We start from the raw sequence: 45,175 nt of genomic DNA, 5'->3' as shown, positions 1-45,175 counted from the left end.
CCCGAAAAGCAACCGGCCCCCCAAAAGCAACCGGCAGCGGAAGATCACTCCGCCTCCGCAGAGCACGGACGCACCACCCGCAAACCGCCGGCCACACACTCGATGTGAAGCGGGAATTCGGCACCGGGCTGTCCGTCGACATCCGTCGGCTCGTTGACCGTCGACTGGATGTCGATCTTCCGGGCCCGGAAGTGGCGGACAATCTTCGGATTGCCGCCCAGCAGGTACTGTCCCATGGCCAGCGTCGAACGGAAGAGATCCTTCTTTTCAAGCAGAATGCAGTCGAACAGTCCGTCGCGGATCGACGCCGTGCGCGCCAGGCGGAATCCGCCCGCCGTCTCGCCGTTGAAGATCAGCACCATCAGCGACCGCAGGTCGAAATGCTCGCCGTCGGCCACAATCTCCAGCGGCACGGCATGGATCGTCCGGAACTCCTTGACCCCCTCGATGATATAGGCCAGTTTGCCGATGCGGTGTTTGCGCGAATTGGGCGTACGCTGCGAGGTGGTCGTGAAGATCCCGAACGAGAAGATGTTGACGAACCACAGGTCGTTGACCCGGCCCACATCGACCCGATCCTCGCAACCCGTAGCGACCTGACGCGCCGCTTCGAGCAGTTCGTTCGACATGCCGAGCGCCCCGGCAAAATCGTTCGCCGTCCCGGCCGGAATCACCCCGATCGGAATATCGAGACCCTTGCGTTTCATGGCGTTGACGGCAAAATTGATGGTTCCGTCGCCTCCGGCCACGACCATCAGATCGATCGTCTCATGGCCCTCGAAGGGATTGACGGCAAAGTCGATCGGCTGCGGAATAACCCGGTAGCCGTTCGTACGGAAGATCTCGTCGATCTGTTCGGCTTCACGGGCGACGCGCCCCCGGCCCGATTCGGGATTATAGAGAAATACGGCGGTTTTCATAGATAAGAGTCGTTCGAATGGGTTGGTCCGGGGAGTTTCACTCCAGAATCAGCGGCTTCATCGCCGGGGAGACATACTCCTCATAGGCGTCACCCTCGCCCGCCAGGATGAAGTAGACCTTCACGCCCGGCATGCGGTCGACGGCCGCACGCGCATCGTCGGCCCCCATGGCCAGAAACATCGTCCCCAGGGCATCGGCCTCGGCACACGTCGGAGCCACCACCGTCACCGACAGCAGCCGCGACACGACGCTGTGTCCCGTACGGGGATCGATCGTATGGGCCACCTTGTTGCCGTCGGCATCCAGATAGAAGCGGCGGTAGTTGCCCGACGTGGCCAGACCGCCCTCCGAGAGGCTGATCCGACGCTGGAGATACTCTCCGTCGCTCATGTTGCCGTCGAAGGGTGTCTCCACGCCGATGCGCCACGGATTGCCCTGGCGGTTGACACCCCGGCAGCGCACTTCGCCGCCGATGTCGACGATGTAGTTCTCGGCGCCGAAGCGCTCGACCAGCGCCGCCAGCAGATCCACCGTATAGCCCTTGGCCACGGAGTTGAAGTCGAGCTGCACGCGCGGATCGGCCTTCACCAGGCGGTTGCCCTCGATGTGCACCTTCTCACGTCCGACAAAGGTGAGGATCGAATCGATGTTCGGGTGCGCCTGCGCCTCCTTGCCCGCGAAACCCCATGCTTCGACCAGCGGCTTGACCGTCACGTCGTAGCGGCCGTCGCTCAGGGCGCCGATGCTGTCGGCCAACCGCAGGTTGAAGGCGATATGGCGGTCGACCGTATCGGTCTGGTTGCGGTTCAGACGGCTCAGCAGCGAATTCTCGTCGAAGATCGACATCGAAGCCTTCGCCTCGCGGTCGAGATCCATGACGGCCGCATAGAGCTCTTGTGCCGAAGCATCGCGCACGTCGGCGACGATATGCAGCGTCGTGCCCAGCATCACCCCGTCAACGGTCGTATAGTCGGGGCGTCCGGCACACGAGGCCAGAACCACCGCCGCAACCACGGCCCAGGCGCCGCGGACTCGCTTGTTTCCCATAATTTTCCTGCGTTTAGGCACAAAAATACGATTTTCCCCGTAAACTTTTCATTTTTCGCCCGAAAAGACGAAGAATTTTCGACTTTTCATTCCTAAATCATAATTATATTCGTACCTTTGCCCAACGCTCTGGCGTTATCCACGGTAAGGGGGATGCGTCGTAGAGTGGAACTTAAATAAACTTTTACAAAATGGCTTATTTAACAGCTGAGAAAAAGCAGGAGCTTTTCGGCCAGTACGGCAAGTCTAACACCGACACGGGTTCGCCCGAGAGCCAGATCGCGTTGTTTTCGTACCGTATCAGCCACCTTACTGAACACCTCAAGAACAACCGGCACGACTTCGGTACCCAGCGCGCGCTGCTGCGTCTGGTCGGCAAGCGCCGCCAGTTGCTGGAGTACCTCAAGGAGGTCGACATCGAGCGCTACCGCGCCATCGTCAAGACCTTGAATCTCCGTAAGTAATCCGAGGTTTGAAATGAGGGCAATTCCCGAAGGGGGTTGCCTTCATTTTCTTGCGAAAAAAAATCGAGTACATCATAGGTTAAAATTTTTATGGAAGAAAAGAAGCTGTACAACGCAGTCCGCAAGATCATCACCCTCGGCGACGGCCGCCAGATCGAGATCGAAACGGGCAAGCTGGCCAAACAGGCCGATGGCGCCGTGGTCGTCAAGATGGGCGACACGATGCTCCTCGGCACCGTCGTGGCCGCAAAGGATGCAAAACCCGACACCGACTTCATGCCCCTGCAGGTCGAATACAAAGAGAAGTACGCCGCCTGCGGACGCTACCCCGGAGGCTTCATGAAGCGCGAAGGAAAGGCCAACGACAGTGAAATCCTCGTCGCCCGCCTGATCGACCGCGCCCTCCGTCCCCTGTTCCCCGCCGATTACCACGCCGAGGTATACGTCACCGTAAACCTCATCTCGGCTGACAAGGACATTCAGCCCGATGCCCTGGCCGGTCTGGCCGCTTCGGCTGCCCTGGCCGTGTCGGACATCCCCTTCGGAGGCCCCATCTCCGAGGTCCGCGTCGTACGCAAGAACGGGCAGTATGCCATCAACCCCAACTTCTCCGAAATGCCCGAGTGCGACCTCGACATCATGGTCGGCGGTACGATCGACAACATCCTCATGGTCGAGGGTGAGATGAAGGAGGTCTCCGAGGAGGTCATGCTCGGCGCCATCAAGTTCGCACACGAGGAGATCAAGAAGCAGTGCGCCGTACAGATCGAGCTCTCGAAGGAGCTCGGCAAGGACGTAAAACGCACCTACTGCCACGAGGTCAACGACGAGGAGCTCCGCCAGACCATCATCAAGGAGCTCTACGACAAGGCCTACGCCATCGCTACGAGCGGCACGATGAAGCACGAGCGCGAGGACCTCTTCAACGCCCTCGAGGCCGAATTCGCCTCGCGCTACACCGAAGAGGAGCTCGTCGAGAAGGCCCCGCTGATCCACAAGTATTTCCACGACGACGTCCTCAAGAAGGCCATGCGCAACATGATCCTCGACGAGGGCAAACGTCTCGACGGCCGCCGTACGGACGAGATCCGTCCCATCTGGTGCGAAGTGGGCTACCTGCCCGCCGCCCACGGTTCGGCCATCTTCACCCGCGGCGAAACCCAGGCCCTGGCTACCGTAACCCTCGGCACGAAGCTCGACGAGAAGGTCAAGGACGAGGTTCTCGTCCAGGGCACCGAGCAGTTCGTGCTCCACTACAACTTCCCGCCCTTCTCCACCGGCGAGGCAAAGGCCGCACGCGGTCTGTCGCGCCGTGAGATCGGACACGGACACCTCGCATGGCGCGCCCTGAAGCCCATGATTCCGCTGGGCGAGGAGAACCCCTATGCCGTCCGTGTCGTTTCGGACATCCTCGAGTCGAACGGTTCGTCGTCGATGGCTACCGTCTGCGCCGGCACGCTCGCCCTGATGGACGCCGGCGTCAAGATCAAGAAGCCCGTTTCGGGTATCGCCATGGGTCTGATCACCGACTCCTCGACCGGCAAGTGGGCCGTCCTCTCCGACATCCTCGGCGATGAGGACCACCTCGGCGACATGGACTTCAAGGTAACCGGTACGCGCGACGGTATCACCGCCACGCAGATGGATATCAAGGTCGACGGCCTCTCGTACGAAGTCCTCGCCAAAGCCCTCGAGCAGGCTCGTCAGGGCCGCATGCACATCCTCGACAAGATCACCGAGTGCATCGCCGAGCCGCGCGCCGACTACAAGCCCTTCGTACCGCGCATCGTCCAGATCACCATCCCGCAGGATATGATCGGCCCCGTAATCGGCCCCGGCGGAAAGGTCATCCAGGATATTCAGAAGACCACCAACACCACCATCACCATCACCGAGGTCGACAACAAGGGTATCGTCGACATCTTCGGCGTGGACAAGGCCGCCCTCGACGCTGCACTGGCCCGCATCAAGGCCATCGTGGCAATCCCCGAGGTGGGCGAAACCTATCACGGAAAGATCCGTTCGATCGTGGCATTCGGCGCCTTCGTCGAGATCCTCCCCGGAAAGGATGCCCTGCTCCACATCTCCGAAATCGACTACAAGCGTTTCGAGACCATGGAGGAGACCGGTCTGAAGGAGGGTGACGAGATCGATGTCAAGCTCATCGGCGTCGATCCCAAGACCAACAAACTCAAGCTTTCGCGCAAGGCCCTGCTCCCGAAACCCGAGGGTTATGTCGAGCGTGAGCGTCGTCCCAGACCCGACCGCGGCGATCGCCGACCGCGGCACGACCACAAGGACGAATAAAACGTTTGTGAATGTGACATTTCGGGCGGAAATTTTATTTACATTTTCCGCCCGAAATTTTGCATAATTTGCCGGACTTTTCTATATTTGCGTTGTTCCAGCGGCTCAGACTGCCCACCGGATCGGCTCATGCGGGTTAAGTCGCAGGAGCGGGTCACCCGACAGAGAGAGAGGAGGGGGGGGGAGAGAGAAAGAAAGAAGGGAAGAGAGGGAGAGAGAATAATGAAGTGGCGGAGGTGCTCGGGAAAAGAGACAAAACGAAGAAAAAGAAAGAAGGTATGAGGCGCTAAATGAAGCGCTGGAGAGAAGAAGAGAGGAGAGAGGGAAGAAGAGAGAAGAAGTGAGAGAACAGGCATACGCCCCGATTCACAAGCGGACGTATCGGTTTTTAATCGAAAATAAGGCAAACAACAAATAAACACACTAACTTTATCTATTATGAAAAACATCATGAAATTGAGCGTTGTGCTCGTAGCTGCCGCTCTGGCATTCTCGAGTTGTAACTGCTTCAAGAAGATGGCCCAAAATCGGGACGACATCAAATTGACGGTGACCCCCGAGATTCTGACACTGAACAACGGCATCGTGGCCGCTGACATCAATGTCACGTTCCCCGAAGAGTACTTCAACAAGAAGGCTGTGATCAAGGTAACGCCCGTCATCGTTTTCGAGGGCGGCGAAGTTGCCGGTACGACCAAATATTATCAGGGTTCGAAGGTGGACGAGAACTACGCCGTTGTCGACAAGACCTCCGGTGGAAACTTCTCGCAGCATGTCGAATTCGCCTACGATCCCCGCATGGATCAGTGCGAACTCCAGCTCCGCGCCGAAATCAAGTGCCCGAAGGGCAAGTGCAAGGAGTTTACGCTCGTAAACCTCAACAACGGTGCAATCCCCACCAAGGAGGAGGCTGCCGTGCTGGCCGGCAATGACGAGGCTGCCAAGGCTGCCCTGGCCAAGGAGTTCGGCCTGACGGTCGCTTACGGTCTGAACACCCTGCAGAAGGATATCAAGTACAGCGATCTGATGGAGCAGATGCCCAACGACTACAAGAAGGTTACCACCGTCGTTGACAAGACCGACCTGCTCTATGCCATCAACTCCTCCGTCGTGACGAAGAAGAACGAGCAGAACGCAAACCTCGACGCCTTCAAGGCCAACGTCGACAAGAACCTCGACAACGACCGCGCTACCCAGAACATCGCCGTGAAGGGTTACGCTTCGCCCGATGGTCCGGAGAAGTTCAACGACAAGCTCTCCAAGGCTCGTAGCGAGTCCAGCCAGAAGGTCGTTGCCAAACTGCTCAAGGATGCCGGTCTGGAGATCGACGCCGCTGCCTACGGTGAGGACTGGGACGGCTTCAAGGAGCTCGTCGAGAAGTCCAATATCCAGGACAAGAACCTCATTCTCCAGGTGCTGAGCCTCTACAACTCGCCCGCTGAGCGTGAGGCCGAAATCAAGAACATGTCCTCCGTATTCGAGGAGCTGAAGAAGGAGATCCTGCCCGAGCTCCGTCGCTCGCAGATCGTCAACAGCACCGATCTTCAGGGTCTGACCGATGCTGAGATCATGGAGGCTTACCGCAACGGTGGCGAACTCACCGCAGAGCACTACCTCTACGCCGCTCAGGAGCTGACCGAGGATCCCGCCGAGCAGGTTGAAATCCTCACCGCCGCTTCGAAGAAGTACAACGACGCCCGCATCTGGAACAACCTCGGTGTTGCCCAGACCGAAGTCGGCGACAAGGCTGCTGCCCTCGAGTCCTTCGAAAAGGCTGCCAAGCTCGACTCCTCGAAAGAGCTCAACAAGAACCTCCTGCTGGCCAACCTCGCTAACGGCAACACCGCCGAGGCCAAGAAGTATGCCGCTGCCGCCGATGCCGAGTCGAAGGCTGCCATGGCTGCTGCCGAGGGTGACTACAAGACCGCTGCCAAGGGTCTGACCGGCTACAACGAGGCTATCGCCCTGGTTCAGGCCAACGACCTGGCCGGTGCCAAGAAGGCCATCGCCAAGGACAACTCCGCTGAGGCCGACTACCTGCGTGCCGTCATCGCCGTCAAGGAGGGTGACCTGAAGACCGCCGAGGCTCAGCTCAAGAGCGCTACCTCGAAGAATCCCGAACTCGCCGCCAAGGCTGCCAAGGACGTCAACCTCAAGGCGCTGAAGAAATAATTCCTCCCGCACTGAGGAATAAACGGGCCCGGATCGATTGATCCGGGCTTTTTTTTGCCGGTACGAATAATTTTCCTACTTTTGTGCAAAACCGTTAAGTATGGAATACGCCAACCATCTCAAAGAGTACGCGCCGGCCTGGAGCCCCGCACAGGTAGACGAAGAGGTCGCCCGCTTCCGCAAGATCGCCCAAGAGCGGAATCACAATATCGAGGTATACAAGTTCTGCTACTCGGCTATTGATCTGACGACGCTTTCGTGCAACGATTCGGTCGCTTCGGTCACCGAATTCGCCCGCAAGGCCGCAGAATTCTACGAAAAATACCCCGAAATCCCCAATGTCGCCTCGATCTGTGTCTATCCGGCATTCGTCGATACGGTAGGCGTTGCGGTTGACGGCACGCCGATGCGCATCACGAGTGTGGCTGGCGGTTTCCCTGCCTCGCAGACCTTCCTCGAGGTGAAGGCCCTCGAAGTGGCCATGGCCGTGGAGAACGGAGCCGACGAGGTCGATATCGTGCTCAACGTCGGCAAGATGCTCACCGGGGCCTATGACGAAGCCGCCAACGAAGTAGAGGTGATCCGCACGGAGATGGACAGCGACATCGTGCTGAAGGTCATCATCGAGTCCGGAGCGCTGAAGACTCCGGAACTGATCCGCAACGCGTCGCTGCTGTCGATGTTTGCCGGTGCGGATTTCGTGAAGACCTCAACGGGCAAGATCGACGTGGCCGCTACACCCGAAGCCGCCGTCGTCATGTGCCAGGCGATCCGCGATTACCACGAAAAGACGGGCCGCAAGGTCGGTTTCAAGGCCGCAGGCGGCGTCCGCACCCCCGAGGAGGCTGCCCTCTACTACACGATCGTCGAGGAGATTCTCGGCAAGGAGTGGCTCACGACGGATCTCTTCCGCATCGGAGCCTCGTCGGCCGCCAACAACATCCTCTCGGCCATCGAAGGAAAAACGATCAAATACTATTAGCAGCCCTGCACAATTTGCATTGTACGGGAAACGGCAACCTTTGTAGAAAGGTTGCCGTTTTTTCACGCGCATCAACCGGCCTTTGCGAGACAATGGCGCCCCTCAAAGCGAGGCAAAGACCGCCGGCAGACCGAAGAACCAAGTAATTGCGGAAAGACCGGGCGGGAACTGAAATCCGGCAACCGCAAGATCAGAACCAGAGGTTTCCCGATGGATTCAACGCAAAGAATCCGTCGACGGGGAGGGTTCTGCCGGAGTATCACCCGGAATAGCCGCGGAGTCCACTCCAGGGTTCGTTCCGGGAACCGCTTCAGAGCCGGAGCGTACGGTCGTATCCCCGACAGCCTCCTGCGTCGGAACAGGAGCCCGCTGTGAATCCTGCGGCACAAGCGTCACACCGGGATCACCGAACGGAAGCATCGAACGGTAGCGACCGTGATGAAGGATCGTTATCACCACAACGGCCAGCACGGCCAAAGTCACCACAAAACCGATCAGTCGCTTAATCATCGCTGGCCTCCTCTCCTTTCAAAACGGCAATCGCCCGCATGATGACGTTGTCCACGGGATAGATATTCGCATAGAAACCGTTGTCTTCGAGCTGCGTATTGCGGCCGATATAGGCCCGAAGCTGCGCCTCGATCAGCTTGCGCGAACGGGCAATGTCGCCGTAGCGCGGCGCAACCCCCTTGCGGGCCGCATAGCGGATGAAATCCTCGACCAGTGCCCGGTCGCTGTCGAGCAGCGTTTCGAGATCATCGATCGTCTGCACGGCATTGAGCGCCTCGCGGTGACGGTCGGCGTACTCGATCGTATAGCGGTAGAGGATGTTGCGGCCCACGACCTCGACGAAATAGGGGGTCACATCGGTCGTGTCGGCCGGTACAAAAATGTCGGGCATGATGCCTCCGCCGCCATATACGACCTTGCCGCCGGGCGTCACCCGCTTGAGCGAGTCGGCAAAGTGGATGCTGTCGGCCGAGAAGAACTCGTTGTTGCGGTAACGGTTGTAGAGATCCTCCTCGTAACTCTCGTCGTCGCCGATCGTATAGGGTTTCTGGATCGATCGGCCGGTGGGGGTGTAGTAGCGGGCCGTCGTCAGACGCAGCGCCGAACCGTCGCTGAAGGGGATCTGGCGCTGCACAAGCCCCTTGCCGAACGAACGCCGTCCGATGATCGTGGCGCGGTCGTTGTCCTGCAGGGCGCCGGCCAGAATCTCGCTCGACGAGGCGCTCCCTTCGTCGATCAGCACGGCCAGCTCCATATTCTGGGCCGAGCCTCCGCCGTCGGCGTATTCTCGCAACTGCTGGTGGTGGCGGTCCTCCGTATAGACGATCAGCTGCCCTTCGTGCAGAAACTCGTCGGCTACGCCGATCGCCTGATCGAGATAACCGCCCGAATTGCCCCGCAGGTCGAAAATCAGTTTGTTGACCCCCTCGGCCTGCAGCGCGGCAAGCGCACGGCGGATCTCCTCGTGAGTCGTCCGTGCGAACTGGCCCAGTTTGATGTAGCCGATGCTGTCGGTGATGCGGAACGACGATTCGACACTCTTGATCGGGATGACACCCCGCTCAACCTCGACCTGCACCAGATCCGGAATTCCCTGCCGTTCGAGCCCCAGATGCACCTTCGAGCCGCGCGGACCGCGGAGCTTCCGTACGATCTCGTTCTGGGGAATCTTGCGCCCGGCCACCAGCGAATCGTCGATCTCGATGATCCGGTCGCCGGCCTTGATCCCGGCCTTGTCGCTCGGGCCCTGCGGGATGACGTTCAGCACGATCACCGTATCGGTGGCCATGTTGAAGACCACGCCGATGCCGTCGAACTCCCCTTCGAGCGGTTCGTTCAGCGCGGCCATCTCCGAGGCCGGAATATAGACCGAATGGGGGTCGAGTTCACGCACCAGCAGCGGAATGACGTGCTCGGAGAGCGAATCCATCGAGACGGAGTCGACATACTCGTTCTCGATCAGGGAAAGCGTATAGGTGAGTTTGTTGGAGGGGAGCGTCATGCGGTCCAACACCCCCTTGAGTTGCGAAGCCGTCGTGTTGCGTCCGAGGTACTGTCCGAGCAGCAGCCCCGCTACCACGCCCGCCGCCAGCAGCAGCGGGAAGAGAATCGTCTGTTTCGAATTACGGTACATCACTTGTTCTTGAAGGTATAGGTCAAACCGACGCTCAACAGCGTTTCGGTCTGTACGGAGAGGTTCTGCGCCCGGTTGTAGTAGAGCTGGAAACTCAGCGTCGTCGTCAGGAATTTCGTGGCCTTGATATCCACGGTATTGGTCCAGCGCACCGTCGGATGAATCGCCAGGCGCGGCTTGAGTTCGGGATCCGAACCGTTCTGCTCCCACGTCTGCACGGCATCCAGATAGCGGTTGTAATCGTTATACTTGTACGGCTGCCCCACGTCGGTGATCCAACCGTAGAAGGTATAGAGCGTCGTTCGATAGCGCAGGTAACCCGTCTTGCCGAACGTGCGGTCGAAGTTGATCTCCACCGACGAACCGCCCTCGTACTTCGAGGTCTTGCCCTCAGAAGCCAGGCCATAAGATTCCCACCCTAATTTGTTGCTATCCCAACTGTTGCTCCGAATTCGCGAACTCTCCACAAAAACGGCACTCAGGGCTACCGGCGAGATATTGACCGCTATGGGAAACTTCGCAAGCGGACTCTTGTAGGTCAAACCCAGCGAAATGTCGAGGTAACCCGGCGAGAGGAAGGAGCTCTTCAGATGTTCACGTTCCTGCTCGGTACGCGACTTGTAGCCGTTGACGAACTGGCTGCGGAACTGGAACGTCGAACCGTAGGACCAGTTTTTGGCCAATTTGAAGGCCGGATTGACCCATACGACAAACTCATCCTGATTCTTAAACCACACGCCGTTGCTCACCGGCTCGTTCTCCGCGTTCGTCGTCTCCACCTTCATGCGGTTGTAACCCAGTTTGGCAGAAGCCTTCGTCTCAATCGAGAAGAGGTTTTTCTTAAACAGATGCCTCAGGTTGAACGAGGCGACCAGCGCAATGGAGTTATCACCGCCCGATACGGAGATCCATGGATCGTTATAGGAGGTCAACGTGCCCTGCAGTCCTGCACTGATTTCCAAATCATTGCGCTCCTTGCGGATAGCGGCACGCTCGGCCTTGTAACGGGCCAGACTGAAATAGTCGACATCCACCGACGTGGATTTCAGTTCATCGTGGAACTTCACGTCCGAGGGCTCGGCATTGACCTCGTCGATCGAGATCTGGGCCGCGGCCGGAAGGCTCGAAAACAGCAGGAAAAGCCCTGCGAGAAGCACATGTGAACGTTTCATAACGGGTTTCAAGGCGTTATATTTCCAAAATGCAAAGTTATGAATTTATTTACAAATTCCTTAACTTTGTCCAAAACAACACGAAACATCGAACACCATGAAATACTTCGGAGCACACGTCAGCGCATCGGGCGGGCTGGAGAACGCCCCCCGCAATGCCCACGCCATCGGCGCCACGGCCTTTGCCCTCTTCACCAAGAACCAGCGTCAGTGGATGGCCAAGCCCCTGACCGCGGCCGAAATCGACGCCTTCCGCCGCGCCTGCGACGAGTGCGGGTACACCCCGGCGCAGATCCTTCCCCACGATTCGTACCTGATCAACCTCGGACATCCCGAGGCCGAAGCCCTCGAAAAGTCGCGCTCGGCCTTCACCGACGAGATGAAGCGCTGCGAACTGCTGGGGCTCGACCGCCTGAACTTCCACCCCGGAAGCCATCTGAAGCAGATCTCCGAGGAGGAGAGTCTCGACCGCATCGCCGAGTCGATCAACCTCGCCCTCGAAAAGACGCACGGTGTCACGGCCGTCATCGAGAACACCGCCGGGCAGGGTTCGAATCTCGGATTCCGCTTCGAGCATCTCGCCTATCTGATCGACCGCATCGAGGACAAGTCGCGCGTCGGGGTCTGCATCGACACCTGCCACGCCTTCGCCGCCGGTTACGACCTGCGCACCGAGGAGGCCTGCGAAGCCACCTTTGCCGAATTGGAGCGGGTTGTCGGATTCCGCTACCTGAAGGGGATGCATCTGAACGATGCGATGAAGATCCTCGGAAGCCGCGTCGACCGCCATTCGTCGCTCGGCGAGGGGATGATCGGCGAGGCCTGCTTCCGCTACATCGCCCGCGATCCGCGGTTCGACGCCATTCCACTGATCCTCGAGACCCCCGACGAGAGCCGTTGGGCCGAGGAGATCGCCCGGCTGAAGGCCTTCGCCGCCGAGGCGCAATAGGCATAGGCAGCGGGACTTTTTTTCTTCCCCCCCCCTCCTCGACCGGCTACAGCCGGTCGAGGCATTCGCGAATGAGCGCCGCACTGTCGCGCACCTCCTCCTCGGAGATCGTCAGCGGCGGCGAAATACGGAACGCCGTGTCGCAGAAGAGAAACCAGTCGCTCAGGATCCCCGCCTCCTTGAAGAGTTCCATGATCCGGTAGAGGCGCTCCGAAGAGCCCAGCTCGACGGCCAGCAACAAACCGCTGCGGCGGATCTCCCGCACGGCCGGATGGTCGCGCAACAACTCTTCGTACAAGGCACCCTTCGCCTCGACCGTCTCGACGACGTGGTTCTCCAGCAGGTAGTCGAGCGCCGCCAGACCCGCCGCACAGCAGACCGGATGGCCGCCGAAGGTCGTAATGTGTCCCAGTACGGGATCGTGCTGCAGGGTATCCATCACCTCGTGGCGCGCGATGAAGGCCCCGAGAGGCATCCCTCCGCCGAAAGCCTTCGCCAGGCAGACGATATCGGGCACCACGCCGTACTTCTGCATGGCGAACAGCTCGCCCGTACGGCCCAGACCCGTCTGGATCTCATCGAAGATCAGCAGCGTCCCCGTCTCGTCGCAACGCTTGCGAAGCGCCTCGAGATAACCCGGCTTCGGAGGACGCACACCCGCCTCGCCCTGTACCGGTTCGGTCAGCACGCAGGCCGTGCGGCGCGTGATGCGCTCCAGCTGGTCGAAGTCGTTGAATTCGATGGCCTGCACGTCGGGCAGCAGCGGCCGGAAGGCCCCCTTCCACTCCTCACCCTCGGGGGCGCCCATCATGCTCATCGCACCGTGGGTCGAACCGTGGTAGGCCCGCCGCATGGAGATCATCTCCGTACGGCCCGTGAAGCGCTTGGCCAGCTTCAGCGCCCCCTCGACCGCCTCGGCGCCCGAGTTGACAAAGTAGACACTCTCCAGATCGCCGGGCAGCAGCGAGGCGATCTTCGCCGCATAAGTCACCTGCGGTGTCTCGACCAGCTCGCCGTAGACCATCACGTGCATGTAGCGCGCTACCTGCTCCTGCACGGCCCGCACCACGGCCGGATTGGCATGTCCGACGTTGCTCACCGAAACCCCCGCCACCAGGTCGTAATAGCGTTTCCCCTCGGGCGTGTAGAAAAAGGTGCCCTCGCCCCGGTCCACCTCCACCAGCATCGGCGAAGGCGACGTCTGGGCCACGTGGGCCAAAAACTGTTTCCGAAGAATCGTACTCATCCTATTTCGCTTGTTAAAACGTCACTCCGCAGTGCCGAAGCGTCGCTGCAGGATTGCATCGGCATCCTTCACGCTGCGCCGCATCCACCGCTCCATCAACGCCGCCTGCTCCGCGACCGGAAGCTCCCACCCCGCGACCGTACGCCGCACCCGCAACGAGAGTTCGTAGATCAGGATCGCCGCCGAGGCCGAAACGTTCAGACTCTCGACCAGTCCGCACATCGGGATGCGCAGAAACTCGTCGGCTCCGGCAATCGCCTCGTCCGAAATGCCGGCGTGCTCCGTGCCGAAGATCAGCGCAAAGGGCCCCTTCGCGACGTCGAACGTCTCGGGGGTCACATCCTCGCGGTGGGGCGTTGTGGCCACAATGCGGTAGCCCTCGCGCCGCAGCGAGGCGATGGCCTCCGCCGTCGAGGCGTGGCGCTCGACATCGACCCATCGCTCCGACCCACGCGCAATGACCGGATTGGGCCGGAAGGTGCAGCGCGTCTCCACAGTGTGCAGATGCTGCACCCCGAAAGCGTCGCAATGGCGGATCAGCGCCGCGGCATTCTGCCCGTGGTACATGTTCTCGGCCAGCACCGTCATGTAGCGCATACGCATGGCTACGCTGCCTCGCAGCACGCCGTAGCGCTCGGGGGTCATGAACTCCGCCAGGAAGGCAATCCGCTCCGCCGCAGGCCCCGCCTCGGGACCGAACAGCGCATCGCTGCGCGGCGTCGTGTCGTTACTTGCGGTACTTCTCATCTTCGTCGAGGATTTTCAGGTAGCTCTCGTAGCGCGGCCAGGCGATCTCGCCCGCCTTGACCGCCTCCACCACGGCACAGCCCGGCTCGTGGGTATGCGTGCAATTATAGAAACGGCACCCCGGAGCCACACGCATCATCTCCGGAAAGTAGTGCCACAACTCGGCATCGTCGATGTCGATCAGTCCGAAACCCTTGATCCCGGGCGTGTCGATCACCGCTCCGCCCCCCTGCAGGGGATACATCGTCGAGAAGGTGGTCGTATGGCGCCCCTTGTGGTGACTCTCGGAGATTTCACCCGTGCGGATGTCGAGCGCGGGGTCGATCGTCTGGATCAGGGACGACTTCCCGACTCCCGAATTTCCCGACACGAGCGTTGTGGAACCGGTCAACAACCTGCGGACCTCCTCCACACCCCGTCCGTCCCGGACCGAAACCTCCAGAACACGGTATCCGGCCCCCTCGTAGACGGCCCGGAAGTCGGCCACGGCCTCCGGATCCTGCAGGTCGATCTTCGACAGCAGGATCGTCACCGGCACCTTGTAGGCCTCGCACGTCACCAGAAAACGATCCACGAACTCCGGCGGAGTCTCGGGCGACTGCAAGGTGACCATCAGCAACGCCTGGTCGATGTTCGAGGCGATGATGTGCGACTCCTTCGAGAGGTTCGAAGCCCGGCGGATGACATAATTGCGCCGCGGGCGAATCTCCACGATCACCCCTTCGCCGGGAGTCTCCTCCCGTTCGCACTCCACCACGTCGCCCACAACAACCGGATTGGTCGACCGCACCCCCTTCAGGCGCAGGCGCCCCCGGATCCGGCAGCGCACATGCCCGCCCTCCGGCGTGGCCACGTCGTACCAACTGCCCGTCGCACGCACGACGGTGGCTGTAAATCGCTCATTCATCGGTTGGTCTGTTATCGTTCTGAAAGGTGATTCTCTCGTACATCCGCTCCACGAAGGGGAAGAGGCTCTCCGAAAGCCGAAGAATCGGACGGTAGCTCCGCGACTCATCGAGCGTCTGCCGCTTGACCAGCGTATAGTCCGCATTCAGCCGGCTGAAAGCCGAGAAGAGCACGCTCATGACCAGCAGGTATTTCACCACCGAGACGGCAATGCCCAACAGGATGTCCGCCACGCCGAACCCCGCAAAGTGAAAGAGACGACGCACCAATCGTGCCGCAATGGCCACCACAAGCACCACCACGATCAGCACCGTGACGAAACCGCCCGCTGCGGCCACCTCTTCGTCGAGCCGGAGCAGCGCACCGACCTCGGCGCCGAAACGCGCCGCCAGCCAGATCCCCGCGACGATTCCCGCCAGCGAAAAAATCTGTACGATGAAGCCCTGGCGCCAGCCATTCCAGACGGCCAGCACCAGCACCAGGCAGACAAGCAGATCAATCGTATTCAAGCAGTGCTTTTTAAGTTCCGAAAGATACGAAAATTACCTGAACGAGCCAAAAAAAGCACCGATACCGCCTTTTTGACCTGTCTTCTATTAATATAGGTATAAAGGCTCAGCGAACTACGTCCCGAAGCTTGACTCCTAGAGCGTTACAAATTATACACAAGGTTTTAACCGTCAGATTCGTTCGACCGGCTTCGATACGGCTCATGTTGGATCTCTCCATGTCACACCTGTAAGCCAGTTCCTGGACCGTCAGCTGACTCGCCCTCCTCAACTCCTTGATTCTCCCGGAGATATATCTTATCTCCTCCTGATAATCCATTCCCATTTCAAAAATCTTGACAAAAATTTTGCGGTACAAATTTTTATCTTTATATTTGCACCATGCGTATCATATATGATACCAACAGGCGAAAAAACAGAAGCATTAACACACTGAAAGTCAAAGATCGAACACATTCATTTATTCAATCATTCCACTATGAAACACAATCTATTCAGGAATTTCACGGCATTGCTCCTGAGCGGAACAATGCTGGCCGGTGTCGGTTGTAAGGACTATGACGACGACATCGACAACATCAACAAACGTCTCGACGAGATGCAGGTGACGGTCTCCAGTCTGCCCGAGCAGATCGAGGCCATCAAGGGTTCGATTCCCGACCTCGCGTTGCTAACCTCACGCGTCGAAGACCTCGAAGGGAAACTCGAGGGCGTAACCGATCTGAAAGGCCAGCTCGACGCACTCAAGGGACTGGAAAACACCCTGAAAACGTATATCGACGATGAGATCGGCAAGGCTACGACGGCCGATGCCCTGAAAAAAACGCTGGACAACTATTATGCTACCGCTACGGCTCTGAGCGACCTGGAGCTCAAGTTGACCGACATCACGAAGGACAACGGCACAATCGACCAGGCTGTGGCTGCTGCCGTTTCCGAGATTCAGAACGATCTCTCGGATCTCGAATCGAGCATCAAGACCTGGATGGGATCGCAGATGGAGGGCTATCTCACCGCGGAAGCAACCAAAACGTATGCGGATAACGCAGCCAGTGGTGCCGTGAAAGACGTTTTCGATCAAATCAAATCGGCTCAGGGCGAGTATTACGATGCGCTTACCGATGCCGTGAAAAATGCGATTGTTGGTGAAAACGGCACCATCAAGATCGGCAAGGAGCAGCTCGACAGCGCCCTGCAGACCCTGATTGATGAGATCACACCGCTGATCAGCCGCGTTGCCGAACTCGAAGGCCGCATCCAGTCGCTGGTATACGTTCCCTCGACGCTGGAAGAGGCTCAGAACAACACGATCATGTTCAAGGGTACTTCGTGGATCAAGTTCGGTGAGTCGACGAAGTTCTACCTGGACCAGACCAACAAACAGACGGCAAAGATCACCTTCCGCGTATCGCCCGCTTCGCTGGCCGGAAAGATTACGAAAGAGAACACCTCCATCGTAACCGAGAAGATCTCGAAGACCCGCGCCGGTGAGCCGCTCTTCGTGGTAACCGATGTGACCGCCGAGAAGGAGTCGGACGGTGAGGCCTACACCGGAGCATTCACGGTTACGGCCGAATGCAACTACAACTACGGCGAAGTGGATGGTGAGACTCTGGCCATCGCCCTGAACGTCAACATCGCTCCGGCTGAGGGCAGCGACAGCAAATTCGGCATCGATTACACGACCCCGTACATCGGAACCGATTATGAGGAAGGCGGCGAGATCAACAACAAACTCGTCATCGCCAAAGAGATGGAAAATGGCGCATTCGTTGAGCCCGACGGCGGCATGTACAAAACGGAGCTGAAATACAACTCGGATGAAACCGTCACCTTCCTGGATGGATTCTCGATCTACTACAAGGATGGCGACGAGTACACGGCCCTTTCGAACTGGGAAAACGCCGAGGACCTCATCGAGATCGCAGCTCCCGAGGAGAAGGCAACGACCACCGGAACGGAAAACCTGTACGAACTGGGAACGACGACTGTCAGGTTCAAGGATGCGGCAAATGGAAGCAACGTAGACGAGATCAACTCAAAGATCACCTCGGAGTCGTTCACCTTCAACCTCGTATACAAAGAGGAGACGATTGAGGTGGGCGGCGTACAGCACGAAATCACGATTGTCGGTGACAACACGGACGTTCAGGCCGATGCCATTGCCATGACCTGGAACTATGCTGCGGCCAGCTCCGATCTGCTTTACAGCAAGGAGGCCATTGATCTTGCCGAGAATGTGCTGGATCCGAAGACCTACGTCGCCATGAAGGGTTACACGCAGGCCGCCGAACTCGCAGCAGGCAAGTATACCGTAGCACTTACCAAGAACGGTCAGGCTGCCGCAGGTATCACCGCAACGATCGCACTGACAACGACGCCGAGTGTCGCAGGCGACGCACAGCAGATCCAGGTAACGCTGACGGGCGATCTGAAAGAGACGGCCACTTACGAGCTGAAGGCCGTTTACATGCACGAGGATTTGACCACCGCGACGATCAACGCCACGATCGACGTGACGGGCATGCCGACTCTCCCGAGCTATGACCTCTCGAACGGAACCACCTCCATCAAGGAGTACAAGAGTCAAAACAGGTTCGAAATGCTGGAAGACTTCGCCGCCGCATACGCCAAGAAGGTCTGGAATGACGAGCTCGAAGCCGCATTCGGTACCGAGGAGACGCTGGCTGGCATCTTTACGGGTATCACCCCGACGTCTGCCGGCAGCGACAAGGCTACGCTGAGCGCCGAGGAGGGCAACATCTTCGTCACCTTCGAGGATGCAGCCAAGTTCGGCGAAAGCTACCAGCCGACGCTTACCTTCACCCACGGAACGATCGCAGATCTGAAGGTTCTCTTCACGAGCAAGGTCCAGCTCGCCAAACCCGCCAACGTGCAGCTGAAGGCCAACGACGCTATCATTTCGAACGGACAGGCTACGGCTCAGACCCAGATCTCGGGCACCTCGTTCGACGTCATCGACAAGGCACTCGACGGAGCCTTCTTCTACGACCAGAGCATCGAAGGTCTGAAGGTTGTCTACGGCATCGCCACGAATCTGGATGATTTCGAGGGCGGAGAGGCTCCGGCCATTGTCGACAATAAGCTGGCCTGGAACGACTGGACGGGTCTGACCCTCGACGTGAAGGCCGCACTCGAACTGAACGGCCGTCAAATCGACGAGGCTACGTTCACCGTGGCAATCAAGGATCCGATCGTCGACGCACAGATCTCGACGCTGGAGAATGTCAATGCCTCGATCTACATCGACGCAAAGAACAAGACGTTCAACGTGGCCTCGATGCTGAAACTTTCGGCCCAGAACGGCAAGAACGTATTCGCCGACAGCAACCTCGCAACGGCTATCGAAGGCAAACCCAGCTACAAGCTGGTCGAGGAGAACCCCAACATCGAACTGGCGGACGGCGTTGTCAGCCTGATCACCGACTCCTCGCTCACACTCACGGCTTTCGATGTAGAGGTTAAGGTTAATTACAGCTATAAATTCGGAAAACGCGGACCCGTCACGGTAACGGTTCACATCGTTCCGGGTGCCAACCCCGCAGAGACATCGGGCAACTGATCAAAATCCCTTTAGGGAGAGGGAAATAACCGGTGATGCCGGGCGCAGAATCGAACCGCAGCGATTCGCGCCCGGCTCCTTTGTCTCCGCCGGCCGGCTCCGCCCGGAATTCACGAAAAATAATGTTTGATTTTCATACCGCGTTGTGTATCTTTGCAGGGATGAACCCCGACGGCCGCATCCGGCATACAGAGCCCCGGCCCGCCGATCGGAGCCTTAAACGTCCTGCCATGAAACGATTCATAACTCTTGTGCTGCTGATGCTCGGAATCGCACTCTCGGCCCGCGCCCGGGAGGTATTCCCTATCAACGAAGGCTGGCGCTTCTACTTCAAGTCCGAGCGTACGTCCGACAATGCCCGCCATGTCACCCTTCCCCACAGCTGGAACACCGACCCCCTGGCTCAGGGTTACTGGCTCGAAACAACGGGCAACTACATGAACGGCATGTACATCCCCAAAGAGTGGGCTTCGAAACGCCTCTTCGTGAAGTTCTACGGCGTACAGAGCGTCGCCGACGTCTTCGTCAACGGAAGCCACGTCGGCACCCACCGCGGCGGCGGTACGGCCTTCGTCTTCGAGATCACCGACAAGGTCCGCTTCGGAACGGACAACGCCCTGCTCGTGATGGTCAGCAACAGCTGGCGCGACGACGTGCTGCCCACCTCCACGGACATGAACTCCTACGGCGGCATCTACCGCGAGGCCGAACTCATCGTCACCGAATCCACCGCCGTCTCCCCGCTCTACTACGGCTCGGACGGAGTGCTCATCCATCCGCAGAGCGTCTCGGCAGAACGCGCCGAAGGCGAAATCGAGGTGCACCTCACCTCGCGCAGCGAAAACACCTGCATGCTCAACCTTGAAATCTCGGCTCCCGACGGCAGAACCCTCTTCACGAAACGCCAGAAGGCCAAAATCGAGGACAAACCCGTACTGATTCCCTTCCAGGTCGAGAACCCCGAACTCTGGAGCCCCGACCATCCGGCCCTCTACACCGTGACGGCTGCCATCGGCGAAGACAGCATCACCGACCGCGTAGTCGTCCGGACCGGATTCCGCTCGCTCAACGTCACCCCGGCCGACGGTTTCCTGATCAACGGCGTGCGGACTCCGCTGCACGGCGTGGTGCTGCACCACGACAACGCCCTCTCGGGCGGAACCCTCGTCGCCCAGGATTACGATGCCGATCTGCAGGTCGTCCGCCGCATCGGCGCCAATGCCATCCGCTCGGCCGTCATGCCCCATGCGCAGTACCTCTACGACCGCTGCGACGAAACCGGCCTGATGGTCTGGATCGACGCCCCGCTGCAGCGATCCCCCTTCCTGAGCGACATGGCCTACTTCGCAACCCCGGCCTTCGAGGAGAACGGACTGCAGCAGCTGCGCGAAATCATCGCCCAGCACATCAACCATCCTTCGGTGGTCATGTGGGGCATCTTCTCCCAACTCTGGATGCGCGGCGACGACGTAACCCCCTATCTGCGCCGGCTGAACGAGACGGCTCACACGATGGATGCCTCGCGCCCGACGGTCGCCTGCAGCGATCAGGACGGAACCGTCAACTTCATCACCGATCTGATCGTCTGGAAACAGGATGTCGGCTGGCAGCGCGGATCGACCGACGACGTGGCCGTATGGCGCGACCTGCTGCAGAAGAACTGGTCCCATCTGCGCTCGGGCGTGCAGTACGGCGAACCGGGATTCCTCGGGCACAAGAGCTACACTTCGCAGGCACTCCCCCGCTCGAACTGGCTGCCCGAAGAGCGGCAGACCCGTTTCCACGAGGAGTATGCCCGCAACCTGCAGAACGATTCGCTCTTCTGGGGGGTATGGATCGAGAGTCTGTTCGATTACGGATCTTCGCGTCGCCCCTACGGCGTGAACGGCACGGGACTGCTGACCCTCAACCGCCGCGAAGCCAAGGATGCCTTCTATCTCTACAAGGCCCTGTGGAACACCGCGGAACCCACGCTGCACATCGTCAACAAGCGGCTGCGGATGCGCGACGGCAACATGCAGCTCTTCCGCGTCTATTCGTCGGCCGGAACCCCACTGATCATGGCAGGTGCCGACACGCTGGCCGTGACGGAGTATGCCCCATGTCAGTACCGCACGGATTCGGTATCGCTGCAGGGCGTGGTCGAGATCAAGGCGATGGCCGGAGCGCTGCGTGACAGCGTCACGATCCGAATCGGCAACGTTCTAAAACCGAAACGGACGCCGGGCCTTCGGCGAACAGCAGGTCCGCAAACGACAAATTAGCCGCAAAGGGCATCCGGTCGGAAAAGACCTGGAAATAGGGCTCGGCCTCGAAGGCCGGGCCCTCGCTGTTTCGGCTGCGCAGATCGAGATCGCCCGGACGGGCCTCGACATAGCGCTCGCAGAGGGTCGGCATCGGGATCCTGGCCAGCGAGCACAGCACCTCGAGCAATCCAAGGTTGTACTCCACCAGAAAGTCGTACGGCCGCGTGTAGAAGGGTTCGAAGCGTCCGGCGTAGTGGTCGAAATAGGGCGACGAGCGGTAGGAGGAGACCAGCGCCCCCCAATGCTGGTGCTGCCAGCGCTTCGAGTAGTCGAGGCGCACGTCGCGCATCGGCTGCCGAGGGCGGTTGGCGTGGCAGACGTGGGCCGTGAGCTCCATCACGCCGTCGGTGGCCAGAATCCGGGTCCGGTTGCGCTCGGAGCGTTTCACGAAGTGTTCGCCGAGGTCCACGACGCAGTCGCCGCGGAGCAGGCGGGCAAAATAGGAGACCGAGGGCAGGTAGGCAAGGGGAAGTATGGTCATCGTCAGAGCGGGTGATAAAGGTCAATGGGTGTATCCGGAGGCGTCGTTTCGGGCCCCGGGGAGTCAGTTTCAAGTCCGGGACGGGGTCCGGGAGCGTCAGTTTCGAGAATCCGGATCGATCAGAGTATCGGAGACATCGGAGGGTTCGGGGCGTCAGTTGCAGGGCTCGGGTGCTGCCGGAGCGTCGGGAGCGTCGACCCAGTCGCCGTTCTGGCGGATCAGCTCGATCAGGCGGTCGAGAGCCTCCTCCTGCGGGATGTTGCGCACGATCACCTCACGCCCCTTGTAGAGCGTAATGCGGCCCGGACCGGCCCCCACATAACCGTAATCGGCATCGGCCATCTCGCCCGGACCGTTGACGATGCAGCCCATGACGCCGATGCGCAGGTTTTTCAGGTGCGACGTACGGGCCTTGATCTCCGCAAGGGTCCGCTCGATATCGTAGAGCGTCCGTCCGCACGACGGGCAGGCGATATACTCCGTATGGGAGAAGCGCACGCGCGCCGCCTGCAGGATCATCAGCTCCAGATCGCGGATCTGCGCCGCGGTAAGGGCCGGGGCATCGATCCAGATGCCGTCGGCCAGTCCGTCGAGCAGCAGCGGCCCCAGGTCGGCCGCCGCCTTCACGGCCACCGCCCCGAGCGTAGGATCGTCATAGCGGCGCCGCACGACAACCGGTTCGTCGGGAGTCTCCAGATTCAGAATCGCCGCGCGCAGTTCGGCCGTCGGATTCCCCGACGTGGCCTCCAGGATACGGAAGCCGTCGAGCGGTTCGCTGTGGATTACGGGTACAGTGACGTGCGAACGGCGGCGGTAGGCCGTCGGCGAATAGCGTTCGGGGTGGCGGACCTCGAACACGCCAGGACGCGAAGCGAAGTGTCGGACAAGCATCTCAGCCACGGGAATCTCGTTCTCGGGCGCTTCGGTCAGCGAGACGCGGATCGTGTCGCCGATGCCGTCGGCCAGCAGCGCCCCGATCCCCACGGCGCTCTTCACGCGCCCTTCGAGGCCGTTGCCCGCCTCGGTGACCCCGAGGTGGATCGGGTAGTGCATCCCCTCGGCATCCATCGCCTCGACCAGCAGCCGGTAGGCTGCCACCATCACCCGCGTGTTGCTCGACTTCATCGAGACGACCACCTGGTCGAAGTCGCGCTCGCGGCAGATCCGCAGGAACTCCATGGCCGAGACGACCATCCCCTCGGGCGTATCACCCCAGCGGTCGAAGACCCGCCGCGCAAGCGACCCGTGGTTGACGCCGATGCGCAGCGCCACGCCCCGCCGGCGGCACTGTTCGATCAGCGCCTCGAATTCGCCGTGTTCGTTGCGGTAGTTGCCCGGATTGATGCGCACCTTGTCGACGTACTGCGCCGCGATGGCGGCCACCTCCGGCACGAAGTGGATGTCGGCCACGATGGCCGTATCGAAGCCGTCGGCCCGCAACTGGCGGACGATGTTGGAGAGGTTCTCCCCCTCGCGCCGCCCCTGGGCCGTCAGGCGCACGATCCGACCCCCGGCCCGGTCGATACGCTCGATCTGAGCCACGCTCGCCGGCGTGTCGTTCGTATCCGTATTGGTCATCGACTGCACGGCCACCGGACGGTCACCGCCGATCGTCACCTGCCCGATCCGCACCTCGCACGTCGGGCGTCGTCTGAATGTCGTCAGATCCATTTCCTGAGAGTTTTCGACAAAGATAGTACAAATTTAACTATCTTTGTCTTCGTGGAGATACTCGACAACGACATAAAGTACGTCCCGGGAGTCGGCGAGGCCCGCGCCAAGCTCCTCGACCGGGAACTGGGAATCCGTACGGTGGGCGACCTGCTCTCGCACTATCCGTTCCGATACATCGACCGCACGCGCGTCTACCGCATTGCCGAGATCACCGACTCGGCCGGACTCTCCTACGTGCAGTTCCGCGCCCGCGTCATGGGGGTCGCCTACGCCGGGGCGGGGCGCAAACGCCGCTTCACGGTCCAGGTGCAGGACGACTCGGGACGCGCTGAACTGATCTGGTTCCAGGGCATCAAGTGGATCGAAAAAAGGATCGAGGTCGGCCGCGAGTATCTCGTCTTCGGACGCCCGAACTTCTTCCACGGCGAACTCTCGATCGCCCACCCCGAACTGGAGACCGTCGAGCAGGCCCTCTCGCGAAAGGTCGAGAGCGGCATGCAGGGCATCTACCCCTCGACCGAAAAACTCGGCAACGTCCTCGGCACGAAGGGCATGTACCAGATCGTCTGCAACGCCTGGACGCTCGTCCGCGACCGCATCACGGATCCGCTGCCCGAGGCGCTCCGGCAGCAATACGGTCTCATCCCGCTGCCCGAGGCGTTCTGCAACATCCACTTCCCGCAGTCGCAGGAGCTGCTCCGCCAGGCCCAGTACCGGCTGAAGTTCGACGAACTGCTCGGCGTACAGCTCAACATCCAGCAGCGCCGCACGGCCCGCCTCTCGAAGAGCGACGGATTCCTCTTTGCAAAGGTCGGCGGCATCTTCAACACCTTCTACAACGAGAAGCTCCCCTTCCCGCTCACCGGAGCCCAGAAGCGCGTCATCCGCGAAATACGCCGCGACACCGTCTCGGGATTCCAGATGAACCGCCTGCTGCAGGGCGACGTCGGCAGCGGAAAGACCCTCGTGGCACTGATGTCGATGCTGCTGGCCGTCGACAACGGATTCCAGGCCTGCATGATGGCCCCCACGGAGATCCTCGCCCGACAACATTTCGCCACCATCAGCAGGATGCTCGACGGACTGCCCGTGCGGGTGGCCATCCTCACCGGCGCCTCGAAGACCAGAGAGCGTCGCCAGGCCCTCGAAGGGATCGCCTCGGGGGAGGTCCAGATTCTGATCGGCACCCACGCCCTGATCGAGGACCGCGTGCAGTTCGCGAACCTCGGTTTCGTGGTCATCGACGAGCAGCACCGCTTCGGCGTCGAGCAGCGCGCCCGTCTCTGGACCAAAAACGCGCAGCCGCCCCACATCCTCGTGATGACCGCCACACCAATCCCCCGCACGCTGGCCATGACGCTCTACGGCGATCTCGACGTCTCGGTGATCGACGAACTGCCCCCCGGACGCCGCCCGATCAAGACCTATCACTATACGGATGCCGCCCGGCTGAAGCTCTTCGGATTCATGCGCCGGGAGATCGCCAAGGGCCGGCAGGTCTACGTCGTCTACCCGCTCATCAAGGAGTCCGAAGCGATGGACTACAAGGACCTGACGGACGGCTACGAGGCCATCTCGCGCGACTTTCCCCTGCCGCAGTACGTCACGGCCATCTGCCACGGCAAGATGAAGCCCGCCGACAAGGAGGAGTCGATGCGTCAGTTCAAGGAGGGCGAGGCACAGATTCTGGTCGCCACGTCGGTCATCGAGGTGGGGGTCGATGTCCCGAACGCCACGGTGATGGTCATCGAATCGGCCGAACGCTTCGGCCTCTCGCAGCTCCACCAGTTGCGCGGACGCGTCGGGCGCGGCGGCGAACAGTCCTACTGCATCCTCATGTCGGGCGAAAAGCTCTCGCGCGAGTCCCGCGCCCGGCTCGACGCCATGTGCGAGACGAACGACGGATTCCGCCTGGCGGAGCTCGACCTGAAGCTGCGCGGCGCCGGAGACATCAACGGCACGCTGCAGAGCGGCATGGCCTTCGATCTGAAGATCGCAAGCCCGACGGCCGACGTGCAGATCCTCACCCTTTCGCGCGAAGCCGCCGCCGCGGTGCTCGCCGCCGATCCGAAGCTCGCGCGGCCCGAAAACCGCGGCCTCGAAGCACTCCGCCGACGCTATTCCGGACGCGAAGAGTTCGATTTTTCCCGTATTTCGTAATATAATGCTCCAAAAACCCGTTTAATCCCCAAAAAAGAGACACCTTGCAATGAAACGATTTCTGTTCAGCATACTCCTCGCGGCAGCCGTCTCGCCCCTCTTCGCCCAGTTCTACCATCCGGGCGAAGAACTCTTCTACCGCGTGAGCTACAAGGCCAAGATGTTCCCCAATACCGAAGTCGGCGCCGTCGAGATCCGAACCTCCGAGGAGCGGAGCGACGGCCGCAACTTCTACAAGGTCGAAGGCATCGGCCGTACACTGCCCACCTACCGCTGGTTCTACAACCTCGAGGATATCTATACGGTCTGGATCGACAATCAAACGCTGCGTCCGATCCGCTTCGTGAGCGACCTGCGCGAGGGTGACTACACCTTCCAGAGTTACTACACCTACCTCTGGCCCGACTCCACGGTCCACACTCGCTGGAGAAGCCGGCAGCGCCCCTTCCAAGAAAAGAACATGGCGCTGACCAACGAGAGCATGGACGCCATCTCGCTCTTCTTCAACCTCCGTTCGGCCGAGGCCGAGGACTTCCGCGTCAACGAGGTCGGGACCCTGCAGATGATCCTGCAGGACACCATCAAGCACATCCACTACCGCTATCTGGGACGCGAAAACAAGAAGATCCGCAACATGGGCCGGTTCCGCACGCTGAAGTTCGAATGCCAGCTGGGAACCACCGAGGGATACTCGTTCACCGACGGCACAATCTTCACCATCTGGATCTCCGACGACCGGAACAAGATCCCGCTCTATATCGAGTCCCCGGTCAAGATCGGCAGCATTCAGGCCTACATCTCCGGGTTCAAGGGGCTCAAGTATCCCCTCGAAAGCCGGATCCGGTAAGCCCGGGAGGAAGCCAAAGGGCCGGGAAGCCAGGGGGGGGGCAGGAACCGGGGAGCCGGATGGCTGAGGAACCGGAGGACTGGGGAGTCGGAGGACTGGGGAGTCGGAGGACTGAGGAACCGGATGGCTGAGGAACCGGATAGCCGACGGGACGGAGCAAACCACTCCGGCACCACGAACGGCAGCCCCGACAACAAAAAGTGTTGCAAACTATCCTCCGACAACGGCTTTCAGATTCCGCTTTTTTTCATATCTTTGCCCGTAAGTATCGACAACACACCGGTCCGGTTGCCGAAACCGCCCGCAAACCCGATCCAATCCGGCAAAACGGAGCGAAACAGGCAGACTTCGAACCGCTAAAACCAACCTTTATGGAAAACAAACAGGGATACGATCCTTCGGATTTCGAAGACGACAACTTCTCGACACCGCAGCCCGATGCCGGAAAGTCCATCCGCGGCTATCGCATCGTCATTATCATCCTTTCGGTTATTCTGGTGGCCCTCTCGGCCCTCTACTTCGGCATCCACCGCCAGCAGATGATCGACAACGAACTGCTGCGCGCCGACCGCGACTCGATCCAGAGCGATCTGGGCCGGCTGATGACCGACTACGACAACCTCCAGATCTCCAACGACTCGATCTCCCGCGGCCTGGACATCGAACGCGAACGCGCCGATTCGCTCATGACCCGACTCAAAAAGGAGCGTTCGTGGAACCTCGCCAAGATCAAACAGTATGAAAAGGAGGTCGGTACGCTGCGTACGATCATGAAGGGATACGTCCGCCAGATCGACTCGCTCAATACGCTCAACAAACAGCTCATCAAGGAGAACGTCGGATACCGCAAGGAGATCTCCACGGCCCGCCTGCGCGCCGAAATGGCCGAGGAAAAGGCCGCAGAGCTCGACAACAAGGTCAAGGTCGGCGCCGTACTCCGCGCCCGCGACATCCGCCTCTCGGCCCTCAACAGCCGCAGCAACCCCGTTTCACGCATCAAGAACGCCTCGCGCCTGCGCGTCGACTTCGTCCTCTCGGCCAACGAACTCGCCACGCCCGGAAACAAGGCCATCTACGTGCGCATCACCTCCCCGGACGGCTATGTGCTGACCACCGAGCAGATGCCCACCTTCGAATTCGAGGGCGAACGACTCAGCTACTCGGCCATGCGTGAGGTCGACTACCAGAATCAGGACCTCGAGGTAGGCATCTACTTCAATTCGACGGGTTTCGCCGCCGGAACCTACTCCGTCGAGCTCTACTGCGAAGGCCGTCTGATCGGTCAGACGCAGGTCGTCATGAAATAACGGCCGCAACCTGGTGCTCCGGGAGACCAACCCACAGGAGAGCAGCGAATTCCTGAAGACCTACAGCTCCTCGACGAGCTGCATTCTGCTGACGCTCTTCTTCCTGCTGCTGGTGGCCGAACACGACACCCTGATCCGGGAATAGCCCTCCGACGGCACGCAACGGGGCCCGCTCCAGAACAGAAAAACCCTGCAACTTGACGTTGCAGGGTTTTTCCATACGAAAGGGCGCGGCTTCCGAATCAGCGGATGCCGCACTTGCGCAGCACCTTCAGCAGTTCGGGCTGCAGATTCTGCGCCCAGCGCCAGTAGCCCAGATCCGAAGGGTGGGTACCGTCGGCCGAGGTGACATGATCGGTGCCCGTCAGATCCCGGGCGTCGATGAAATAGACGTTGTCGAACTGCTCCATGGCCCGGGCCATCATCTCGCGGGCCGCCGCACGCTTGGCCTCCTCGCGGGCCCGGCTCCCGAGGTTGAAGTTGCCGCTCTCACGGTAGATCGTCTGCACGAAGATCAGCGGCGTCGCGGGCAGTTTCTCGCGGATACGGGCAATGAAGGGGATCAGCCGCTCGCGGATCATCTCCGCGCCCGGATTCGAGAAGCCGTCGAAGACCATCGCATCGGCATCCTTCACGTCGGCCAGGTAATCGGCAAAATAGGGCTGCAGCTTGCAGTTGCCGCTGCAGGCAATGCTGCAGAAATAGAGCCCCGTGTTGCGCTCGATCTGCATCGGGTAGCTCATTCCCGCGCGGCTCGTGCTCACGCCGTGCGTGAAGCTCGATCCGAAGATCACGATCTTGTGCCGGAAGGGGTTCTCCATCGGCGTGATCGTCGCCGCGGAGTCCACGCCGATCTGCAGCGACAACAGTTCGCTGTAGTTGGGCAGGTACAACAGGCACTCCTTCTGCGTGGTGTCCATCTCCTGGATGAGCGTGAATGTCCGACCGCGCCGGCCGGCCGCCTGCGACGCCGCATAGAGCCATTCGCCATCCTTGCGAATATAGAGGTCGAATCCCTCCGAGGCGACACGCGGCGTGCTCGTCCCGCCGTAAACGAACGACGAATAGACCGGGCGCATGTCGAGACGGCTGGAATTGGTCTTGAACACCAGCGCAAGACCCGCCGAACAGCGGACCTGCTGGTTCTCCGTGGGGGTGAAGCCCTTGTAAAGGGTCGTGTCGATCCGATGATAGGGGTGCGAAGTCGGCAGCGCCTTGCCGATCAGTGTCAGTTGCGTCGCATCAACGAAGCGCACCTGGGCTCCCGCGACGGCGGCCGTCAGCAGTACGGCGGCCAACAGAATCACTTTTTTCATGGTCTCTTTCAGTAGTTGTGGGTTGTTAGGGTCGATTCCCGAATTTTCAAATTCCAAAAAGGGCGGAGTCCGAAAACTCCGCCCGTCATTCCTTCCGATCGAAGGCTTACTGGATATGTCCCTGCTCCTGCCAGATCAGCGCCGAGGCGCCCAGAATGGCGGCATTCTTGCCCTGAATGCCGCTCGGCAGCAGCTTCACCTTGTTCTTGAAGACGAAGAGCATGTTCTCCTCCATGTACCACTGCGTGGGTTCGAAGAGCAGTTTGCCCGCCTTCGACAGGCCGCCGAAGAGGAAGATCGCCTCCGGCGAGGTGATCGTCACCACGTCGGCCAGCGCCCGGCCCAGCATCTCGCCCGTAAAGCGGAAGGCCTCCTTGGCGATGGGGTCCCCCTGCTCGGCGGCGGCCGAAATCATCGAGGCGTCGAAATCGTCGAAGGCAATGCTGCGCAGCTTGCTGGGAACATTCATCCGGGCCATCAGCTCGAAGGCCGTACGCTTGATGCCCGTCGCCGAAACGTAGGTCTCCAGGCAGCCCCGCCGTCCGCATCCGCACTCACGACCGTTGCGCTCGACTATGATGTGGCCGAATTCACCGGCAAAACCGTCGTGTCCGTAGATCATCTCGCCGTTGGAGACAAAACCCGAACCCAGGCCCGTACCGAGCGTAATCATCACGAAATCCTTCATCCCCTTGGCATTGCCGTAGATCATCTCACCGATGGTGGCGGCGTTGGCGTCGTTGGTCACGACGGTCTTCACGCCGTTGAAGCGGCGCGAAATGTCGTCGGCCAGCGGGAAGATCCGACGAGACTCGTCGGGATTGGAATCCCCCGCGCGAAATTTCCACAGGTTGGCCGGAGACTCGATCGTCCCCTTGTGGAAGTTGGCGTTGGGGGCGCCGATGCCGATACCCGCCAGTTCATACTCGAACGACAGACTCTGCGCCAGGGCCCGGAGCGAATCGCAAAGATCCTCGACATAGGCCGGATAATCATCCACACAGGGATATTTCTTGGTCGAGATGACCGATTCGGCATACAGATCGCCGTTCTCGTCCACCAGACCAAAGGCGGTGTTGATACCTCCGATATCCACACCGATAGCGAGTTTTTTCATGATTTTATCTTCAGTTAAAGTTCGATTCATCCTTTCAAAGTTAAAGGAAAATTCGGCCATTCCAAAGTTTTTTCCTATTTTTGGGTCAACTTTGATCCGAAAAAAACGTTCCGAAACCATGCTGAACAACGAGCAACTGCTCCAATCCATCGAAAATTATCTGGCTCAGACCGACTTCCCGGCCGAACCCGAACTCCTCTATGCACCGATCGGTTATTCGTTGGCCGGCGGAGGCAAACGGCTTCGTCCGATGCTTCTGGCCCTGGCCTGCGGCATCTTCTCGGACGACATCCAGCAGGCTCTCCCGGCGGCCGCGGCCGTCGAGGTTTTCCACAACTTCACGCTCCTGCACGACGACATCATGGACAACGCCGCCATGCGCCGCGGAAAACCTTCGGTCTACGCCAAATGGGGACAGAATGTCGCCATCCTCTCGGGTGACGCCATGCTCATCTGCGCATACCGCCTGCTGGGCGCCATTCAGCCCCGCTTCCTGCCGCAGGTCCTCGCCGTGTTCAACACCATGGCCCTCGAGGTCTGCGAAGGTCAGCAGTACGACATGGATTTCGAAACCAAGTCCAAGGTCTCCGTGGTCGAGTACATGCACATGATCGAACTGAAAACCTCGGTACTGCTCGCCGGGGCGGTCGTCATCGGAGCCACCCTCGGCGGCGCCTCCGAAGAGGAGTGCCGAAAACTCCGCCGATTCGCCATCGAACTCGGACTGGCCTTCCAGCTGCAGGACGATCTGCTGGACAGCTACGGCGACGAACGCCTCGGAAAGGCTATCGGCGGCGATATCCTCGAAGGCAAGAAGACCTATCTGATGATCACGGCCATGAGCCACGCCGACGAGCCCACGCGCGAGGTGCTCCGCTCGACCTACCGCAACGCCAGCCTCTCCGACCGCGAGAAGATCGACACCGTAAAGGCCATCTACGACCGGCTCGACATCCCACGCCTCACGGAGCAGCAGATCTCCGTGCGTTTCGAACGCGCCCTGTCGATCCTCGACACCCTGTCGGTCGGGGCGGAACGCACCCGCCAGATGCGCGAATTCGCCGCCGGACTGATGGGTCGCAAACATTGAGCCAAGCATGAAACGTTCGGATATCGAAATCATGGCCCCCGTGGGCTCCTGCGAGTCGCTGGCCGCAGCCATTCAGGCCGGTGCCGACGCCGTCTACTTCGGGGTCGGAAAGCTCAACATGCGCTCGGCGTCGGCCGCCAACTTCACGCTCGACGACCTGGAGCAGATCGCCTGCACGGCCCGGCAGGCCGGCGTCAAAAGCTATCTGACCGTCAATACGGTGGTCTACGAGGATGAGATCGCCGACCTGCACGCCGTCATCGACCGCGCCCGCCGGGCCGGCGTCGACGCCATCATCGCCTCCGACATGGCCGCCATCCTCTATGCGCGGCAGATCGGGCAGGAGGTCCATATCTCCACACAGTGCAACATCTCGAACTCCGAAGCCGTACGCTTCTACGCCCAGTGGGCCGACACGGTGGTGCTGGCCCGCGAACTGACTCTCGAACAGGTGGCCGAAATCCACCGCCGCATCGAGGCGGAGCAGATCCGCGGTCCGCGCGGCGAACTGGTTCAGATCGAGATGTTCGCCCACGGAGCCCTCTGCATGTCGGTCTCGGGCCGCTGCTACCTCTCGCTCTACGAAACCGGATGCTCGGCCAACCGCGGCGCCTGCCGCCAGTTGTGCCGCCGAAAATACACCGTCACCGACAAGGAGACCGGCGCCCAGCTGGACATCGACGGCCGCTACGTCCTCTCGCCGAAGGATCTCTGCACGATCGACTTCCTGGACAGGATGATCGGCGCCGGAGTCCGCGTGCTGAAGATCGAGGGGCGCGCCCGCGGCGCGGAGTATGTCAAGCGCGTTGTCTCGTGCTACGACGAGGCGCTCCGCGCCCTCGAGGCCGGATGCTACACCCCGGAACTGGCCGCCGGACTCAAGGAGCGGCTTCGCGAGGTCTTCAACCGCGGATTCTGGGAGGGATACTACGCCGGACGCCCCGTCGCCGAACACAGCACCGCCTACGGTTCGTCGGCCACCAAGCGCAAGGTCTATGTCGGCAAGGTGGTCAACTTCTACAAAAAACTCTCCGTCGCCGAGGTGGCCGTCGAGGCCTCGACCCTGACGGTCGGCGAGCAGATCTTCTTCCTCGGAGCCACGACCGGTGTGGCCGAACAGACGCTCACCGAACTCCACGGGCCCGACGGAAAGCCCTGTCAGCAGGTCTCGCAGGGCGAACTCTGTGCCATTCACACCCCGGGAGTGATTCGGCGCGGCGACCAGCTCTACAAGTTCGTCGACGCCCAATAACCCAGGGGCCCGAGAAGGGGAGGGGTGAGCTGGTGGCAGATCAGAAGCAGGCGAGAAGCGAACCGGGAGCAGGACAGAGGTGGACCGGAAGCAGGATAAAGGCGGGCCGGGAGCAGGAGAGGCAAACCGAAGACAGGATAGGAAAGGCCGGAGGCACACAGGAACAGACCGGGCGGATCGGGGACAGACCGGGCGGACAAGCAGCAGGCCGGAAAACGCCGAAAGCTGATCGGAGAGTGCCAAGAGCAAATCGGAGAGTGCCAGAAGCTGATCGGGGAATGCCGGAAGCTGATCGGCCGGTGAAGGCAAAAAGCCGGAAAGCCCCGGCCACAAGAAGGCTCTCCCGGCAGTCAGGACCCGGCAAGCGATATCGGAGACGGTTCAGCGTCTCCGTTTTTTTCATACCTTTGCGGCGATGTTTACCTCCCCGCACATATCCACACCGGCCGACGGACTACCGATGCCCCGCAGGCTGGGCGCCATTCTCGCCGTCTCGTTCGGAGTCTCTCTCTCGGTCATCGACGGCTCGATCGCAAACGTCGCCCTGCCCACCATCAGCTCCCAGCTCGGCGTCTCGGCCGCCGACTCCATCTGGATCGTCAACGCCTATCAGTTGGCCATCATGGTCTCGCTGCTCTCCTTCTCGGCGCTGGGCGACGTGATCGGTTACCGCAAAATATACATCGCCGGTCTGGCCCTCTTTACGGTGGCATCGGTCGGTTGCGCCCTGGCCGGATCGTTCCAGGCTCTGGTGCTGGCCCGCGTCATGCAGGGTTTCGGAGCCTCGGCCGTCACCTCGGTCAACACCACGCTCGTCCGGTTCATCTATCCCAGAAACCAACTCGGACGAGGGCTGGGTATCAATGCCACGGTGGTCGCCGTCTCGTCGGTCGCCGGACCTACGATCGCCGCCGGAATCCTCTCCGTGGCCCATTGGCCCTGGCTCTTCGCCGTCAACATCCCCGTCGGACTGGCGGCCCTGATCCTCAGCCACCGATTCCTCCCCTCGAACCCCGTCAAGGATGCCGCCCACCACTTCAGCTGGCGCGACGCCCTGATGAACGCCCTCACCTTCGGTCTGATGATGGCCTCCATCGAAGGCTACTCCCACGGCCTCGACCCGCGGCTCCTCTCGGTCGGAATCGGTGCGCTGCTCATCATCGGATTCTTCTTCATCCGCTCGCAGCTGCGCGAAACCTATCCGATTCTGCCCTTCGACCTGCTGCGCATCCCGATCTTCTCGGTCTCGGTGCTCACCTCGATCTGCTCGTTCCTGGGGCAGATGCTTGCCATGGTGGCCCTTCCGTTCTACCTGCAGCACTCCTGCGGCTACAACGACGTCCAGACCGGCCTGTTGCTCACGGCCTGGCCCGCCATCATCATGATCGTGGCTCCGGTGGCCGGCATGCTCGTCGAGCGCATCCACGCCGGACTGCTCGGAGGCCTCGGACTCACGGCCATGGCCGCCGGACTCTTCCTGCTGGCCTGGCTGCCCGAAAACCCCTCGCAGGGCGACATCGTCTGGCGGCTGATGCTCTGCGGTGCCGGTTTCGGATTCTTCCAGTCGCCCAACAACAGCATCCTGATCGCCTCGGCACCCCCGTCGCGCAGCGGTTCGGCCAGCGGCATGCTCGCTACGGCCCGGCTGGTCGGCCAGACGACCGGCGCAGCCCTGATGGCCCTGCTCTTCCATCTCGTCCCGACGAACAGCACCCACGCCGCCCTGATGCTCGCCGGCGCATTCGCCATCGCCGCTGCGCTGATCAGCTTCTCGCGCCTCTCGCTGCCGCTGCCCGAGGGATTGACCCGCAAACGCAAACAAAAGGTATGAGACTGCACCCGATACGGCTTCGGCTCTCCCTGCTGTCGGCGCTGCTCTCCGTCCTGCTCCCGGCGGCAGCCCAACCGACCGATTCGACGGACTTCATCCGCCCGCCCTGGCTCCGCGAGGGCGATACCGTCGCGATCGTCGCGCCGGCCGGCAAACTCTCCGAACGGGTCGACACGGCCCGCATCCGCCAAAAATTCGGAGAGTGGGGGTTGCAGGTCCGTTTCGGCACCTGTCAGAATCCCGACAAAAAAGCCTACTTCGCCGCACCGGACAGCGTGCGCGCCGAGGAGCTGCAACGGGCAATCGACGATCCGTCGGTAAAAGCCGTCATCGCCTGCCGCGGCGGATACGGTTCGGTACGACTGCTGCCCCGGCTGCGGCTCGACGCGCTGCGCCGGCATCCGAAATGGATCGTCGGATTCAGCGACATCACCACACTGCATCTGGCCTTGCGCCGGCTCGGAATCGAGAGTATTCACGGCCCGATGCCCGGCGGTTTCCGCTTTGAGGAGGAGAAAACGGGCGCTTCCCGGAAGACGGGATCCGCAAGAACGACTCCCTCCGACCGGAGTCGGGCAACCGCGGAGCCAAAAGAGAGACGGTCGGAATCCTGCAAGACAACAGGACTGACGGCAAGGGGTCAAGGCGTCGGAAGACCGCATGCGGCGGAGCCGGAAGACGACTCGTCGGAATCGCTGCGCGAAGCCCTCTTCGGAGAGGTGCATTCGATCGCGGCGGAGCCCCATCCGCTCAATTCGCCCGGCGAGGCGCGCGGACGTCTGGCCGGCGGAAACCTCACGGTGATCTGTGCCGCTAACGGAACCCCCGAAGCACTGCAGGCCGACACGCCGACGATTCTCCTGATCGAGGAGATCGGCGAATCGGCCTACCGCATCGACCGCATGATGCAGAGTCTCGCGCGCTGCGGCGTGCTCGAACGGCTGCGGGGCGTCGTCGTGGGACACTTCACCCGCACGGCCGGCTGCGAGCGATTCGGGGTCGAGGAGCCCGAGGCCCTGCTCGATGCCTATCTCCGGCCGCTGGGTATACCGGTCGCCTACGGATTCCCGGTCGGGCACGAGGAGCCCAATCAGGCCCTCTATCTGGGTCACGAGGTGCGGCTGGAGGTCGGAGCGGAGGGCGCCCGGCTCGATTTCGGAGATGACCGATAGCTCGGAGACGGAGGAGACGGCACCGTCCGGCAGACAAAAAAATCGCGCAAATTTGACTTTCTCGCCCGGCTTTTGTTATCTTTGTGGAAAACTCTACGCTTTATGTTCTCCGCAAAAACCTATACCGCGCGCCGCCGCGAGCTGCGCACCCGAATCGGAGAGGGCATCATCCTGCTGCCCGGCAATACGCTGGCTCCGAACAACTACCCCAACAACGCCTACTACTTCCGTCAGGATTCGACGTTCCGCTACTACTTCGGACTGAACGTCCCGTCGGTGGTCGGCCTGATCGACGCCGACTCGGGCGAAGAGGCCCTCTACGGCGACGACTTCACCGTCGAAGACATCATCTGGACCGGCCCCCAGCCCACACTCCGCGAACTGGGTGCCCAGGTCGGCGTGTCGAAGACCATCCCGACGGCCGATCTGCCCGCCCGCCTGCGCAAGGCCATCGCCCTGGGCCGCAAGATCCACTACCTGCCCCCCTATCGCGGCGAAACGAAACTCCTGCTCTCCGAACTGCTCGGAATCAAACCCGCGGCGCTGCACGACTACAAATCGGTCGATCTGATGTTCGCCGTGGCCGAGATGCGCGAAAAGAAGAGCGCCGAGGAGATCGAAGCCATGGAGCGCGCCTTCCACATCGGATACGAAATGCACACGCTGGCCATGAAGATGTGCCGCCCGGGGGTCATCGAACGCGAAATCGCCGGCGCCATCGAAGGCGTCGCCAAGTCGATGGGACAGGGCGTCTCGTTCCCCTCGATCGTCTCGCAGCACGGCGAAACGCTCCACAACCTCAACTCCGAAGGGGTGCTCGAGGAGGGACGTCTGCTGCTGTGCGATGCCGGTGGAGAGAGTCTCGAGGGCTACTGCTCGGACCACACCCGGACCTATCCCGTCAGCGGACGGTTCACCCAGAAGCAGAAGGATATCTACAACATCGTCCTGGCCGCCCACGACCACGTGGCCCGCATCGTCAAACCCCACATGATGTACACCGAAGTGCACAACGCCGCCTACACCATACTGGCCGAAGGTCTGGTCGGACTGGGGCTGCTCAAGGGTTCGCCCGCCGATGCCGTCGCCTCGGGGGCCATGACCATGCTCATGCCCCACGGCCTGGGACACGGTCTGGGAATGGACGTTCACGACTGCGAGGCCATGGGCGAACGGTCGTTCGACTTCTCGGCGATCGCCGAACGCGCCGCTCAGTCCGGAACCTGCGTCTACCGAGCCGCCTGGCGCATCGAACCCGGTACGATTCTGACCGATGAACCGGGACTCTACTTCATCCCCGCCCTGATCGACAAGTGCCGCGCCGAGGGACTCTATCAGGGTATTGTCGACTACGACGCCCTGGAGGCCTACCGCGACTTCGGCGGCATCCGCATCGAGGACGACATTCTGGTCACCGAAACCGGAAGCCGCATCATCGGCGACCGCAAAATCCCGGCTTCCGTCGAGGAGCTGGAGGCCGTTGTCGGAAAATAAAGACGCATCAAACGATGAAAAAACTGTTGCTCGCCTGCTGCACCGCCCTGCCGCTCCTCGCCGGTGCCCAACGCCCGGCCGACTGGGCCGACTATGGCCGCTACGCCGAAGCCAACGCCCGACTCGAAAAGGCCCCCGTCGTGGTATTCATGGGCAACTCGATCACCGACGGATGGGACAATGCCCATCCGGAGTTCTTCACCGACCACAACTTCGCCTGCCGCGGAATCGGCGGGCAGGTCACCTCGCAGATGCTCTGCCGCTTCCGCGCCGACGTGATCAACCTCCACCCTGAGGCGGTGGTGATTCTGGCCGGAACGAACGATCTGGCCCAGAACAACGGTCCGATCGAAATGGAGCACATCGTCGAAAACATCGTCTCGATGGCCGAACTGGCCCGTGCGGCCGGAATCCGACCGATCCTCTGTTCGGTGCTCCCCGCCGGGAAATACCCCTGGCGACCCGAGATCGAAGAGGTGGCCGAAAAGATCCGTCAGCTCAATGCCCTTCTGAAGGCATGGGCCGACGAACAGGGCGTCACGTGGGTCGACTATCATGCGGCGATGGATGCCGGCGACGGCTCGATGCGCAGCGAGCTGACCCGCGACGGCGTGCACCCCACCCGTCAGGGATACAATCTGATGGAGCAGGTCATCGCTCCGGTTCTCAAGGAGTACGAATCCGGCAACGGACACTGATCCGACCCGCTCCGAAGCCCCGAAAATCGCCCCCAAAGGGCGATTTTTTCGTTTCCGGTGGTTGTTTTTCCCGATTATTTCGTATATTTATAGTCGCGTGCCTGAAAAGGCACGGCCAACCGCAACGAAACCAAAAACCTAAAACTTTCGGAATATGAAAAACTATTCAGCCAAGGAGATCAAAAACATTGTACTGATCGGTGCCCCGGGCACGGGGAAAACGACCCTTGCCGAAGCGATGGCTTACGAGGGGAAAGTCATCGACCGCAGGGGTAGTATCGAGACCAACAACACGCTCTCGGACAATACGGATATCGAGCACGAATACAAACGCTCGATCTACTCCACGATCCTCTTCACCGAATTCATGGACCGAAAGCTCAACATCATCGACTGCCCCGGTTCGGACGACTTCTGCGGAAGCCTCTTCTCGGCCTTCAAGGTCGGCGACGTCGGCGTATTCCTCTTCAACGCCCAGAACGGCTGGGAGGTCGGCAGCGAAATCCAGGCCCGCTACGCCCGTCTGCTCAAAAAACCCGTCATCGGCGTCATCAACCAGCTCGACGCCGACAAGGCCTCGTTCGAGTCGACCTTCGAGTCGATCAAGGCCGCCTCGCGCGTCAAACCCGTCATCATCCAGTATCCCGTCAACCAGGGTCCCTCGTTCAACGCCTTCATCGACGTGCTGCTCATGAAGATGTACCGATTCAAGGACAACGACGGCCACCGCGAAGAGCTCGAAATCCCCGCCGAGGAGATGGAAAAGGCCATGGAACTCAACAAGGAACTCGTCGAAATGGCCGCCGAGCACGACGAGGCCCTCATGGAGCTCTACTTCGAGAAGGGAACCCTCACGCAGGACGACATCCGCGCCGGTCTGAAGATCGGCGTCTCGAAACGCGAGGTGATGCCCATCTTCTGCGCCAGCGCCAAACGAGACATCGGAACGAAACGTCTCATGGAGTTCATCATCAACGTCGCCCCCGGTCCGCTCAAGGCCCCGGCATTCCTCTCCACCGAGGGCGAGGAGATTCCGGCCGACGAGTCCGCTCCCGCCGTGGCATTCGTCTTCAAGAGCCAGATCGAACAGCACATCGGTGAGATCACCTACTTCCGCGTCATCCGCGGCAAGATCACCGAGGGTACGGAACTCGTCAACACCCGCACCGGAAACAAGGAGAAACTCTCGCAGCTCTTCGCCGTGGCCGGCAAGAACCGCATCAAGGTCACCGAACTCTCGGCCGGCGACATCGGCTGCACGGTCAAACTCAAGGGCACGCGCACGAACGACACCCTCTCGGCCGCCACGGTTCCCGTGACGATCGAACCCATCGTCTTCCCCGAGCCCCGCTACCGCGCCGCCATCAAGTGCAAGGAGCAAAGCGACGAAGAGAAGCTCGGCAAACTGCTCAACGACGCCCGGTATGAGGATCCGACCATTCTGGTCGAGTACTCCAAGGAGTTGAAGCAGACCATCGTCCAGGGACAGGGCGAACACCACCTGAATATCCTCCGCTCGCGCATCGAGAAGGAGAACAAACTCCCCTACGAGTATATCGCTCCGAAGATCCCCTATCGCGAAACCATCACCAAGGTCGCTCAGGCCGACTACCGCCACAAGAAACAGTCGGGTGGCGCCGGACAGTTCGGCGAGGTGCACATGATCATCGAACCCTACTACGAGGGAATTCCCGAACCCAAGAACTACAAGATCCCCGGCAAGGGTGACATGGTGGTCAACATCAAGAACAAGGAGGAGTACGATCTGCCGTGGGGCGGCAAACTCCAGTTCTACTCGGCCATCGTCGGCGGAGCGATCGACGCCCGCTTCATGCCCGCCATCCTCAAGGGTATCATGGAGAAGATGGATCAGGGCCCGCTGACGGGTTCCTACGCCCGCGACATCCGCGTCATCATCTACGACGGCAAGATGCACCCGGTGGATTCGAACGAAATCTCCTTCAAGCTCGCCGCCCGGAACGCCTTCAAGGAGGCCTTCCGAAACGCCGGGCCCAAGATCATGGAGCCGATCTACAACGTCGAGGTCCTCGTGCCGAGCGAGTACATGGGCGCCGTGATGTCGGATCTGCAGAACCGCCGCGCCATGATCGCCGGCATGGAGTCCGACAAGGGTTTCGACCGGCTGAACGCACTCGTCCCCCTGGCCGAACTCTACCGCTACTCGACGACCCTCTCGTCGCTCACCTCCGGATCGGCCACCTACACCATGAAGTTCTCCTCCTACGAGCAGGTGCCCTCCGACGTGCAGGAGAAGCTGCTCAAGGCATACACCGACACCGACGAGGATTGAGCCCCGGCGTCGTAAAACCCCGTGCGGAGGGCGGACGGCCATCAGGCGGTCCGCCCTCGCTCTTTTCCGGGGCAGAGCCTGGATGCACAGAGAGAGGTCCGGAAGCACAGAGGCAGGACCGAGCGGCGCAGGATGGGATGCGGCGGGACGAAACAGGCGGAACAAGCAAGACAGGCAAAGAAGAAGGAGAAGGCGGGGACAGCAGGAATGACGGGGACGGCAGAGACGGCAGGAACAGCGGGGATGGCGGGGATGGCGGGGATGGCGGGGAATCAGCCCACAGAATCAGCAGTTTTGAACAATAGGGGCGATTCCGGCCGGCCGAATGCCCCCAATCGGAGGATGTTTCCGACAGGGCGATGTTAAATTAACGTTAACAATCCCTTTCAATTCCGTTTCATCGGGAAAAATCCAGTAAATTTGTTCTCAAATTGCACTAAAACCAAACATGAGCGAAATCTACACCTTCATCGTCGGTATTCTGGGAATTCTCGCTGTTTCTGGTCTTTTCGTCGGCGTGACGAACGACGCCGTCAACTTCCTCAATTCTGCCATCGGCTCCAAAGCCGCACCCATGCGGATCATCCTGGCCGTCGCCTCGATCGGCATCATCGTCGGCGTGATCACCTCCAGCGGCATGATGGAGGTCGCACGAAGCGGCATGTTCAACCCCGGACTCTTTACCTTCCACGAGGTGATGATGCTCTATCTGGGCGTCATGTTCGCAAACGTCATCCTGCTCGACCTCTACAACTCCTGGGGACTCCCGACTTCGACCACCGTCTCGCTGATCTTCTGTCTGCTGGGCTCGGCCATCGCTGTCTCGATCTACAAGATCTCGAACGACCCCGCGCAGGGAATCACCTCCCTCGGACAGTACATCAATACCTCCCGGGCCATGGGTATCGTCTCGGCCATCCTCCTCTCGGTGGTCATCGCCTTTACCTGCGGAACGATCATCATGTATGTCTCCCGACTCATCTTCTCGTTCCGATACACGGCCCTCTTCCACCGATACGGCTCGCTCTGGTGCGGCGCCTCGCTCACGGCCATCATCTACTTCGCCATCTTCAAGGGGCTGGAGTCGATCCTCGACGGGCACGCCTTCATCGAGTGGATCGACACCCACCTGCTGCTGGCCATCTTCATCTGCTGGATCGTCTGCTCGCTCGTGCTCTTCTTCATCCAGCAGCTCAAGATCAACATTCTGCGCATCACGATCCTCTCGGGAACATTCGCCCTGGCACTGGCATTCGCCGGAAACGACCTGGTGAACTTCATCGGCGTCCCCGTCGCCGGATTCGACGCCTACTCCATCGCCCATCATACGGGTGACGCCGGCATGCTCATGGAGCCCCTCAACGAAAACGTCCCGACCAACTTCCTGATCCTGCTCGCCGCCGGGGCCATGATGATCCTCACGCTCTGGACCTCGAAAAAGGCCATGCACGTCACCGAAACCGAACTCTCGCTCTCGGCCCAGGGCGACGAAGGGCAGGAGCGATACGGCTCGTCGCTCTTCTCGCGCACGATCGTCCGCGCCGCCCTCAACATCAATACCGGCGTCGAACGCGTCATCCCCCCCAGAGTCCGCAAGGCCATCTCGCGGCGATTCGAATACGAGGATGTCGAGCACAGCGGAGCCCCCTATGACATGATCCGCGCCACGGTCAACCTCACCACCTCAGCCCTGCTCATCGCCATGGCCACGTCGCTCAAACTCCCCCTGTCGACCACTTACGTCTGCTTTATGGTGGCCATGGGCTCGTCGCTCGCCGACCGCGCCTGGGGCCGCGAAAGCGCCGTATACCGCATCTCGGGCGTCATGACCGTCATCGCCGGGTGGTTCATCACCGCCCTGGGCGGATTCTTCATCGCGCTGGTGGTCGGGTTCGCCCTGATTTACGGCGGAACCCCGGTCTTCATCATCATCACCATCCTCTGCGGATGGATGCTCATTCACAGCAACTTCCTCAAGAAGGACAAGACCAATGCCGCGGAGCGCCAGCAGATCAAGACCAACGAGGATATCATCGCCGATCTGCGCGACGAGGTCTGCTCGACGATGGAGTCCGCCACGAAGATCTATGACCGCACGCTGATCGCCGTCTTCAAGGAGAACCGAAAGGTCCTGCGCGACATGGTCAAGGAGTCGAACGACCTCTTCTACCGCTCGCGCGAGCGGAAATACTCGCTGCTCCCCACGCTGAAAAAGCTCCAGGGCGAGGATGTCAACACGGCCCACTACTACGTGCAGGTCGTCGACTACCTCAACGAGATGACCAAGGCCCTGATGCACATCACGCGCCCGGCCTTCGAACACATCGACAACAACCACGAAGGCATGTCGATGGACCAGACCCGCGATCTGATGTCGATCAACGACGACGTGGAGTCGATTTACCGCCGCATCAACCAGATGCTGCGCGAGGGTGACTTTTCCGAAATCGAGACCGTACTGACGATGCGCGACCAGCTCTTCGAGTCGATCGCCGACGCCATCAAGTCCGAGCTGACGCGTATCAACGAGGCCAAGTCCAACACCAAGGCCTCGATGCTCTATCTGACGATCCTGACCGAAACCAAGAACATGGTGCTCCAGTCGCGCAACCTGCTCAAATCGCAACAGTACTTCCTGAAGCACCTTTCCGGTCCCGCCGCCAAAACCTGGATCAAATAAACCGGGCAAAGCATCCAAAGGTCGAGTCGTAAGAGGGGGGGGGACGAAAGAGCAGTGCAGAAGGAGCGATAAAGAAGGGGCAGCAAAAGAAGCCGCAGCAAGGAGGAACGGTGAAAGGGATGCGGTAAAGATGGAGCGGCAAGAAGGGACGGTAAAGGCAGGCCCTCAACAAAAGGAAAGCCTCAAAAACGGAAAAACATGGATATTGCAAAAGCCAAACGACGCGAAAATATCGCCGAATACATTCTCTACCTCTGGCAGCTGGAGGATCTGATGCGGGCGCTGCAGTTCAGCCCCGAGGCTATCTACTCGACATTGATCGCCCCGCGCAAAGACATCGCCGAAGAGCAGAAACACATCTTCCTGATGTGGTACCTCGACCTGGCAACGCTGCTCCAACAGGAAGGCAAGGAGGAGAAGGGACATCTCGAACACACGCTCCATCTGATTCAGGATCTCCACGACCTGCATCTGCAACTGTTGAAACTCCCCGTCGGCGAACACTACCGGCAAACCTATGCCCGGCTCGAACCCGAACTGCCGCGGCTGAGAGCCGTGATCGGCAACCCCGGCATGAGTGATACCGAACTCTGCTTCCGGGCCCTCTACGCCTCCATGCTCTACCGAATCAAGGGCGAGGGCAACAAATCGGCCGTAACCGATACGCTGGAGTTCATCTCGCCGGTGATTGCTGAACTGGCCGACCTGTACGGCAAGGTCGAGCGCGGCGAAATCGACCTCTTCAAGAACGATTCCGAGGTGCCCAAGGGCGAATAGGGCGGGGTCTCCGGGGCCAAAAACGGAAGAGAACCGCGTAAAAAGAAAGGAGACAGTGGTGAGGGAGAGAGGAAAGGGAGAAGAGGGAGAAAAGAGGGGAAGAGCAAGGAGAAGGAGTGGAAGAAAGAACAAGAAGAGAGAACAAGAAGAGAGAACAAGAAGAGAGAGCAAGAAGAGAGAGCAAGAAGAGAGAGCAAGGAGGAGCGGCCGAAGTGAGGCCGGAGAATGGATACAAAAAAACGGATCGACCTGACGGTCGATCCGTTTTTGTCTGAAGAGGAGCCGGGGCTATGCAATATCCAGCCCCATGATGTAGTCGTTCATGTAGAATCCCCCGCCGATCGGGAAATCCCCCTCGCGCAGACGCCGCATGCCCATGTGTTCATAGAAGTGCAGGGCCCGGTTATGACGGTTGACATTCAGTTCCAGACGACACGGCGTCGGTGAGAGGCGCCGCACATGCGCAACGGCCTGCCGGAAAAGACGGCCTCCGATACCGTGACCCTGGGCCTGCGGCAGCACATAGATCTTCTGCAGGTGAAAAAGAGCCTCACCCTCTCGTTCGACGGAGACATAGCCGCACGGCGCACCGTCGAGAAAGGCCAGATAGAAGCAATGTCCTTCGCGGAACTGTGTGCGGAGACTCTCCTCCGAATACATCCAATCCATCATGTAGTCGAGCTGCGACGGGGTGAGAATCTCACGGTAGGTGGCCGGAAAGGCAGCCTCGGCAACCTGCCGGATCAGCGGAATGTCGGACTCCGAGGCCCGGCGCAGATAGACGTGCTGCAAGGCCTGCCATTCGTCACGCCTCAGGCACAGGATCTCACCCATCTGAGGCAAACCGCCGGCGAGATCCTGCAACCCGGATTCGGTCCGAAGATAACGAAAGCCGCACTTCTCCATCACGCGTCGCGATGCTTCGTTTCCGACAAAACAACTGCCCCAGAGCGCCGTCAGCTCCAGCTCCTCGAACGCACGGCGAACCAACTCGCCCAAGGCCTCCGGCATCAGTCCACGGCCTCGCCACGACGTACCGATCCAATAACCGACCTCGGCTTCGGTTGTTCCGAGCCGGAAATGACTCGACGACGGAAAGAGCAATCCGACACATCCGACGGGCCGCCCGCTCTCCCGCAACACCACGGCATAGGTTTCAGGAGAGGCAAAAACCGTACGGATCACCCCGGCACTCTCTTCGACACTGCGGTGAGGCGGCCAACCCGCAGCAGGGCCCACCTGCGGATCCCGCGCTACGGCGTACAGATCGGAGGCATCCTCCAACCGCCACGGACGAAGCTCCAGCCGTCGTGTTGTCAAGGTTTCAATCATGGTTGTCCGGATTTCTACAGGCCCCAACGAAAGAAGGCCGACTCGATAAAAGTCGGCCTTAAACCTTTCTGCCGGAAACTTATGCGTACTTGAACGTCGACTCGTCCGATACGGTCAGTTTCTTGCGCCCTTTCGCGCGACGCGCTGCCAGCACCTTGCGACCGTTGGCCGTAGCCATGCGA

General features: G+C 60.5%; 36 protein-coding genes and 1 pseudogene (1 of these 37 running past the window's edge). 21 read left to right on the top strand and 16 right to left on the bottom strand.

Features of this window, described 5'->3' with window-relative positions; translation table 11 throughout:
* Nucleotides 1–44 precede the first annotated feature (44 nt).
* Together B5E60_RS09005 and B5E60_RS09000 are read right to left on the bottom strand one after the other, a co-directional pair.
* On the bottom strand, nt 45–920 hold the full coding sequence (locus B5E60_RS09005; protein ID WP_087311167.1) for a YegS/Rv2252/BmrU family lipid kinase: 876 nt from the start codon (nt 918–920) through the stop codon (nt 45–47).
* 37 nt (nt 921–957) lie between these two features.
* Nucleotides 958–1,968 (bottom strand): FAD:protein FMN transferase, encoded by a 1,011-nt coding sequence (locus B5E60_RS09000; protein ID WP_087311166.1) that lies wholly within the window; start codon nt 1,966–1,968, stop codon nt 958–960.
* 191 nt (nt 1,969–2,159) lie between these two features.
* Between B5E60_RS09000 and rpsO the strand changes: the two genes are divergently transcribed.
* The 4 genes from rpsO (at nt 2,160) to deoC (ending at nt 7,893) form a co-directional block, all read left to right on the top strand.
* Nucleotides 2,160–2,432: a 30S ribosomal protein S15 gene (gene rpsO / locus B5E60_RS08995; RefSeq protein ID WP_087311165.1), complete on the top strand. Its 273-nt coding sequence runs from the start codon at nt 2,160–2,162 to the stop codon at nt 2,430–2,432.
* 90 nt (nt 2,433–2,522) lie between these two features.
* On the top strand, nt 2,523–4,739 hold the full coding sequence (pnp, locus tag B5E60_RS08990; protein ID WP_087311164.1) for a polyribonucleotide nucleotidyltransferase: 2,217 nt from the start codon (nt 2,523–2,525) through the stop codon (nt 4,737–4,739).
* A gap of 450 nt (nt 4,740–5,189) precedes the next feature.
* On the top strand, nt 5,190–6,911 hold the full coding sequence (locus B5E60_RS08985) for a hypothetical protein (protein ID WP_087311180.1): 1,722 nt from the start codon (nt 5,190–5,192) through the stop codon (nt 6,909–6,911).
* 100 nt (nt 6,912–7,011) lie between these two features.
* Nucleotides 7,012–7,893 (top strand): deoxyribose-phosphate aldolase, encoded by an 882-nt coding sequence (deoC, locus tag B5E60_RS08980; protein ID WP_087311163.1) that lies wholly within the window; start codon nt 7,012–7,014, stop codon nt 7,891–7,893.
* A 502-nt stretch (nt 7,894–8,395) separates the two neighbouring features.
* On the opposite strand, the gene B5E60_RS08975 is transcribed toward deoC, so the two are convergent.
* Both B5E60_RS08975 and B5E60_RS08970 read right to left on the bottom strand, forming a co-directional pair.
* On the bottom strand, nt 8,396–10,036 hold the full coding sequence (locus B5E60_RS08975) for a S41 family peptidase (RefSeq protein WP_087311162.1): 1,641 nt from the start codon (nt 10,034–10,036) through the stop codon (nt 8,396–8,398).
* Nucleotides 10,036–11,208, bottom strand: a complete 1,173-nt coding sequence (locus B5E60_RS08970; RefSeq protein WP_087311161.1) for a DUF3078 domain-containing protein — start codon at nt 11,206–11,208, stop codon at nt 10,036–10,038. The genes B5E60_RS08975 and B5E60_RS08970 overlap by 1 nt, the downstream gene beginning before the upstream one ends.
* Nucleotides 11,209–11,305: 97 nt before the next feature.
* Between B5E60_RS08970 and nfo the strand changes: the two genes are divergently transcribed.
* The gene (gene nfo, locus B5E60_RS08965) at nt 11,306–12,157 is read left to right on the top strand and encodes a deoxyribonuclease IV (protein ID WP_087311160.1); all 852 of its coding nucleotides are present in this window, start codon (nt 11,306–11,308) and stop codon (nt 12,155–12,157) included.
* A gap of 46 nt (nt 12,158–12,203) precedes the next feature.
* On the opposite strand, the gene B5E60_RS08960 is transcribed toward nfo, so the two are convergent.
* From B5E60_RS08960 to B5E60_RS08940, 5 genes are all read right to left on the bottom strand, one after another.
* Entirely contained in the window at nt 12,204–13,403 is a 1,200-nt protein-coding gene (locus B5E60_RS08960; RefSeq protein WP_087311159.1) for an aspartate aminotransferase family protein, read from the bottom strand.
* A 21-nt stretch (nt 13,404–13,424) separates the two neighbouring features.
* Nucleotides 13,425–14,150 (bottom strand): TrmH family RNA methyltransferase, encoded by a 726-nt coding sequence (locus B5E60_RS08955; protein WP_087311158.1) that lies wholly within the window; start codon nt 14,148–14,150, stop codon nt 13,425–13,427.
* A complete protein-coding gene (rsgA, locus tag B5E60_RS08950) occupies nt 14,131–15,057 on the bottom strand; it encodes a ribosome small subunit-dependent GTPase A (RefSeq protein ID WP_087311157.1) in 927 nt (308 codons plus the stop codon). The genes B5E60_RS08955 and rsgA overlap by 20 nt, the downstream gene beginning before the upstream one ends.
* Nucleotides 15,050–15,565, bottom strand: coding sequence for a CvpA family protein (locus B5E60_RS08945; RefSeq protein WP_087311156.1), 516 nt, complete (start codon nt 15,563–15,565; stop codon nt 15,050–15,052). The genes rsgA and B5E60_RS08945 overlap by 8 nt, the downstream gene beginning before the upstream one ends.
* A 106-nt stretch (nt 15,566–15,671) precedes the next feature.
* On the bottom strand, nt 15,672–15,884 hold the full coding sequence (locus tag B5E60_RS08940; RefSeq protein ID WP_232009245.1) for a helix-turn-helix domain-containing protein: 213 nt from the start codon (nt 15,882–15,884) through the stop codon (nt 15,672–15,674).
* 159 nt (nt 15,885–16,043) lie between these two features.
* Here B5E60_RS08940 and B5E60_RS08935 point away from each other — a divergent pair, with 159 nt between their 5' ends.
* Together B5E60_RS08935 and B5E60_RS08930 are read left to right on the top strand one after the other, a co-directional pair.
* Nucleotides 16,044–19,148, top strand: a complete 3,105-nt coding sequence (locus B5E60_RS08935) for a hypothetical protein (protein WP_143260705.1) — start codon at nt 16,044–16,046, stop codon at nt 19,146–19,148.
* A gap of 230 nt (nt 19,149–19,378) precedes the next feature.
* Nucleotides 19,379–21,412 carry a glycoside hydrolase family 2 protein gene (locus B5E60_RS08930; protein ID WP_087311179.1) on the top strand — a complete coding sequence of 678 codons (2,034 nt, stop codon included), beginning with the start codon at nt 19,379–19,381 and terminating at the stop codon, nt 21,410–21,412.
* Here the strand turns inward: B5E60_RS08930 and B5E60_RS08925 are convergent.
* The gene (locus B5E60_RS08925; RefSeq protein WP_087311153.1) at nt 21,330–21,935 is read right to left on the bottom strand and encodes a WbqC family protein; all 606 of its coding nucleotides are present in this window, start codon (nt 21,933–21,935) and stop codon (nt 21,330–21,332) included. The genes B5E60_RS08930 and B5E60_RS08925 overlap by 83 nt on opposite strands.
* Nucleotides 21,936–22,088: 153 nt before the next feature.
* Nucleotides 22,089–23,606, bottom strand: coding sequence for a (E)-4-hydroxy-3-methylbut-2-enyl-diphosphate synthase (ispG, locus tag B5E60_RS08920; RefSeq protein ID WP_087311152.1), 1,518 nt, complete (start codon nt 23,604–23,606; stop codon nt 22,089–22,091).
* Between the two features lie 51 nt (nt 23,607–23,657).
* Between ispG and recG the strand changes: the two genes are divergently transcribed.
* The 4 genes from recG (at nt 23,658) to B5E60_RS14355 (ending at nt 28,068) form a co-directional block, all read left to right on the top strand.
* Entirely contained in the window at nt 23,658–25,769 is a 2,112-nt protein-coding gene (gene recG / locus B5E60_RS08915) for an ATP-dependent DNA helicase RecG (RefSeq protein ID WP_087311151.1), read from the top strand.
* 49 nt (nt 25,770–25,818) lie between these two features.
* A complete protein-coding gene (locus tag B5E60_RS08910) occupies nt 25,819–26,616 on the top strand; it encodes a DUF3108 domain-containing protein (protein WP_087311150.1) in 798 nt (265 codons plus the stop codon).
* Nucleotides 26,617–26,987: 371 nt separating this feature from the next.
* Complete coding sequence (locus tag B5E60_RS08905; RefSeq protein ID WP_087311149.1) at nt 26,988–27,923, top strand: hypothetical protein; 936 nt, start codon at nt 26,988–26,990, stop codon at nt 27,921–27,923.
* Nucleotides 27,924–27,936: 13 nt separating this feature from the next.
* A complete protein-coding gene (locus B5E60_RS14355) occupies nt 27,937–28,068 on the top strand; it encodes a hypothetical protein (RefSeq protein ID WP_262481285.1) in 132 nt (43 codons plus the stop codon).
* A gap of 97 nt (nt 28,069–28,165) precedes the next feature.
* Here B5E60_RS14355 and B5E60_RS08900 read toward each other — a convergent pair whose 3' ends face one another.
* Nucleotides 28,166–29,239: an SGNH/GDSL hydrolase family protein gene (locus B5E60_RS08900; RefSeq protein WP_087311148.1), complete on the bottom strand. Its 1,074-nt coding sequence runs from the start codon at nt 29,237–29,239 to the stop codon at nt 28,166–28,168.
* Between the two features lie 106 nt (nt 29,240–29,345).
* Nucleotides 29,346–30,356: an ROK family protein gene (locus tag B5E60_RS08895; protein WP_087311147.1), complete on the bottom strand. Its 1,011-nt coding sequence runs from the start codon at nt 30,354–30,356 to the stop codon at nt 29,346–29,348.
* A gap of 118 nt (nt 30,357–30,474) precedes the next feature.
* Between B5E60_RS08895 and B5E60_RS08890 the strand changes: the two genes are divergently transcribed.
* From B5E60_RS08890 to B5E60_RS13765, 10 genes are all read left to right on the top strand, one after another.
* The gene (locus B5E60_RS08890) at nt 30,475–31,446 is read left to right on the top strand and encodes a polyprenyl synthetase family protein (RefSeq protein ID WP_087311178.1); all 972 of its coding nucleotides are present in this window, start codon (nt 30,475–30,477) and stop codon (nt 31,444–31,446) included.
* Between the two features lie 7 nt (nt 31,447–31,453).
* Nucleotides 31,454–32,698 carry a peptidase U32 family protein gene (locus B5E60_RS08885; RefSeq protein WP_087311146.1) on the top strand — a complete coding sequence of 415 codons (1,245 nt, stop codon included), beginning with the start codon at nt 31,454–31,456 and terminating at the stop codon, nt 32,696–32,698.
* A 460-nt stretch (nt 32,699–33,158) separates the two neighbouring features.
* Nucleotides 33,159–34,529: an MFS transporter gene (locus B5E60_RS08880; protein ID WP_087311145.1), complete on the top strand. Its 1,371-nt coding sequence runs from the start codon at nt 33,159–33,161 to the stop codon at nt 34,527–34,529.
* Nucleotides 34,526–35,701 (top strand): S66 peptidase family protein, encoded by a 1,176-nt coding sequence (locus tag B5E60_RS14255; protein WP_087311144.1) that lies wholly within the window; start codon nt 34,526–34,528, stop codon nt 35,699–35,701. Before B5E60_RS08880 ends, B5E60_RS14255 begins: the two co-directional genes overlap by 4 nt.
* A 102-nt stretch (nt 35,702–35,803) precedes the next feature.
* Nucleotides 35,804–37,195 carry an aminopeptidase P family protein gene (locus B5E60_RS08870; protein WP_087311143.1) on the top strand — a complete coding sequence of 464 codons (1,392 nt, stop codon included), beginning with the start codon at nt 35,804–35,806 and terminating at the stop codon, nt 37,193–37,195.
* A 14-nt stretch (nt 37,196–37,209) separates the two neighbouring features.
* Nucleotides 37,210–37,893 carry a GDSL-type esterase/lipase family protein gene (locus tag B5E60_RS08865; RefSeq protein ID WP_087311142.1) on the top strand — a complete coding sequence of 228 codons (684 nt, stop codon included), beginning with the start codon at nt 37,210–37,212 and terminating at the stop codon, nt 37,891–37,893.
* A 154-nt stretch (nt 37,894–38,047) separates the two neighbouring features.
* A complete protein-coding gene (locus B5E60_RS08860; protein WP_087311141.1) occupies nt 38,048–40,204 on the top strand; it encodes an elongation factor G in 2,157 nt (718 codons plus the stop codon).
* 448 nt (nt 40,205–40,652) lie between these two features.
* Nucleotides 40,653–42,884, top strand: a complete 2,232-nt coding sequence (locus B5E60_RS08855; protein WP_087311140.1) for an inorganic phosphate transporter — start codon at nt 40,653–40,655, stop codon at nt 42,882–42,884.
* Nucleotides 42,885–43,082: 198 nt separating this feature from the next.
* Nucleotides 43,083–43,661 (top strand): DUF4924 family protein, encoded by a 579-nt coding sequence (locus tag B5E60_RS08850; RefSeq protein ID WP_087311139.1) that lies wholly within the window; start codon nt 43,083–43,085, stop codon nt 43,659–43,661.
* 55 nt (nt 43,662–43,716) lie between these two features.
* Complete coding sequence (locus B5E60_RS13765; protein ID WP_143260703.1) at nt 43,717–43,914, top strand: hypothetical protein; 198 nt, start codon at nt 43,717–43,719, stop codon at nt 43,912–43,914.
* 35 nt (nt 43,915–43,949) lie between these two features.
* On the opposite strand, the gene B5E60_RS14250 is transcribed toward B5E60_RS13765, so the two are convergent.
* The 3 genes and pseudogenes from B5E60_RS14250 to rpmH all read right to left on the bottom strand — a co-directional run.
* On the bottom strand, nt 43,950–44,495 hold the full coding sequence (locus tag B5E60_RS14250) for a GNAT family N-acetyltransferase (RefSeq protein WP_087311177.1): 546 nt from the start codon (nt 44,493–44,495) through the stop codon (nt 43,950–43,952).
* A gap of 63 nt (nt 44,496–44,558) precedes the next feature.
* Nucleotides 44,559–44,993 (bottom strand): annotated as a pseudogene (locus tag B5E60_RS14245) (GNAT family N-acetyltransferase); the annotation flags it as partial.
* A 79-nt stretch (nt 44,994–45,072) separates the two neighbouring features.
* Nucleotides 45,073–45,175 carry the 3' portion of a 50S ribosomal protein L34 gene (gene rpmH / locus B5E60_RS08835; RefSeq protein WP_087311176.1) on the bottom strand. It continues 59 nt past the right edge of the window, so 103 of the gene's 162 nt are visible here — the last part of the coding sequence; its start codon lies off the right edge, out of view — the gene reads right to left on this strand; it ends in the stop codon at nt 45,073–45,075.

It is taken from the genome of Alistipes sp. An116 (assembly GCF_002161005.1).
GTDB lineage: Bacteria > Bacteroidota > Bacteroidia > Bacteroidales > Rikenellaceae > Alistipes > Alistipes megaguti.
This window is presented reverse-complemented; position numbering and strand designations above follow the sequence as displayed.

Bases quoted from the DNA above. Each gene is read 5' to 3' on its own strand.
- B5E60_RS09005 (WP_087311167.1), bottom strand. From the start codon at position 920: ATGAAAACCGCCGTATTTCTCTATAATCCCGAATCGGGCCGGGGGCGC.
- B5E60_RS09000 (WP_087311166.1), bottom strand. From the start codon at position 1,968: ATGGGAAACAAGCGAGTCCGCGGCGCCTGGGCCGTGGTTGCGGCGGTG.
- rpsO (WP_087311165.1), top strand. From the start codon at position 2,160: ATGGCTTATTTAACAGCTGAGAAAAAGCAGGAGCTTTTCGGCCAGTAC.
- pnp (WP_087311164.1), top strand. From the start codon at position 2,523: ATGGAAGAAAAGAAGCTGTACAACGCAGTCCGCAAGATCATCACCCTC.
- B5E60_RS08985 (WP_087311180.1), top strand. From the start codon at position 5,190: ATGAAATTGAGCGTTGTGCTCGTAGCTGCCGCTCTGGCATTCTCGAGT.
- deoC (WP_087311163.1), top strand. From the start codon at position 7,012: ATGGAATACGCCAACCATCTCAAAGAGTACGCGCCGGCCTGGAGCCCC.
- B5E60_RS08975 (WP_087311162.1), bottom strand. From the start codon at position 10,036: ATGTACCGTAATTCGAAACAGACGATTCTCTTCCCGCTGCTGCTGGCG.
- B5E60_RS08970 (WP_087311161.1), bottom strand. From the start codon at position 11,208: ATGAAACGTTCACATGTGCTTCTCGCAGGGCTTTTCCTGCTGTTTTCG.
- nfo (WP_087311160.1), top strand. From the start codon at position 11,306: ATGAAATACTTCGGAGCACACGTCAGCGCATCGGGCGGGCTGGAGAAC.
- B5E60_RS08960 (WP_087311159.1), bottom strand. From the start codon at position 13,403: ATGAGTACGATTCTTCGGAAACAGTTTTTGGCCCACGTGGCCCAGACG.
- B5E60_RS08955 (WP_087311158.1), bottom strand. From the start codon at position 14,150: ATGAGAAGTACCGCAAGTAACGACACGACGCCGCGCAGCGATGCGCTG.
- rsgA (WP_087311157.1), bottom strand. From the start codon at position 15,057: ATGAATGAGCGATTTACAGCCACCGTCGTGCGTGCGACGGGCAGTTGG.
- B5E60_RS08940 (WP_232009245.1), bottom strand. From the start codon at position 15,884: ATGGATTATCAGGAGGAGATAAGATATATCTCCGGGAGAATCAAGGAG.
- B5E60_RS08935 (WP_143260705.1), top strand. From the start codon at position 16,044: ATGAAACACAATCTATTCAGGAATTTCACGGCATTGCTCCTGAGCGGA.
- B5E60_RS08930 (WP_087311179.1), top strand. From the start codon at position 19,379: ATGAAACGATTCATAACTCTTGTGCTGCTGATGCTCGGAATCGCACTC.
- B5E60_RS08925 (WP_087311153.1), bottom strand. From the start codon at position 21,935: ATGACCATACTTCCCCTTGCCTACCTGCCCTCGGTCTCCTATTTTGCC.
- ispG (WP_087311152.1), bottom strand. From the start codon at position 23,606: ATGGATCTGACGACATTCAGACGACGCCCGACGTGCGAGGTGCGGATC.
- B5E60_RS08910 (WP_087311150.1), top strand. From the start codon at position 25,819: ATGAAACGATTTCTGTTCAGCATACTCCTCGCGGCAGCCGTCTCGCCC.
- B5E60_RS08905 (WP_087311149.1), top strand. From the start codon at position 26,988: ATGGAAAACAAACAGGGATACGATCCTTCGGATTTCGAAGACGACAAC.
- B5E60_RS08900 (WP_087311148.1), bottom strand. From the start codon at position 29,239: ATGAAAAAAGTGATTCTGTTGGCCGCCGTACTGCTGACGGCCGCCGTC.
- B5E60_RS08895 (WP_087311147.1), bottom strand. From the start codon at position 30,356: ATGAAAAAACTCGCTATCGGTGTGGATATCGGAGGTATCAACACCGCC.
- B5E60_RS08890 (WP_087311178.1), top strand. From the start codon at position 30,475: ATGCTGAACAACGAGCAACTGCTCCAATCCATCGAAAATTATCTGGCT.
- B5E60_RS08885 (WP_087311146.1), top strand. From the start codon at position 31,454: ATGAAACGTTCGGATATCGAAATCATGGCCCCCGTGGGCTCCTGCGAG.
- B5E60_RS08880 (WP_087311145.1), top strand. From the start codon at position 33,159: ATGCCCCGCAGGCTGGGCGCCATTCTCGCCGTCTCGTTCGGAGTCTCT.
- B5E60_RS14255 (WP_087311144.1), top strand. From the start codon at position 34,526: ATGAGACTGCACCCGATACGGCTTCGGCTCTCCCTGCTGTCGGCGCTG.
- B5E60_RS08870 (WP_087311143.1), top strand. From the start codon at position 35,804: ATGTTCTCCGCAAAAACCTATACCGCGCGCCGCCGCGAGCTGCGCACC.
- B5E60_RS08865 (WP_087311142.1), top strand. From the start codon at position 37,210: ATGAAAAAACTGTTGCTCGCCTGCTGCACCGCCCTGCCGCTCCTCGCC.
- B5E60_RS08860 (WP_087311141.1), top strand. From the start codon at position 38,048: ATGAAAAACTATTCAGCCAAGGAGATCAAAAACATTGTACTGATCGGT.
- B5E60_RS08855 (WP_087311140.1), top strand. From the start codon at position 40,653: ATGAGCGAAATCTACACCTTCATCGTCGGTATTCTGGGAATTCTCGCT.
- B5E60_RS08850 (WP_087311139.1), top strand. From the start codon at position 43,083: ATGGATATTGCAAAAGCCAAACGACGCGAAAATATCGCCGAATACATT.
- B5E60_RS14250 (WP_087311177.1), bottom strand. From the start codon at position 44,495: ATGGGTGAGATCCTGTGCCTGAGGCGTGACGAATGGCAGGCCTTGCAG.